The organism is Bombilactobacillus sp. ESL1097 (genome assembly GCF_058107205.1).
The window spans coordinates 56,762-114,432 of the sequence record NZ_JBYLUB010000003.1; the positions used below are offsets into that span (position 1 = coordinate 56,762).

The 57,671-nt window shown below is 36.8% G+C and carries 57 protein-coding genes and 1 other RNA gene (1 of these 58 cut by a window edge); 13 read left to right on the forward strand and 45 right to left on the reverse strand.

The features are described from left to right. Nucleotides 1-52: 52 nt before the first annotated feature. The gene (locus AC3B6D_RS07975; RefSeq protein WP_489758002.1) at nt 53-1,141 is read right to left on the reverse strand and encodes a GntR family transcriptional regulator; all 1,089 of its coding nucleotides are present in this window, start codon (nt 1,139-1,141) and stop codon (nt 53-55) included. A 126-nt stretch (nt 1,142-1,267) separates the two neighbouring features. Here AC3B6D_RS07975 and AC3B6D_RS07980 point away from each other — a divergent pair, with 126 nt between their 5' ends. Next, complete coding sequence (locus AC3B6D_RS07980) at nt 1,268-2,317, forward strand: aldose epimerase family protein (protein ID WP_489775369.1); 1,050 nt, start codon at nt 1,268-1,270, stop codon at nt 2,315-2,317. Nucleotides 2,318-2,489: 172 nt separating this feature from the next. Here the strand turns inward: AC3B6D_RS07980 and AC3B6D_RS07985 are convergent, their stop codons facing one another. Continuing rightward, entirely contained in the window at nt 2,490-4,019 is a 1,530-nt protein-coding gene (locus tag AC3B6D_RS07985; RefSeq protein WP_489775370.1) for a gluconokinase, read from the reverse strand. Between the two features lie 147 nt (nt 4,020-4,166). Here AC3B6D_RS07985 and AC3B6D_RS07990 point away from each other — a divergent pair, with 147 nt between their 5' ends. Continuing rightward, complete coding sequence (locus tag AC3B6D_RS07990) at nt 4,167-4,649, forward strand: hypothetical protein (protein ID WP_489757999.1); 483 nt, start codon at nt 4,167-4,169, stop codon at nt 4,647-4,649. A 107-nt stretch (nt 4,650-4,756) separates the two neighbouring features. On the opposite strand, the gene AC3B6D_RS07995 is transcribed toward AC3B6D_RS07990, so the two are convergent. From AC3B6D_RS07995 to AC3B6D_RS08005, 3 genes are all read right to left on the reverse strand, one after another. Beyond that, nucleotides 4,757-5,146, reverse strand: coding sequence for a MerR family transcriptional regulator (locus AC3B6D_RS07995; RefSeq protein WP_489775371.1), 390 nt, complete (start codon nt 5,144-5,146; stop codon nt 4,757-4,759). Between the two features lie 79 nt (nt 5,147-5,225). Continuing rightward, the gene (locus AC3B6D_RS08000) at nt 5,226-6,188 is read right to left on the reverse strand and encodes an aldo/keto reductase (RefSeq protein ID WP_489775372.1); all 963 of its coding nucleotides are present in this window, start codon (nt 6,186-6,188) and stop codon (nt 5,226-5,228) included. A gap of 31 nt (nt 6,189-6,219) precedes the next feature. Beyond that, the gene (locus AC3B6D_RS08005; RefSeq protein ID WP_489775373.1) at nt 6,220-6,990 is read right to left on the reverse strand and encodes an SDR family oxidoreductase; all 771 of its coding nucleotides are present in this window, start codon (nt 6,988-6,990) and stop codon (nt 6,220-6,222) included. A 169-nt stretch (nt 6,991-7,159) separates the two neighbouring features. Between AC3B6D_RS08005 and AC3B6D_RS08010 the strand changes: the two genes are divergently transcribed. Continuing rightward, entirely contained in the window at nt 7,160-7,654 is a 495-nt protein-coding gene (locus AC3B6D_RS08010; protein ID WP_489775374.1) for a cupin domain-containing protein, read from the forward strand. A 124-nt stretch (nt 7,655-7,778) separates the two neighbouring features. Here the strand turns inward: AC3B6D_RS08010 and AC3B6D_RS08015 are convergent, their stop codons facing one another. After that, nucleotides 7,779-8,870, reverse strand: coding sequence for a CAP domain-containing protein (locus AC3B6D_RS08015; protein ID WP_489775375.1), 1,092 nt, complete (start codon nt 8,868-8,870; stop codon nt 7,779-7,781). Between the two features lie 37 nt (nt 8,871-8,907). Beyond that, nucleotides 8,908-9,306 (reverse strand): MerR family transcriptional regulator, encoded by a 399-nt coding sequence (locus AC3B6D_RS08020; RefSeq protein WP_489757993.1) that lies wholly within the window; start codon nt 9,304-9,306, stop codon nt 8,908-8,910. A gap of 85 nt (nt 9,307-9,391) precedes the next feature. Here AC3B6D_RS08020 and AC3B6D_RS08025 point away from each other — a divergent pair, with 85 nt between their 5' ends. After that, nucleotides 9,392-10,201, forward strand: a complete 810-nt coding sequence (locus AC3B6D_RS08025; protein ID WP_489775376.1) for an aldo/keto reductase — start codon at nt 9,392-9,394, stop codon at nt 10,199-10,201. A gap of 128 nt (nt 10,202-10,329) precedes the next feature. Here the strand turns inward: AC3B6D_RS08025 and coaBC are convergent, their stop codons facing one another. After that, nucleotides 10,330-11,541 (reverse strand): bifunctional phosphopantothenoylcysteine decarboxylase/phosphopantothenate--cysteine ligase CoaBC, encoded by a 1,212-nt coding sequence (coaBC, locus tag AC3B6D_RS08030; protein ID WP_489775377.1) that lies wholly within the window; start codon nt 11,539-11,541, stop codon nt 10,330-10,332. A gap of 21 nt (nt 11,542-11,562) precedes the next feature. Continuing rightward, a complete protein-coding gene (locus AC3B6D_RS08035) occupies nt 11,563-12,270 on the reverse strand; it encodes a hypothetical protein (RefSeq protein WP_489775378.1) in 708 nt (235 codons plus the stop codon). A 294-nt stretch (nt 12,271-12,564) separates the two neighbouring features. Between AC3B6D_RS08035 and guaB the strand changes: the two genes are divergently transcribed. Beyond that, nucleotides 12,565-13,704: an IMP dehydrogenase gene (guaB, locus tag AC3B6D_RS08040; RefSeq protein ID WP_489757989.1), complete on the forward strand. Its 1,140-nt coding sequence runs from the start codon at nt 12,565-12,567 to the stop codon at nt 13,702-13,704. A 234-nt stretch (nt 13,705-13,938) separates the two neighbouring features. Here the strand turns inward: guaB and rpiB are convergent, their stop codons facing one another. The 6 genes from rpiB to AC3B6D_RS08070 all read right to left on the reverse strand — a co-directional run bounded on the left by rpiB (nt 13,939) and on the right by AC3B6D_RS08070 (nt 20,855). Continuing rightward, entirely contained in the window at nt 13,939-14,424 is a 486-nt protein-coding gene (gene rpiB, locus AC3B6D_RS08045) for a ribose 5-phosphate isomerase B (RefSeq protein ID WP_489775379.1), read from the reverse strand. A gap of 54 nt (nt 14,425-14,478) precedes the next feature. Beyond that, nucleotides 14,479-15,873: an NADP-dependent phosphogluconate dehydrogenase gene (gene gndA, locus AC3B6D_RS08050; protein WP_489775380.1), complete on the reverse strand. Its 1,395-nt coding sequence runs from the start codon at nt 15,871-15,873 to the stop codon at nt 14,479-14,481. Nucleotides 15,874-16,041: 168 nt separating this feature from the next. Further along, nucleotides 16,042-17,370: a GntP family permease gene (locus AC3B6D_RS08055; protein ID WP_489775381.1), complete on the reverse strand. Its 1,329-nt coding sequence runs from the start codon at nt 17,368-17,370 to the stop codon at nt 16,042-16,044. Beyond that, nucleotides 17,367-18,683 (reverse strand): four-carbon acid sugar kinase family protein, encoded by a 1,317-nt coding sequence (locus AC3B6D_RS08060; protein WP_489775382.1) that lies wholly within the window; start codon nt 18,681-18,683, stop codon nt 17,367-17,369. The genes AC3B6D_RS08055 and AC3B6D_RS08060 overlap by 4 nt, the downstream gene beginning before the upstream one ends. Nucleotides 18,684-19,054: 371 nt before the next feature. Beyond that, on the reverse strand, nt 19,055-20,068 hold the full coding sequence (gene pdxA, locus AC3B6D_RS08065) for a 4-hydroxythreonine-4-phosphate dehydrogenase PdxA (RefSeq protein WP_489757984.1): 1,014 nt from the start codon (nt 20,066-20,068) through the stop codon (nt 19,055-19,057). A gap of 28 nt (nt 20,069-20,096) precedes the next feature. After that, on the reverse strand, nt 20,097-20,855 hold the full coding sequence (locus AC3B6D_RS08070; RefSeq protein ID WP_489757983.1) for a DeoR/GlpR family DNA-binding transcription regulator: 759 nt from the start codon (nt 20,853-20,855) through the stop codon (nt 20,097-20,099). A gap of 484 nt (nt 20,856-21,339) precedes the next feature. On the opposite strand from AC3B6D_RS08070, the gene AC3B6D_RS08075 reads away from it, so the two are divergent. After that, nucleotides 21,340-22,737 (forward strand): MFS transporter, encoded by a 1,398-nt coding sequence (locus AC3B6D_RS08075; RefSeq protein ID WP_489775383.1) that lies wholly within the window; start codon nt 21,340-21,342, stop codon nt 22,735-22,737. A 272-nt stretch (nt 22,738-23,009) separates the two neighbouring features. On the opposite strand, the gene AC3B6D_RS08080 is transcribed toward AC3B6D_RS08075, so the two are convergent. Together AC3B6D_RS08080 and AC3B6D_RS08085 are read right to left on the reverse strand one after the other, a co-directional pair. Beyond that, nucleotides 23,010-23,366: a type II toxin-antitoxin system PemK/MazF family toxin gene (locus AC3B6D_RS08080; protein WP_489775384.1), complete on the reverse strand. Its 357-nt coding sequence runs from the start codon at nt 23,364-23,366 to the stop codon at nt 23,010-23,012. Further along, the gene (locus tag AC3B6D_RS08085) at nt 23,363-23,539 is read right to left on the reverse strand and encodes a type II toxin-antitoxin system PemI/MazE family antitoxin (protein WP_489775385.1); all 177 of its coding nucleotides are present in this window, start codon (nt 23,537-23,539) and stop codon (nt 23,363-23,365) included. Before AC3B6D_RS08085 ends, AC3B6D_RS08080 begins: the two co-directional genes overlap by 4 nt. A gap of 329 nt (nt 23,540-23,868) precedes the next feature. Between AC3B6D_RS08085 and AC3B6D_RS08090 the strand changes: the two genes are divergently transcribed. Continuing rightward, a complete protein-coding gene (locus tag AC3B6D_RS08090) occupies nt 23,869-25,053 on the forward strand; it encodes a CAP domain-containing protein (protein ID WP_489775386.1) in 1,185 nt (394 codons plus the stop codon). A 76-nt stretch (nt 25,054-25,129) separates the two neighbouring features. After that, nucleotides 25,130-26,323 carry a CAP domain-containing protein gene (locus tag AC3B6D_RS08095; protein ID WP_489775387.1) on the forward strand — a complete coding sequence of 398 codons (1,194 nt, stop codon included), beginning with the start codon at nt 25,130-25,132 and terminating at the stop codon, nt 26,321-26,323. 327 nt (nt 26,324-26,650) lie between these two features. On the opposite strand, the gene AC3B6D_RS08100 is transcribed toward AC3B6D_RS08095, so the two are convergent. The 5 genes from AC3B6D_RS08100 to AC3B6D_RS08120 form a co-directional block, all read right to left on the reverse strand. Beyond that, on the reverse strand, nt 26,651-26,917 hold the full coding sequence (locus AC3B6D_RS08100) for a helix-turn-helix domain-containing protein (protein WP_489757978.1): 267 nt from the start codon (nt 26,915-26,917) through the stop codon (nt 26,651-26,653). Beyond that, nucleotides 26,907-27,272, reverse strand: a complete 366-nt coding sequence (locus tag AC3B6D_RS08105; RefSeq protein WP_489775388.1) for a type II toxin-antitoxin system RelE/ParE family toxin — start codon at nt 27,270-27,272, stop codon at nt 26,907-26,909. Before AC3B6D_RS08105 ends, AC3B6D_RS08100 begins: the two co-directional genes overlap by 11 nt. A gap of 290 nt (nt 27,273-27,562) precedes the next feature. Beyond that, a complete protein-coding gene (locus AC3B6D_RS08110) occupies nt 27,563-27,640 on the reverse strand; it encodes a putative holin-like toxin (protein WP_489775441.1) in 78 nt (25 codons plus the stop codon). A 767-nt stretch (nt 27,641-28,407) separates the two neighbouring features. Next, nucleotides 28,408-28,779 (reverse strand): hypothetical protein, encoded by a 372-nt coding sequence (locus AC3B6D_RS08115; RefSeq protein WP_489775389.1) that lies wholly within the window; start codon nt 28,777-28,779, stop codon nt 28,408-28,410. Nucleotides 28,780-28,948: 169 nt separating this feature from the next. Further along, complete coding sequence (locus AC3B6D_RS08120; RefSeq protein WP_489775390.1) at nt 28,949-29,818, reverse strand: DegV family protein; 870 nt, start codon at nt 29,816-29,818, stop codon at nt 28,949-28,951. A 127-nt stretch (nt 29,819-29,945) separates the two neighbouring features. On the opposite strand from AC3B6D_RS08120, the gene AC3B6D_RS08125 reads away from it, so the two are divergent. Next, nucleotides 29,946-31,667 (forward strand): Rqc2 family fibronectin-binding protein, encoded by a 1,722-nt coding sequence (locus AC3B6D_RS08125; protein WP_489775391.1) that lies wholly within the window; start codon nt 29,946-29,948, stop codon nt 31,665-31,667. A 211-nt stretch (nt 31,668-31,878) separates the two neighbouring features. Beyond that, on the forward strand, nt 31,879-33,123 hold the full coding sequence (locus tag AC3B6D_RS08130) for an MFS transporter (RefSeq protein ID WP_489775392.1): 1,245 nt from the start codon (nt 31,879-31,881) through the stop codon (nt 33,121-33,123). A gap of 538 nt (nt 33,124-33,661) precedes the next feature. On the opposite strand, the gene AC3B6D_RS08135 is transcribed toward AC3B6D_RS08130, so the two are convergent. The 10 genes from AC3B6D_RS08135 to AC3B6D_RS08180 all read right to left on the reverse strand — a co-directional run bounded on the left by AC3B6D_RS08135 (nt 33,662) and on the right by AC3B6D_RS08180 (nt 42,598). Beyond that, the gene (locus tag AC3B6D_RS08135) at nt 33,662-34,015 is read right to left on the reverse strand and encodes a GNAT family N-acetyltransferase (RefSeq protein WP_489775393.1); all 354 of its coding nucleotides are present in this window, start codon (nt 34,013-34,015) and stop codon (nt 33,662-33,664) included. Between the two features lie 45 nt (nt 34,016-34,060). Further along, nucleotides 34,061-34,408: a hypothetical protein gene (locus AC3B6D_RS08140; RefSeq protein ID WP_489775394.1), complete on the reverse strand. Its 348-nt coding sequence runs from the start codon at nt 34,406-34,408 to the stop codon at nt 34,061-34,063. Continuing rightward, nucleotides 34,380-34,778 (reverse strand): TetR/AcrR family transcriptional regulator, encoded by a 399-nt coding sequence (locus AC3B6D_RS08145; RefSeq protein WP_489775395.1) that lies wholly within the window; start codon nt 34,776-34,778, stop codon nt 34,380-34,382. The genes AC3B6D_RS08140 and AC3B6D_RS08145 overlap by 29 nt, the downstream gene beginning before the upstream one ends. A 181-nt stretch (nt 34,779-34,959) precedes the next feature. After that, nucleotides 34,960-37,332, reverse strand: coding sequence for an ATP-binding protein (locus AC3B6D_RS08150; protein WP_489775396.1), 2,373 nt, complete (start codon nt 37,330-37,332; stop codon nt 34,960-34,962). Beyond that, the gene (locus tag AC3B6D_RS08155; protein ID WP_489775397.1) at nt 37,329-38,420 is read right to left on the reverse strand and encodes a carbamoyl phosphate synthase small subunit; all 1,092 of its coding nucleotides are present in this window, start codon (nt 38,418-38,420) and stop codon (nt 37,329-37,331) included. The genes AC3B6D_RS08150 and AC3B6D_RS08155 overlap by 4 nt, the downstream gene beginning before the upstream one ends. Then, on the reverse strand, nt 38,401-38,934 hold the full coding sequence (pyrR, locus tag AC3B6D_RS08160) for a bifunctional pyr operon transcriptional regulator/uracil phosphoribosyltransferase PyrR (RefSeq protein WP_489775398.1): 534 nt from the start codon (nt 38,932-38,934) through the stop codon (nt 38,401-38,403). The genes AC3B6D_RS08155 and pyrR overlap by 20 nt, the downstream gene beginning before the upstream one ends. Nucleotides 38,935-38,970: 36 nt before the next feature. Next, nucleotides 38,971-39,891, reverse strand: coding sequence for an RluA family pseudouridine synthase (locus AC3B6D_RS08165; protein ID WP_489775399.1), 921 nt, complete (start codon nt 39,889-39,891; stop codon nt 38,971-38,973). A 1-nt stretch (nt 39,892) separates the two neighbouring features. Next, the gene (gene lspA, locus AC3B6D_RS08170; RefSeq protein ID WP_489757966.1) at nt 39,893-40,357 is read right to left on the reverse strand and encodes a signal peptidase II; all 465 of its coding nucleotides are present in this window, start codon (nt 40,355-40,357) and stop codon (nt 39,893-39,895) included. 166 nt (nt 40,358-40,523) lie between these two features. Continuing rightward, nucleotides 40,524-42,197 (reverse strand): formate--tetrahydrofolate ligase, encoded by a 1,674-nt coding sequence (locus tag AC3B6D_RS08175; protein ID WP_489775400.1) that lies wholly within the window; start codon nt 42,195-42,197, stop codon nt 40,524-40,526. Beyond that, nucleotides 42,197-42,598: an EbsA family protein gene (locus AC3B6D_RS08180; protein WP_489775401.1), complete on the reverse strand. Its 402-nt coding sequence runs from the start codon at nt 42,596-42,598 to the stop codon at nt 42,197-42,199. Before AC3B6D_RS08180 ends, AC3B6D_RS08175 begins: the two co-directional genes overlap by 1 nt. A gap of 131 nt (nt 42,599-42,729) precedes the next feature. Here AC3B6D_RS08180 and AC3B6D_RS08185 point away from each other — a divergent pair, with 131 nt between their 5' ends. Continuing rightward, nucleotides 42,730-43,653 carry a magnesium transporter CorA family protein gene (locus AC3B6D_RS08185; protein WP_489757963.1) on the forward strand — a complete coding sequence of 308 codons (924 nt, stop codon included), beginning with the start codon at nt 42,730-42,732 and terminating at the stop codon, nt 43,651-43,653. On the opposite strand, the gene AC3B6D_RS08190 is transcribed toward AC3B6D_RS08185, so the two are convergent. The 4 genes from AC3B6D_RS08190 to AC3B6D_RS08205 all read right to left on the reverse strand — a co-directional run bounded on the left by AC3B6D_RS08190 (nt 43,641) and on the right by AC3B6D_RS08205 (nt 46,501). Beyond that, complete coding sequence (locus tag AC3B6D_RS08190) at nt 43,641-44,777, reverse strand: THUMP domain-containing class I SAM-dependent RNA methyltransferase (protein WP_489775442.1); 1,137 nt, start codon at nt 44,775-44,777, stop codon at nt 43,641-43,643. The genes AC3B6D_RS08185 and AC3B6D_RS08190 overlap by 13 nt on opposite strands. A gap of 230 nt (nt 44,778-45,007) precedes the next feature. After that, nucleotides 45,008-45,369: RNase P RNA component class B (gene rnpB / locus AC3B6D_RS08195), an RNA gene on the reverse strand. A 49-nt stretch (nt 45,370-45,418) separates the two neighbouring features. Continuing rightward, entirely contained in the window at nt 45,419-45,862 is a 444-nt protein-coding gene (gene gpsB, locus AC3B6D_RS08200; protein WP_489757962.1) for a cell division regulator GpsB, read from the reverse strand. Nucleotides 45,863-45,946: 84 nt separating this feature from the next. Next, nucleotides 45,947-46,501 carry an SLOG family protein gene (locus AC3B6D_RS08205; RefSeq protein ID WP_489757961.1) on the reverse strand — a complete coding sequence of 185 codons (555 nt, stop codon included), beginning with the start codon at nt 46,499-46,501 and terminating at the stop codon, nt 45,947-45,949. Nucleotides 46,502-46,570: 69 nt separating this feature from the next. Between AC3B6D_RS08205 and recU the strand changes: the two genes are divergently transcribed. Next, entirely contained in the window at nt 46,571-47,173 is a 603-nt protein-coding gene (gene recU / locus AC3B6D_RS08210) for a Holliday junction resolvase RecU (protein ID WP_489757960.1), read from the forward strand. Nucleotides 47,174-47,177: 4 nt separating this feature from the next. Next, the gene (locus AC3B6D_RS08215) at nt 47,178-49,496 is read left to right on the forward strand and encodes a transglycosylase domain-containing protein (protein ID WP_489769772.1); all 2,319 of its coding nucleotides are present in this window, start codon (nt 47,178-47,180) and stop codon (nt 49,494-49,496) included. A 68-nt stretch (nt 49,497-49,564) separates the two neighbouring features. Here the strand turns inward: AC3B6D_RS08215 and AC3B6D_RS08220 are convergent, their stop codons facing one another. From AC3B6D_RS08220 to parC, 9 genes are all read right to left on the reverse strand, one after another. Continuing rightward, a complete protein-coding gene (locus AC3B6D_RS08220) occupies nt 49,565-50,215 on the reverse strand; it encodes an endonuclease III domain-containing protein (protein WP_489775402.1) in 651 nt (216 codons plus the stop codon). Beyond that, nucleotides 50,215-50,853 carry a DnaD domain-containing protein gene (locus tag AC3B6D_RS08225; protein ID WP_489775403.1) on the reverse strand — a complete coding sequence of 213 codons (639 nt, stop codon included), beginning with the start codon at nt 50,851-50,853 and terminating at the stop codon, nt 50,215-50,217. Before AC3B6D_RS08225 ends, AC3B6D_RS08220 begins: the two co-directional genes overlap by 1 nt. 22 nt (nt 50,854-50,875) lie before the next feature. Continuing rightward, nucleotides 50,876-51,955: a DmpA family aminopeptidase gene (locus AC3B6D_RS08230; RefSeq protein ID WP_489775404.1), complete on the reverse strand. Its 1,080-nt coding sequence runs from the start codon at nt 51,953-51,955 to the stop codon at nt 50,876-50,878. Nucleotides 51,956-52,248: 293 nt separating this feature from the next. Then, nucleotides 52,249-52,905: an NAD(P)-dependent oxidoreductase gene (locus AC3B6D_RS08235; protein WP_489775405.1), complete on the reverse strand. Its 657-nt coding sequence runs from the start codon at nt 52,903-52,905 to the stop codon at nt 52,249-52,251. Between the two features lie 66 nt (nt 52,906-52,971). Continuing rightward, nucleotides 52,972-53,886, reverse strand: a complete 915-nt coding sequence (locus AC3B6D_RS08240; protein ID WP_489775406.1) for an ROK family protein — start codon at nt 53,884-53,886, stop codon at nt 52,972-52,974. Between the two features lie 9 nt (nt 53,887-53,895). Beyond that, the gene (locus AC3B6D_RS08245) at nt 53,896-55,122 is read right to left on the reverse strand and encodes an ArgE/DapE family deacylase (protein WP_489769767.1); all 1,227 of its coding nucleotides are present in this window, start codon (nt 55,120-55,122) and stop codon (nt 53,896-53,898) included. Nucleotides 55,123-55,245: 123 nt separating this feature from the next. Next, nucleotides 55,246-56,175, reverse strand: a complete 930-nt coding sequence (locus AC3B6D_RS08250) for a manganese-dependent inorganic pyrophosphatase (RefSeq protein ID WP_489769766.1) — start codon at nt 56,173-56,175, stop codon at nt 55,246-55,248. A 98-nt stretch (nt 56,176-56,273) separates the two neighbouring features. Beyond that, on the reverse strand, nt 56,274-57,242 hold the full coding sequence (locus AC3B6D_RS08255; RefSeq protein WP_489757951.1) for a LysR family transcriptional regulator: 969 nt from the start codon (nt 57,240-57,242) through the stop codon (nt 56,274-56,276). 13 nt (nt 57,243-57,255) lie between these two features. Further along, a protein-coding gene (parC, locus tag AC3B6D_RS08260; protein WP_489775407.1) for a DNA topoisomerase IV subunit A crosses the window boundary here: on the reverse strand, nt 57,256-57,671 show its final stretch. 2,047 nt of this gene lie beyond the right edge of the window; only the last 416 of its 2,463 coding nucleotides appear in the window; the start codon falls outside the window, past its right edge; it ends in the stop codon at nt 57,256-57,258.

Below are 57,671 nucleotides of genomic sequence, written 5' to 3' on the forward strand. Positions count from 1 at the left end.
CGCTGTCAATAGCCAAAAACAAAAGCAAAATAAACAGTAAAGCCCGAAGACCTTACTGTTTATCAGGTGCTATTGTTGTAACAGATTGCCGCTTGATTAAGCGTGGATGGTATTGAACAGATTGGACAGTTTTCTTTTGTAGTAACTGTAATAGCATTTTACCAGCATCTTCACCCATTTGTTCTTTTTCATGCTTGACAGTTGTTAAAGCCGGATTTAAGTATTCTGACATTTGATAATCATCAAAACCCACAACTGAGTAATCTTGTGGAACTCGTAGATGTTTGGTGCGCAGATAATCAATTAGCTGAATTGCTAATTCATCATTGTAACAAGCAATAGCGGTCGGTGCATGTGCTAATGCTAAATTACTATCAATGCGTTGCAAAATTTTAGTAATCTCATCTTGTGATTGATACATAATGAGATTACTTTGATAAGCAAACTGGGGGTGCTTTTGGTAAGCACGAATAAAACCTTGCATCCGTTCGACACCTTGTTGATCATCAACTTTAAATACCCCTAAAATACTACGATGTCCTAACGACAACAAATACTCTACCAATTGCTCTTCTGCGGCACTATCCGCCATAGTTAAACTGGGAAATGTCATTTCTGGATAAGTAGCATTAATAAATAATGTTGGAATATGTTGAGCTTGGATTTTTTCATATAAATCCAAATTGGCATTCGGCAAAGCACTTTGCGTTGGCTCAATAATTAGTCCTGCAACCTGTGCATCCAGCAATTTGATTAAACTTTGCCGTTCTTTGGTATAAGTATTGTGAGTATTGCCAATTAGTAGAGAATAGCCGGCTTGTGATAGAATCCGATCAATTCCAGAAATAATTCTGGGAAAAATATAATCTGCAATATGGGTGGTAATCACGCCAATCAATTTACTATCAGCACTAGTTCGCCAATTCTTTTGCCAATCTTGAACAAAGGTGCCACCACCTTGAACTTTATAAACTAAATGCTGTTGTTGTAACTCGGTCATTGCTCGGCGGATAGTGTAACGTGAAACTCGAAAAGTTTGCATCAATTGCGTTTCTGTTGGCAATTTTTCATCAACCGCATATTGACCGGTTAAAATAGCAGCTTTTAATTGATCATGCACCTGCTGGTACTTATTAGTCATTATTACCACCTCTTTTTTAATCTTCATTTTTGACAATCATAGCAAATTTTGGATTGCACTAATTAATCCGTTTTATTTTAAAATAACTAGTTGTAAATCTCAATTAAATTTTTCAGGAGGTTTCCCATGTCACAAAAGCAAACAAGTTTTCAAACGACACAAACTTTATTTGATTACTATCAAGATCAACCCGTTACTAAATTTTCATTAACTAATCAAAACGGCGTCCGTTTATCAGTTTTAGACTTTGGTGCTTTAGTTTATGAAATTACTTTACCAAACGGACAAAATCTCATTTTAAATTATCCACACACTAAAGATTACTTAGCCAATCCCTTTTATCTGGGAATGGCCATTGGACGAACAGCAGGGCGCATCAAAGATGGTCTTTTACATTTAGCAGGCCAAACGGTGCAATTACCTACTAATGAAAAGACAACCACCTTACATGGCGGTCCCCACGGTTTCAATTCTCAATTTTGGAACGGACAAATTCAAACTAATGACTCCGAACCCCAAATTGTTTTGCAGCATCACCAATTAAGCCAAACTGATGGTTTCCCGGGTAATTTACAAGTTCAAATCACTTATAGCTTAACCAACACCAACCGAATTAACATTAACTTTCAAGCCCACAGTGACCAACTGAGTGTGTTCAATCCGACCATGCATCTTTATTTTAACCTAGGAAACACTAATTCTATTTTAGACCATACACTGCAAATCAATAGTCAGCATGTCCTGCAATTAGATTCCCAGAAAATTCCTACTGGTCGTCTCCAACCGACCGCTAAGACTCCCTTTGACTTTCAAACACCACACTTACTCAAAACAGCCATTGCGCAATTACAAACGACTGCTGAAAAAGGCTTCGACGATCTTTTTATTGTGCAACCAGACGCTGAACAAAAAATTGCCGAATTAACAGCCCCCAATAATCAATGTCAGATTCAATTATTTTCCCAAAGAAACGGTTTAGTTGTCTTTAGTGCCAACAGCTTTACCAAAGAGCACATGAATTTAACTCGCACCCATGGTGTCGGCATTCCCTATTTAGGATTAGCACTGGAACCCGAAACCCTACCTAGCAGCCAAAACGAGCACGTCGAAGATGCAATATTAATTCAACCCAATGAAACAAAAAATTACCAAATCGGTTATCAATTAATCTTTTAATTTTTAATTGAGTATAAACTACTAAACTACCAGTTACATTAAATTGTAACGGTAGTTTTTTTTAGTCAAGAGGACGTGACCAAAAAATTTTTGTCAATTTAAGCGAAAATGTTCTGCTTGCGGTGCACCAAAAGTTGCTTAGAAATTAAATACTCACCATTTTTTTCAAGACTTAATCTGAAGTAAGAGCGTGTCTAATTTGAAATTGTGCAAGATCAGCACATTCTGATTGTAATTGAGCACTTACTCGTTGATAAATTGGAAAGAGCTCTTGATAAACAGCAACATGATCCTTAATTGGCCTATAAGTTTTCATGGGACCAACAAACTGGGTTACCGCTGAAAAATCAGGCACCCATCCTAATGACTTCATTGCCATAACAGCGGCTCCTAAGCATGAAGATTCAAAAGCCAACGGTACAGCAACTGGTTGATCAAAGACGTCCGCCACAATTTGACAACCTAAGTTAGACTGAACAAAGCCCCCTGTGAGAATGATTTGTTGCGAAGTAACACCGACTTCACTCACTGCCTGATAAACACTATACAAATTATAAACAATGCCTTCTAAAACTGCTCGAATCATATCAGATCGCGTATGCAAAGCATTTAATCCGACAAAAGAACCTCGTGCTTGCGCGTTCCAAAGCGGAGCTCGTTCACCATTTAAAAAAGGCAGAAATAATAAACCGTTCGCTCCCACTGGTACTGTAGCAGCAATCTGCATCAATAAAGCATAGGAATCCAACTTTTCGTCAGCCTTCATATCCAATAAGTTATCCCGGGCCCACTGCCAGATATTGCCACCGTTATTTACCGGACCGCCAACTACATAATGGCTCGCATCCAATAAATAACAAAATAATCGTTGCTGAGAATCAATGACGGGGTGGTTGGTTAATATGCGAACCGCTCCTGAAGTCCCAATAGTCATGGCGACACTGTGTTCATCTAAGGCGCCCACTCCCAAATTAGATAACGCCCCATCAAAAGCCCCTTGCACAAAGATTACATCAGCTGGACAGCCAATAATTTGCGCATATTGTTGCTTTAAACCGGCAAACTGCGTTTCTGCAGCAACGATTGGTGGCAACTGATTTTGCCTAATCTCCGCTAAGTGTAATGCTGTTTGGTCCCATTGTTGTTGTTGAATGTTAAATAAACCAGTACAACTCGCAACAGAAAGATCCATTTGCCAAACGCCACACAAACGATACAAAACATATTCTTTAATGCCGCAATAATAGCGGGCCTGCTGAAAGATTTGCGGTTGTTCTTCTTTCAACCACAAAAGTTTACATAATAAAGACATCGGATGCAGCGGCGTTCCCGTTCGTTCATAAATTTTAGTACCCTGTAAAGACGTTTTGAGTTGTTGGGCATATTTACTAGCGCGCGTGTCATTCCAGGTCATAATTCGCGTTAATGGTTGATGATATTGATCTAAAGCTATGAGACTCTGATTAGCACTCGAGAAAGCGATCGCTTGAATGTCTTGCTTATTGTTCACTGCTGTAAAAATGGTCTGTAAAACTGTCACTACTGCCTGAAAGATAATTTCAGGATCTTCTTCGGCTAAACCATTAGCTTCACGATATAAAGGATAGCCCTGATGAGCTTGACTAACTATTAGTCCTGTCCTGTCATATAAAACACCTTTAGTACTTGTAGTTCCAATATCTAACCCCACGACATAATCCATGATGATTGCTCCTTTATTTAACAATACTCCTATTTTAGTTTGACACTCCGTCTTTCAAATGCAATGACAGCAACGATTGCATTTCCTATATGCAAAGTTTAAGATACTAACCAGTAATCGTAGTAAATTATCGTTGGGGAGATTAATATGCATTTATTAACAACTTGTTTAGCTTTTGTAGGTGATTGGTTTCTGTTTATTTACCCGGTTTATCAAGCCGGCTTGGAATTACAAGATTATCGTAAATTTTTGGCAAATTACCGTGAAATTTCCATTAATGTTAAGAAAATATCGCCTTTATGGTGGTTAATTCCACCTTACAAAATTTGGTTAGAAAAAAAACGGGGCACTACTATTTTACGCCAAGCAGTTCATGATGAAAATGAATTTCATGAAGCTATGAATTTTTTAAATAAAGCTACTGCTTGGTGGTATGTGGCGTTAGCTGGTTTATTAAATAGTATCCAATCCAGTTATGAATTATGGGAATTATTTGAAATTAAATTAAATTGGATCTTTTTCTGGTTATTAATTTTACTGCTCTTCTTAGGTGGGATTATGCAAGTTTTATACCGGCTGAGTGATTGGCGTTTTCAACACATGCTTAATGTTTTTCATGCTAAAAAATAAAAAGACTAGCACCGAAGCTGGGACAAATGTGAGCATTAATTTATTGTCCGGACTTCATGGTTCTAGTCTTTTTAAATCCATCAATTTAAGTTTTTCGACACTAACTATTACTTTTTAGGAGTTCGTAGTTTATCATTTTCATACTTTAATAAACGTTGCTCATAGCCATCAATCTTTTGATCGAGTCGTTGATAAGTGGCCTGCATTCGTTGAATCTTTTGGCCCAATTCATCGCGTTGCTCGATTAAAATTTGTTTACGTTGAGGAATGGTTTGCTTCCCCTGAAAAAACAAATCAACATATTCAATGAGCGCTTTCAAGGATATTCCCGCAGCGCGAAACTGTTTAGCCAAATAAATCCAATTAACATCTTCGGTTTGATAATCACGGTAGTGATTATTCTTTCTAGTAACTGGCGGAATAGCCCCCACTTTTTCCCAATAACGAATTGTATCAATATTGACGCCAGTTTTTTGACTGACTTGTTTTATGTTCATTTGACTAACCACCAATCATTAATATATCTAGCATAACACAAGCAACTAATGATCTAGGATGCCATTCGCTCATTATCCTCTAAAAATGCGCTTCATTAATATTCATTTGATCTAATTCATGATTAATTTGTTGCATTTCACTAGTTGATAATTCCACTTCACTTGCACCTAAGTTTTCTGCCAAACGTTTCATTTTGGTGGTACCAGGAATGGGAACAATATAATCTTTTTGCGCAATTTCCCAAGCTAAAACTATTTGCGCAGAAGTCGCATGTTTTTGTGCCGCTAATTGTTGTAACAAGTCTAAAACGACTTGATTTTGTTTCATGACTTCTGGTTTAAAGCGACTCATCGTATTTCGAAAATCACCTGCGGCATATTTTTCACCTGGTTGATACTTGCCACTTAAAAAGCCGTTGCCTAACGGACTGTAAGCCACAAAGCCAATACCTAATTGTTCACACAAAGCAAATAATTCTGTTTCTGGCTTACGATAAACCATTGAATACTGATTTTCCATGGCAGTTAAAGGCGAAACTTGATGTGCTCGCTTAATATAATCTATCGGTGCATTGGACACACCCCAATGTAAAATCTTACCTTCTTTAATTAAGTCATTCATAACTTCCGCCACTGTTTCTGGAGCAACGTTAGGATCAACACGATGTTGGTACAACAAATCAACATGGTCTGTTTGTAAGCGTTTAAGTGATTGTTCCACTTGCTGATGAATTGAGTCCGGTTGACTGTCCAAAACATTCGTTGGCTGACCATCAATGACTTTTTGTCCCGTGATGCCAAACTTCGTGGCAATGATGGCTTGATTGCGAATCGGCTTTAGAGCCGCTCCCAATAATTTTTCATTACCTGGGCCATAAACTGGAGCGGTATCAAAGAAATTGCCCCCTAACTCAACTGAATGCCGAATTAATTCGATCATTTGTTGGCGATCAGCTTGCGGACCGTAAGCATGATCCATGCCCATAATCCCCAAACCAATTGCTGGAACGCGTAAATCTCGTCCTAAAATGCGTGTTTTCATAGTTGAAACTCCTCTTTTTATTGATTAAAATTTATAATTCATTGGCAAATACAGCTGATAAACCGCCATCAACCGTGATTTCTGTACCAGTAATAAAGGCACTTTGATCACTAGCTAAAAAGAGCACTGCTTGACTAATATCTTCAACTTGGCCTACGCGCTTTAAGGGCGTTAACTGGGCGCGGTGTTGTTGTTTAGCCTGTTCTTGTTGCGGTGAGCGTCCCAATTCTCCGGTCGCTGCTGGTGTGGGGACTACCCCTGGACTAACAGCATTAACGCGAATTTGCCGGTCTTGTAAATCAGCCGTCCAACTATGAATAAAAGAACGCACTGCAGCTTTAGAAGCGGCATATAAACTAAAATTCGGAATTCCTAAATTAGCGGTAACTGACGTATTTAAAATAATTGAAGCGCCTGTCGTCAATAATGGTAAGACGGCTTGCACTGTTAAAATCGTTCCTTTGACGTTCGTGTTTAAAACTTGATCAATTTGCTTGGAAGTCATTTTTCCTAAAGCAATATATTGACCTACACCCGCATTGGCGAAAACAATGTCTAATTGGCCTGCTTGTTCTTGAATAGTTTGCGCAACTCGTTGCATATCATCAAATACACTAACATCCGCCCGAACATAAGCACTGTTTTTACCAAGTTGTTGCACAGCTTGTTGGAGAACTGGTTCTCTTCTACCCGTAATATAAACGAAGGCTCCTGCTTCAACTAAAGCTTGTGCTGTTGCTAAACCAATGCCAGAATTACCTCCAGTCACCAACGCGACTTTATTAGCTAATAATTTGGTCATTACTTAATTGTTCTCCTCTCCTGTAGATTGTTATTGATTGTAAACCCTGAAGTTTACTTCAGAGCAAGTCTTTCACATTCGATTACTAATAATTATTTTTCACGGCTTTGATTTCTTGTTAGAATGTTCTTATTACTACTCATTAAATTTCAGAAGGGACGTTTGTCACTTGTCATTAAACATTTCTACAATTAAAACTGCTTTAAATTTAAATCCCCATCCTGAAGGAGGTTACTTTAAAGAAACTCAAAGAAGCTCACAATTAATCTCCACTCCCCAGGGTCAACGCGCCTTATATACTTCGATTTTATTTTTATTAACGGCCAATAATCCTTCGCATTTGCACCGATTAAAATCCGATGAAACTTGGTACTATCATCTAGGTGATGCTTTAGATGTCCATTGCTTATTCCCTGATGGGAGTTACCAATTGCTTAAGATTGGTCCGGACATTCAACACGGCCAACAATTATCATATACAGTACCTAAAAATACGATTTTTGGTTCCAGTGTCGAGCAAGGATTCAGTTTGGTTAGTTGTGTCGTCGCTCCTGGTTATGATGAGCGAGATTTTGAATTATTTACTCAACAAGAATTAATTAAACAATATCCCCAACACGCTAACTTAATTAAAAAAATGGCCTACGAACAGTTAGATTCATAGGCCTTTTGTTTATATTATAAAGTTGTGAAATTGCATTTTGTTACAACAAGTGGTTCAACTAAATCCCCCTCTTTAATTGCTGAAGATCCGAACACAACTTAGGAAAATGATTTATCGTAAACATTTAATGATCATATTTTCCTTGTGGAGCAGGAGCATTATTATAGTTATTAACTGCTGTCACTTCAGTATAATCAAAATCTGTTTGTGGCGTGGCAAATGTTTGTACGGTATACATCAGTCCCGTCGAATCGATAGCCACACCAATACCGACTTGCGTATAAAATGGGCTCAGCATATTTTTGCGGTGACCATCATTAGTGCTGTAATACTCATGAAAGAAATCGCTAGTTGCTAAAATGGCATCTTGTTGCGGCGTAGACTGCAGTTCATTTTGATCAAGATTTTCACCCATTAAAGCATAGGAATTTTGCGGATACACATTTTCATACCATCCATCATGGTCATCTAATTGCCCCTTAGCTGCTAAAGTTTGGGCCCGCTGCATAGAAAACTGTGTTAATGCGGTATTTTCCTGTAAACTGGCTAAATTATTTAGAGATCGTAAACGATTTAACTCTTGTAGCATGGCCTCCTTAACCACACTAGCGTCAAAATCTTGTTGGGCTTCTTGGTTAGCCGTTGCCGTGGAATGAGCCTGTGAATTATCAGTCACCACGGTGATGGGCGACATATTATTAGTAGTTGCAAAGTTCACATAGACATCCTGCGCATTGAGCCATTCGTTAGCAGCAATTTGATAGTAAGTTTGATTACGGATAGTTTTAATATGGCCTACTTTCCAATCAGAAAAATTGGCTACGGTTTGCCGTAATACTTTTTGTCCTTGGTTGTCATATAAAGCAGCTACTTTTTTCTTAGGCGTAATGACACGCGCAACATGATAGGCATACTGACTAGGAACAAAGTTATTGGTACTACTGGAACTTGGTAGCCACAAATTAGGACCAATCAAATACATTTTCTGACCATTAATGACTTGAATATCACCCACGCGCCAAGAGGTCTGGGCAGCAACGGTTTTACTTAACTTATCGCCTTTACGATCAAACAATGGTGTCGTCGGTTGTTGAGTGGCAGTTGCGACTGGATAATTAAAATCAGCAGCTTGGACTGGCTGTTGGTCATGATTAAAGGCAATGATCACAAAGGCCAGGCTGCTCAATAGTACTGTTAAAATCTTTTGGTGTTTCATATTAATTCTTCTTCCCAATTTAAATATTCAATCTTAATTAAGCCCATGTTTTTGGATTTAATTGATCTTGCTGCGGATTTTTTAAAGACTGTGCGTAAATTTCTTTCTTGTGCTCTAAATACTGTAGCCGTTGCTTCGTCTCAACTAATTGTTCTTGGGTCTTCAGATATTGTTGTTGAATCAATTCGTAACGTTGCGGTATGGTTTGCGAACCTTGTAGACATAAATCAACATACTGTTTAACTGTCGCTACACTCAGTCCGGATTGTCTTAAATAATGGCAACCTTGTAACCAATTTAATGAGGCTTGATCAAATAAACGTCGATTTAAATGATCACGTTGCACGGTCGGAACTAATCCCCGATCAGTGTAAAAACGGATGGTATATTCACTTAAGTTTAATTTTTTCGCGACTTGTTTAACTGTTAACAACATAGCTATTCCCCTTAATTAAAGTCTTGCATTCGTGTTACTCGAAGGTAGTAAGATAACTATACAACTAATTAAAGGAGGTTTCAAAATGACTGATATACCTAAAATCACTTTAAATAACGGTGTACAAATACCACAGGAAGGTTTTGGGGTTTACCAAATTGCTAATGAAGCAACTCAACAAGCAGTCCAATCTGCTTTAGACATTGGTTATCGGGCAATCGACACGGCGCAAGCCTACCACAATGAGCAGGCGGTGGGCCAAGCTATTAAAGACAGTCCCATTAATCGCCAAGATATTTTTTTAACAACTAAGGTTTGGGTTTCAAATTACGGTTATGATAAGACCAAGTCTTCCGTGGAAGAGTCATTAAACAAATTACAAACCGACTATTTAGACTTGGTATTATTACATCAAGCTTATAATGATTACTATGGTGCTTACCGCGCCCTGGAAGACTTATATCAAGCCGGTAAGATCCGGGCAATTGGCGTATCTAATTTTTACGCTGATCGTTACGTGGATTTAGTTAAGTTTAATCAAGTCGTACCAGCCGTCAATCAATTGGAAACCCATGTCTTTTATCAGCGACAAGCGGAACGACCTTATTTAAAACAACACGGTACTAAATTAGAGTCTTGGGGGCCCTTTGCTGAAGGCCGCAATAACTTCTTTCACAATGAAACTTTAATCCAAATTGGATCTAACCACCATAAAACTGCAGCGCAAGTTGCTTTACGTTATTTAACTCAAATGGGAGTCATTATTATTCCTAAATCCACCCATCCAGAACGAATGCAAGAAAACTTAGATATTTGGGACTTTGAACTAACCGCTACCGAATTCCAACAACTTCAGCAACTTGACAAGCTTATTTTTCGATCATCGCGATCCTGAAGTGGTAGACTCCATCACGGACTTTAAACTCTAGGTACCAACTATCTATATAGAAATAAAAAAAGCAGGATTGACTGAATCCCAGAACTGCCAATGGATTCAGAGTCTTCCTGCTTTTTTATTTTTAACTAATTGTGCTGTTTATCATGAAACAAACGGACTAACTGATCGACAATCAAGTCCGCAATGGCTGTTTTAGATAACAACTCCGTTGTAATCGGGGCGTGATTTTTTTGCAGCATGGTCACTTGATTGGTATCCCCGTTAAAACCCACTCCCGGTTGAGAAACATCATTAGCTACCACTAAATCTAAGTGTTTACTCTCTAATTTATGTTGCGCATTAGCCTGTAAATTCTGCGTTTCTGCTGCAAAGCCGACCGTTACTTGCTGTGGTTGTTTAATTTGAGCGACAGCTTGTAAAATATCGGAAGTTTTTTCTAATTCTAATGTCCAAGTTTGCGCGGCAGTTTTTTTAATTTTTTGTTTAGCAGTGTTAACTGGACGAAAATCAGTCACCGCCGCCGCCATCACCAGGCCATCGCTTATAGAAAAATGCTTTAACACTGCAGCTTGCATTTGCGCACTTGTTTGCACTGCCACCATATCAACGCCAGCAACTGGAGCTAGTTTAGTTGGACCGCTAATTAAAGTTACCGTGGCTCCTCGTTGTCTTAAAGCTTGCGCAATTGCATAACCCATTTTACCGGATGAATCATTAGCTAAAAAGCGCACTGGATCAATCCGTTCGCGCGTCCCGCCAGCTGTTACTACAATATGTTTACCAGCTAACGCAGTTGAACGCGTTAATAAAGTTTGAATTTGAGCCATAATCTGCTCAGGTTCAGCCAGGTGTCCCTTGCCTTGATAGCCTTCTGCTAAAAAACCCACCGTGGGTTCCACTATTTGTACACCATCAGCCTGTATGGCTTGTAAATTACGCTGAGTAGCTGGATTGAACCACATTTGATCATTCATGGCTGGTACTACCAATTTAGGTGCTTTAGTCGCTAGTAAGGTCAAACTAGCCAAATCATCTGCTAAACCGACAGCCATTTTGGCAATCAAATCTGCGCTCGCCGGGACCACTACTGCTAAGTCCGTCCATTGGGCTAATTGAACGTGTAAAACTTTATCGGCTGTAGTATCAAACATATCTGTGTAAACCGGACGCTGCGCTAAAACTTGAAAACTTAATGGGGTAACAAATTTCTCTGCAGCTTTAGTTAACACTACTTGGACTTGTGCTTGTTGTTTAATCAGCAGACGGGTCAACTCTAAGGCCCGATAAGCCGCAATACTACCTGTCACAAACAATGTAATATGTTGATTTTTTAACATTGACTTTTTCCTCAATAATCTTTAAGCAATAACCTTGGCTTGTAAGCCAAATACCACAGCCATCATGATGGCTAATTCGTAATCAATACATAACTCGCTTTGTCGCCAAGCACTAATTAACGGCGCTACTGGCGGCCAAGTTTGATGGGTTCGCTGTTCAAAAAACTCTTTGGTAATTTCGATTTGTCGCGGATCTGGCCAAATATACATGAGTTCTTCAAATGGTGACATAGCTGTCGGTGCAATTTGAGCTAAAGCTTTGATCCGCTGTTGAATTACCGTTGGTAATTGACTTTTGGGACACATCAACGCTTGTTGTGGAGTTTGTTGCCAAGAAATAATCGATTGCCACAGCCGGTTTTGAGCTGCAGTTTGTGGCACAAACTTATTTTCTCGCAAGGTGACATAATGAGCAATTACTGCAACCAACACTGCGTGTTCATATTGATAACTATCAGCACTATTTTTCATTTGCCAGACAGCTTCGTCTACTTCTAACCATGGTTGGTGAAATTTGCGTTCAAAACTGGCTTTAATATCCGTAATTTGTTCTTGCTCTGGAAAAATATAAGTCATCAAAGTAAACGGCTGCAACTGTGCAAATCGTGTAAAATATTGTTTTCTTTTTTGTAATTCTAACGGTAAAGCTTGTTGTGGTGCTTGAATTTGTCCTTGATCATTAAATTGCCAATTATAGATAGCTTTATGTAAACGTGTTTTTTGATCCAAACTAACCACCTTCTTTTCTTTAAGTTTGTCCTAGGTAAAATTTTATAATCTTTTAAACTAAATAACAATCCTTTTTTACGCTGTCCAGCTGACTCAGAGCTGAGCAATTAGAACTTATTATTCATATTCAAGATAGCATTTATAACTATTTTGCAAAATCAATGAACTTTTTTTAAAAATCAAGTCATTTAAACAAGACGATTTCATCTCAAATTAAGAAGCAACAATTGACAAAGCCTTAATTTATGGTAAATTAATATCAATTTACATAATCAAATTCTTATAGGAGGGATTTTGTTGCAAGCACAGGAAAAATTTTTAAAACAAGGCTTAACTTTTGATGATGTTTTATTGGTTCCAGCAGCTAGTGATATTTTACCACGTGAAGTTAAGTTGGAAACTCAATTGGGAAATAATCTCAAATTACACTTACCAATCTTAAGTGCTGGAATGGATACTGTCACAGAAGAACCCATGGCCAAAGCCATGGCTTTACAAGGTGGTCTAGGTGTTATTCATAAAAATATGAGTATTCCAAGCCAAGCTCAGCAAGTACAAGCAGTTAAGGCTGAACTAGCCACCAGTAAAACTGCAGCTGTTGATGAAAGCGGACACTTATTAGTCGCCGCTGCAGTGGGAATCACCAATGATACTTTTGACAGAACACAGGCGTTGTTAACTGCAGGAGTCGATGCCATTGTGATCGATACCGCCCATGGACACTCAAAAAGCGTCTTAGAAAAAATTGCCGAAATTAAAAATCACTTTCCAGATCTAACCATCATTGCGGGTAATGTCGCCACTGCTAGTGGTACCCAAGCTTTATTTGATGCTGGCGTTGATGTAGTTAAAGTGGGGATTGGTCCGGGATCTATCTGTACGACTCGTGTGGTCGCTGGTGTCGGTGTACCGCAAATTACTGCAATTTTTGATGCGGCGCAAGTTGCACAAAAAATGGGTAAACAAATTATTGCTGATGGTGGTATTAAATACTCTGGTGATGTTGTGAAAGCTTTAGCCGCGGGTGGTAATGCTGTAATGTTAGGCAGTATGTTAGCTGGCACTACAGAAGCTCCAGGAGAAATCTTTAGCGATGCTGCTGGGCAACAATATAAGGCGTATCGTGGTATGGGCTCCTTAGCTGCTATGCAAAAAGGCTCATCTGATCGCTATTTTCAAGGTAATGTTCACGAAACTAAAAAATTAGTTCCGGAAGGTATTGAAGGTAAAACCAAATATAAAGGTGATGTTGCAGATATCTTATTTCAAATTGCTGGTGGTTTGCGTTCTGGTATGGGTTATGTGGGGGCACATACCATTCAAGATTTAATTGATCATGCACAGTTTATTCAAATTACTAACGCGGGCTTAATTGAATCACATCCTCATAATGTAACTATTACTCATGAAGCCCCTAATTATAGTGGTAAATAATGATAAATGACTTTTATAGATAATTAATCTCTAAACAATATATCTCTGTGAAAGTATTATTATTTTAATAATCACACTCAAACTCAAAATTTAGATAAGCAACAATTAAGCGACGTTAAACATTATTACATGTTTAGCTTCGCTTAATTTTATAGCAAATATAATTACAATTATTTTTAAGTTTTCATGACTTATTTGCATATTTTTCAGGGTTATATCATATATCTCAGAACCCTAATTTTCTTTCAATAGTCTCTCAAATTCAATCTCATCATTCTGATCTTCAGCATTCAATTCTGCAACCCTTCTAGCATGCCTCTCACCTTCAAAATCTGTTTCAAGCCACATCTTAACAATTAATTTGGCTAACTCTTCTCCGACTACTCTTGAGCCAAAGGTTAAAACATTGGCATTATTATGTTTTCTTGACATTATTGCACTATAAGGTTCACTACATGTACATACTCGAATTCCTTTAACTTTGCCTGCTGCAATGCCAATACCAACACCTGTACCACATATTGCAATGCCAAAATCATATTTGCCAGAAGAGACTTTGTCACCAACTAGCTTACCATACCTAGGATAATCAGTACTTTCTAAGCTATAGGTACCAACATCATCAATAATTAATCCTAAACCTTTTACGTAATCTAAAATACTATTTTTCAATTTAAATCCTGCATGATCTGAACCAATTACAATTTTTCTAATTTTCATAAATATTTTGTTACCTTCTTATAAGTTACGTTTAAATATCAGTGTAGTAAAATACTAAATTTCTTCGTACCATTCGTTATGAAATGTTCCAGATTCATCATTACGCTGAAAAGTATGTGCCCCAAAGTAATCCCTCTGAGCTTGAATCATATTAGCAGGTAAATCATTTCTAGAAATTGCATCCAAATAACTTAAAGCGGCAGTTAAACTAGGAACTGGTAAATGATTTTTAATGGCTAATTCAACTACTTCTCTCAAAACATCAATATATTTAACAACTTTTGTATTAAAATATGAATCTAACAGGATATTATCAATTTCTGAATCTTTTTCATATGCTTTTTCAATATCTTTTAAGATATCTGCTTGAATAATACAACCTGCTTCAAAGACCTGCGCAATATTTTTTAACTTTAAATTCCATCGATATTTTTGGCTTGCCTTACTCATTTGTTCAAAGCCTTGTGCATAGCTAACAATAGTTGCTAAATACAAACTTTGCTCTAATTTCAGAATCAAATCATCGCTTATTCTACAACTATCAAGATTACTTTGTTTTAATTTTAACGTATATTCTTTATCTGAAATAAAACGTGCAAAAACAGCAGACGTTATCAAAGATATTGGAGCTCCAACCTGCATGGCTTCTTCAACCATCCAATTACCTGTCCCTTTATAACTTGCTTTGTTTAAAATAACATCAAGCATGTATTTACCAGTTTTCGAGTCTTTTGCTTCTAAAATATCTTTTGTTATCGAAATTAGATAACTTTTTAATTCACCATCGTTCCATTCACCAAAAATTTCACTCATTTCACTATTTTTCATATTGAAAACATTTCTCATTAAATAATAAACTTCTGAAATACTCTCCATAATTCCATATTCTATTCCGTTATGAATCATTTTGACATAATGGCCTGAACCTTCTGGGCCAATATACGCAACACAAGGTTTATTATCTTCTGTTTTGGCAGATATTTTTTCTAAAATACTCTTAACTTTTTTATAAGCCGCTTTATCACCGCCCGGCATAATAGAAGGACCATGTAACGCACCTAATTCACCTCCAGAAACACCCATACCAATGTAATTAATTCCGCTTTTAGTTAAATATTTACTCCGTCGATTTGTATCTCTAAAATTAGAATTTCCCCCATCAATTAATATATCTCCCTTGCTCAGTAAACTTTTAATATTTTCAATAACTTCATCAACTGGTTTACCTGCTTTGATCATTAAAATAATTTTTCTAGGTTTTTCTAAAGAATTGACAAATTCTTGTAAGTCATAAGTCCCGACAATTTTTTTACCTTTAAACTGTGAGACTAAATCATCAGTTTCTTTTCTTGTAATATTATAAACAGAGACTGAATAACCATTTTTACTAATATTAACAGCTAAATTTCTTCCCATAACTGCCATTCCCATTACGCCAATATTTTGCATTGTAAGTTCCTCCCATTTTTTAGTTACACTACACAATAGATATTATAAACTTTCATGATAATTTAAACGTTTGACACAAAACGATAAATCCTAAAAATAAAATGTAAAAAATACAAATTAGCATAATGTTTATCACATTAATTTGTAATTTTCTACATTTTTATTTTGCTATATAAATATATTTAAAATTAATATTTCAATTCCACCGATAAACCAACAAACAGTAGTAGGAATGGACCATGTCCATATTTGTTCTTTTGTATCCTTAACACCAATGGAATCATTAATTGCCCAGAAATAACTATCATTAAAATAAGAAAACACCATTGCACCCATACAAGCGGCTATATTAGCAAGTACAGGATTAATACCCAAAGTTGCTACCATTGGAGCTGTAATTGAAGCTGTTGTAAATATTGAAACTGCTCCAGAACCTTGAATAATACGAAGTAAACTTGCAATTATAAATGGAACTAAGATTGCAGGTATCCCAGTATGAGCAACACCTTCTGCAATAACTTTACCAGCACCGCTTTGATTAACAACATTTCCTAAAGCTCCGCCAGCAGCAATCAAAACCAACGTCTTGCCGCCGCTGACAATTCCGTCATCTAGAGCTGCAGAAACTTTCTTTCTATCTACACCACGAAGCAAAGTAAATACTCCGATCAATAAACCTAATCCCAATGCAACCACTGGAGCTCCAATAAATTGAATTACTGAACTTAAGGCTTTATTCATAGCCACTCCCTTAAGTGCCCCAGCAAGTAAAATAAGTACAACCGGAATTAAGATAGGCATAATTGCTATAGTAAAAGACGGTTCCTTTGCAGTATTGGATTCTTCCAATTCGCCTTCTTCATCATCTTCAGCGATTCTATGATATTTTTTACCAATCCATTTAGCATAAAAATTAAAAAAGATCGCTAACGGAATACCTACAAGGAAGCCTAAAATCATATTTTTTGAAATACTAGCATGAAACAGCGCTGCTCCTCCTAAAGGACCAGATGCAGGCGGAACTAATTCATGACTCCAAAGCAATCCGCCAGCAAGTCCAACACCTAAAGAAGTTAAGCTCGTGCCAGTTCTTTTAGATACATCTTTAGCCAATGGAAAAAGCATTAAAAATGCGGGAACACAAAAGATAGCCAACGACGTTATAAAACCAGTAATTATCATAGCCATCACTTCGTGTCCTTTGCCCAAAACTTTAACAAGTTTCTTGCCCATTACAGCTGTAGCACCAGAAACTTCCAAGATTTTGCCAATCATCACACCAAAAGCAATTAGAATACCCAAACTTGCCATAGTATTTCCAAAGCCATTTTTTAAAGCTTCAACTGTTTTTAATGGATTCAATCCACCTAAAACACCTGTTAAAAGTCCGCCAATGATTAAAGACGTAAAAGCATTCAACTTGGATTTAACAAGTAATAGTACTAGTACTATAATGGATACAATTAAAGCAATTACCATTTGTGTTGTGCTACTCATGCTAATCCCTCCCCATAAAACGAATTTGAAATTTTAGTGGAAAGATAGTTTGAACACTTATTAAGGGTGGTTTTATCTCCAATTAAACCACCTTTAGTAATAATAGGCATTTTGTCAAGAGTTCCGCCAATAACTCTTCCATACACAGCCAATGGAACGATCTCATCTTTAATTTCAATTCCTTGTGCTCCATTTTCTTGTAAAAACGCTTTAGTCACATCACCACCAGAAGTATACACACCACCAATTTGGCCGCCACATTTTTTAATAATATTGAAACCTATCGCAGCCATAGAGTTACAAATTTTTTGTGAAGCTGTTGAAATTGTTAGACCAGCTTTCCTTGATTCTTCTTTTAGATCAATCTTGTCTTTCTTCTCCACCATTGTAGCTACCAAAAACTGTAAATTTTCATTTAGATGAGATACTACCTCTTTCACTGCCTTTAAAATTTCTTCTTCTCTCTTATCTTCATACAGAAAATTACGTGCATTCGGTTTTACAATAAAAGGTGCATATTCCGCACGAAATTGGGCTATTTGATCTTCTACAACACCGCTAACGCTTCCAATTAGATATAACGCTTTCTTTTTTTCCTTATAAGATTTCTTGGGACTAATTTCTTTTAGTAATGAGCACGTAAACGGACCCGGGTCTACAGAAATAAAAGGAACTTTAGAATCAATAACAGCCTTAGCAATTGTATCAATATCTTCACTAGTACAAGAATCAAACATTATAATTCTTGCGCCATTAGAAATTAAATCTATAATGGTATTTTTTATAGTATCAACTCCTTCCAGAACACATTCCATTGAAATAACGCCAATTGGCTTATTTGACTGTTGTTGTAAAATACCCGCTACTCTGGAACTCAATACTGGACTAGTTGGATCATTTCTTACATCAGTATTTTCCAACATTACTCCATCAACTAGCTCATAGTTACCAATAACTATTTTACCTGAGCTGGGAAAAGCGGGAACAACCATGGCAGTTACATCATCACCCAACGCATCCAGCATTCCGTCTATTTCTGCACCTATATTACCTCTTAAAGTAGAGTCAATACGTTTATTGTAAAAAACAACTTCATCATTTTTTACTTTTTTTGTATATTTATATACTTTGCTGTAAGCATCTTTAAAATCATCACCACGACTATCCGTATGCAACCCCAGTGCATCATAGTCTTCAAAATTTTCAATACTATCTATCGTATCAATCGTGCCAACTTTCAAACCATTTTTTGCTAAAAGTGAATTTGAAACGTTAGAACCAGTCAAGTCATCTGCTATTATTATTGATTTCATCAGCTTGTCCTCATTTCTTATTATTTTGAATTTAAAATATAATCAATTTCCTGAAAAATTAACTATCTATTCTTAAATATTAATAAATAAAAAAATCTCTTTGACTCACCAAAATTATATCCATAAAGGTAAATTATTATTTTTAACGTTCAACAATGCTGTAATTAGCAACTAAACTTAGCATTTTACATAACCGAACTATATAACAATTCAACGTATAAACTAAGATGATCAACTTCATACAGCTGAATTTATTTACAAACATTAATAATCAAGCGAAAAAGTTAACGCTTACAAAAAACGGTTAATATTTAGGCAATAACCTTAGCTATTACCTAAATAAAAATTACTCAATTTTCCCTAAGCAAAAACTACTTTGCTTCTTTGGACTTTCTAAAGTTTCCAGCATAAAGTGAAGCCAATCTGATTGCCTCGTCTAAGCTCTTTTCCCGGGCGATACCTTTTCCTGCTATATCAAAGGCTGTTCCATGATCAACTGACGTTCTTAAATACGGCAAATTATGAGTAAATGAAACTGTTAAATCTGGATCCAGGGTTTTCGTTGCAATATGACCTTGATCATGATACAGAGACAAAACACCGTCATATTTTCCCATGTTAGCTTGATAAAATACCGAATCCGCTCCAACAGGACCATCTACATTAATATTTTCACTTTTTAACTCTTTGATGGCTGGTATAATATAGTCAATTTCTTCATTGCCAAATAAACCACCATCTCCAGAATGCGGATTTAAACCGGCCACTGCAACGTGCGGATTACTAATACCTAAGGTTTTAAGAGCATTAACTGTTAACTTAACATATTTTTTAATACCCTCTTTTGTGATCAGGTCACAAGCTTTACGTAAAGGAACATGCTTCGAATAGAAAAATACTCGCAAATTTTGAACTTGAAACATCGTTAATGGATCTTTAACACCTGTTAAATCAGAAAGAATATCTGTGTGCCCAAGTGTCTTAATTCCAGCTTCTTGGAGTGCTTCTTTATTCAACGTTGTCGTTACCATCGCTGAAACACCATCATTAACACATAAGTCGTTAGCTTTCTTTATATAATCATAAGCAGCTTGTCCACATTGTGCCTGAACTTCTCCATATTTAAAGGTTGTCATATCAACATTATTCAAATCAATTAAATCAATAACACCTGCTTCAAATTTACCTTCTGATAAATTATCAATTACATTTATTTCAATGTCAGATTTAACAATTTTCTTAACATTTTCTAAAACATTTTTGTCCCCGACAACTACAATCTTAGCTTTTTGATGGATTTCAGGTTTACCAAGCGATTTAACCACTTCCTCGGGTCCAATACCCGCAGGGTCTCCCATAGTGATTACAATATACTCTCTTTTCATAGTAATCTTTTCCTTCTTTACACAATCTTCATACAATTAAAAACTTATTTACAAATTTTTTTGGAATTTCGTGAGCAAAATCTCCTAAATCATCATCAGTTATAACGTAATCTATATCTAAAAAATCTGCAAAATTGATAAAAGTTGATTTTTCAAACTTTGAACTATCTGCCAGAATAATGTTTAGCGAAGAATTTTTTATTGCATTGGACTTGAGCTGCGATCTTGCTTCAGAACCTGTTTGGAAACCTAATCTAGAAATCGAATCACATCCGATAAATGATAAATCAAAATTAAATTTTCTGATTTTTTCAACTGTATCAACACTACTAGACGAATAGGTCTTTTGTGAAAGACTTCCTCCCACAAAATATACGTTTTCTAAACCTGCATCTAACAACAAAATAGCTGTATTTAAGTCAACAGTTACAATAAACAATCCTTTAATTTCACTTATATAAGGAATCAAACACTTAACTGTAGTTCCTGCATCCAAAAAAATGGTTGAATTATCATTAACAAATAAAGCTGCCCGATGAGCTATTCTCTCTTTTTGTTCTATAAGTTCACCTTTTTTAATACTATACGGTTTATCGCTGATAGAAAGTTCTAAATCAATAGCTCCACCAAATGTTCTCTTGAGTAACCCTTTTTCCTCCATCTCGGAAAGGTCTTTTCTTATAGTAACTTGAGAAACATTCAATCTTTTTGCTAAATCTAAAACCGTTACCTTCTTTTCCTTCTTTATTAATCGGTTAATAAAATTTTTTCTTTCTTCACTGTACATTTTTTCTCACTTTCGTTCATGAACAATTTTAATATATCATAGCTTTCATTTAGTTTCAATATATTTCTTTACCTTTTGAAAGGTTACGAATTAATTCTTGCCTAAGCCAACCCTTTTTCTATTGAAATAAATAAATCCACTATTGATATTAGCAACAAAACAATACTCCCAATGATTACTAAATGATTTTTACTTTTTAACTTCAAGATCATTTTATAATCAAGGTAAAACTCACCGTCGTTACGCAAGTAACTTATAATATTCAGATTAGATTATACACTTTTATAACCTTTTAATTATGCTTATTGTTGGCTAATAGTCGTATTCTTAAAGTTTTTGCTCTAAAAAGACTTAATAGTAGTAAAAATAAAAAATAATTTAAAGTTAGGCTTACGAATACTTTCGAGTTTGAACTGAACTCATCCAAAAATAGGCTTCGTGTTAAAATGATATGGTATCTAATTTTTAAAGTGAGGATTTTTCAATGAAACAAAATGTTTCCTGGTCTACCAAACTGGCAATTCTATCAGCTGGTTTGTTAACTTTTATCGGTATCTTAGTCGAAACTTCGATGAACGTTACCTTTCCAACACTTATGAAGGAATTTCATGTTAATTTAGCCACCATTCAATGGGTCACCACCGGTTATTTACTCTTAGTGACTATTGTGATGAGTACCACTTCTTATCTAATTAAACGATTTAATGCTCGCAAATTATTTATGACGGCCACTGTTATGTGTTTGGTCGGAACTTTAATTTGTGCCAGTTCTACTAATTTTACGTTTTTAATGATTGGTCGTTTACTTGAAGCAGTAGCTACAGGCTTATCAACACCAACTTTGTTTCATATCATTATGTCCTGTGTCCCGCCTTACAAAATGGGAACCTATACCGGTTTTGCAACAATGATTACTTCTTTTGCACCAGCATTGGGACCTACATACGGGGGAATTGTCAACAACTACACCTCTTGGCGCTGGATTTTCATTGGTGTCCTACCAATTATTATTCTTATCATGATTACTGGTTGGCTAACTATTAAAGTGAAAGCGCAACACAATCAACCGCCGTTTGATTGGCTGGGATTAATTAGTTTAGCAATGACAATGGTCACTCTAATTATTAGTTTTGATCAAGCAGGAGCACACAGCTTTACTAGTTGGCAATTTCTTGTTAGTTTAGTGATCACTTTCATCTTTGGCGGTTGTTTTGGCTGGCATCTCAAAACTAGTCACAATCAACTTTTAAATTTTAAAATTTTAAAAGATCCAATTATCGCCAATCGTGCCATTAATTTCTTTATTTTGCAATTTATTAATATTGGCATTTCCTTTGTGATTCCTATTTTATCTGAGCAAGTTTTAGGAACTAATTCCATGTTAGCGGGACTAATTTTATTACCCGGTTCTTTGTTAGGTGCTTTTATCGCCCCTATTGCCGGTAATTTATATGATCATTTTGGTGCTAGTTTACCGCTAACTATTTCTAACTTAACTATTATTGTAGGTGCCTTAGCCTTTACCATTTGGACAGGTCAATTAAATATTGCTCTAATTGTTTTCTTCTACTGCTTCATGCGTGGAGGATTCAATTTAGGCTATGGCAATACGATGTCAGACGCTAGCAAACACGTTGAGCTCACTGCTAAGCCAGATGTGAACTCGCTTTTTAATACATTGCAACAATATGCTGGATCATTAGGAACAGGGATATTATCCGCCATTATTTCGACCAAACAATTAGCAGCTGCTGCTCCACAATTAAAGGCAGTGACAGCTCAAGGTTGTCAACTAGACTTTGGCTTGTTAGTAGTCTTAGCAATAATTGCCTTACTATCTACTTTAATTAGCCAACATTATCTACACTCAACCACAGCTTAAATCTTAATTATCATGTTAAAACTCTATAATAATATTTCTCCGCACCAAACGGTGTATGCACCATTAACAACCAATTAACCTTGCACGATAACTTGCAAGGTTTTTGTTTACATAAAAATATCCTAACTGTTGTTTTCAGTCAGGATATTTTGAGTTTTTTCTATTGCTAAATCTTTAAGGGTAAAAAACTTGTATGTGTGTTACTGTTTTAACACCAATGTTTTTATATTGCTAAAAACTTGAGAATACACCAACTCATGTGAACTACAATATTAATTAACTAATGGAAAACTAAAGTTATATAAAAACAACTGTGAAATTTGGAAAAAATCAGCATCATCAATATGTTCAATAAATTCTACATTTCTGCCAGAATGTTCAGTAATATCAAATGAGTGAACTTGTCTGACAACCACTTGTCCCTTAGTTTGATAACCATTTAACTGATAATATCCGTGCTTGTTATTCCTAACAGTTGAAGCAATGGGGCTTAAAATAATGAAACCAGTATCTTGGTTGTAAGCATCTCGACTTAGAATTAAAGCTGGACGCCTTTTCTTGATCTCTCGTCCCCTCTGAGGATCAAAATTAATCCACACAATGTCTCCTTGACTTGGTTGATACATCATTCTTTGTCCTCATCGAATTCTAAGTCATCCCATTCGTCAGGTTCATATTGATTTTCAAAATCCGGATTTGAATATGGATCTTCCACTTTAGGAACTAATTCGTAACCGCCACTATTCTTAGGAACGAGTAACCATTTTTGGTCTAACTTAAAATCTTCCTTCGAAACAGGCAAACACAGGGAGCTAACTCTTCTAACAACGGTTAATAATTTCATAAGATTTCCCATTAATTTAATATATTAAATACATTAAAAATGTTAAATCGTTACCTTCAAAATAATTCGAGATTAGATTGTGAATAAGGCTTAATGACTAATGATCAAAGGTCAAATCACTCAAAATTAAAGTCTTCATTTAAACTAAAATTAAGCTGAAAATTGGATTAAAACTTGCTATACTTATATTCGTTTAGGGGGATCAAAACCTAAATTCTAGCAAAAGACAGTTCACTTTTGCCAAAACAATCATGTACCAAAAAGAATATTGAGAGGAAGTATTTTTTATGAAGTTTAACAAGTTTTATTCACTATCAGCTGCTGCTTTACTAGCTTTAGCTCTAGGTGGCACAGCACATGCCCAGAAGACTAATGCTGCTTCTTATAACTACCCTGTGGCTACTGCTACTCAAAAGCCTAATTCTCAGCTGTACGATTCCAAAGGTAAAGCTACTACTCAAGTAGTTCCTGCTAATACTGATTGGCGTGTTAGTGATATTCAAACCATTAATGGTCAAAAGATGTATAAAATTGCACCTAACACTTGGCTACCTAGTTCGGAAAGTTATAACAATTTTGCCCCAACTAGCTATAATTACCACGTAGTACGGGCCATTGCTCCTAAAGCTAAATATGCAGCACTTTACGACAACAATTTTAAAGTGATTCCAGAACGTGTAGTTCCTAACTTCTCTGATTGGAAAGTTGGTAAGACTCAAGTTATTAATGGCAAGACTTTCTACAAAATTGATGATCATGAATGGATAAGTTCTGATGATGGTGTTGCTAACTTCTCTGTCAATGGAGCTAATAGCTCTAGTTCCAACACTACTTCCAATAATTCCACTCCAGACTATTCTACTAAGCCAGAAGATGCCAATGGATTACATTGGTACTGGGATGCAGATGCAGGTAAATGGTTGTCTCAAGTAGGCAATAGTTCCAATTCCAGTAACTCAAGCACCTCCAATTCAGGTCAAAACTACTCATTTGACGCCCAAGCCACTCAGCAAGCTATGATTAAAGAATTAAACCGCTTGCGTACTATGAATGGCTTAAATTCGCTCCAAGAGAACTCTGAACTATCTAGCTTTTCTATGGCACGTGCCCAACGTTTAGCTGATGCGGGACAATTGGATAACCATGAAGGATCTTATTCATCACAACACCCAGATCTATTTGCTGGCGAAAATTTAGGTGAGCAACCTATAGAATCAACAACGGAGCAAAATGCTATTACAGCTACTAGTGGATTTTTCCACGATTATGGAGTACCAGGAGCCGGCCATAGACAAAATATGCTAAATCCGTACTTTACTCAAATTGGAATGGGAGTAGCCAAAAGTGCAAATGGGTACGTTTATATCGTTCAAACATTTTATACACCAAATTCACAAATAAATAATGATAATTACAATGATCTAATTAACTATTTGAATTCTCCAACGCCAACTGGTGTATATGATCACTAGCAATCAAACAACCTTGCATGATAACTTGCAAGGTTTTTATTTGTACCAAAAAGAATATTGAGAGGAAGTATTTCTTATGAAGTTTAACAAGTTTTATTCACTATCAGCTGCTGCTTTATTAGCTTTAGCTCTAGGTGGCACAGCACATGCCCAGAAGGCTAACGCTGCTTCTTATAACTACCCTGTAGCTACTGCTACTCAAAAGCCCAATTCACAGCTGTACGATTCAAAAGGTAAAGCTACTGCTCAAGTAGTTCCTGCCAATACTGATTGGCGTGTTAGTGATATTCAAACCATTAATGGCCAAAAGATGTATAAGATTGCACCTAACACTTGGCTACCTAGTTCGGAAAGCTATAATAACTTTGCCCCAACTAGCTATAATTACCATGTAGTACGAGCCATTGCTCCTAAAACTAAATATGCAGCACTTTACGACAATAACTTTAAAGTAATTCCTGAACGAGTAGTGCCTAACTTCTCTGATTGGAAAGTTGGCAAAACTCAAGTTGTGAATGGTAAGACTTTCTACAAGATTGATGATCATGAATGGATAAGTTCTGATGATGGCGTTGCTAACTTTTCTGTAAATGGGGCCAACAATACAAGTTCTAATACCGCTACTAATAGTTCTACTCCAGACTATTCTACTAAACCAGAAGACACAAATGGCTACCATTGGGTTTGGAGTCCAATATTTAATGAATGGGTATCAGACGCACCAAGTAATGGTTCAAACACATCTTCAAGTTCCTCAAATTCCGGTCAGAACTACTCATTTGACGCCCAAGCCACTCAGCAAGCTATGATTAAAGAATTAAACCGCTTGCGTACTATGAATGGCTTAAATCCGCTCCAAGAGAACCCTGAACTATCTAGTTTCTCAATGGCCAGAGCTCAACGCTTAGCTGATGCTGGTCAATTAGATAACCATGCAGGATGGTACGGAAATGAATACCCTAACAATAGCTTTGGATTACTAGAAGAAAACATTGGAGAAGATAATATTCAATCTACACCAGAGCAAAATGCTATCACTGCTACAAGTAGTGCATTTCACGATTACGGCGTACCTGATCATGGTCATAGAAGAAACATGTTAAACCCCTATATCACAGAAGTAGGTGTAGGCGTAGCGTCAGACAATAAAGGAAATATGTTTACTGTTCAAACGTTCGCTACACCTCAGTCAGGCGTAACACAATCAAATATTGATGCTATTAATGCATATAATAATGGTCCAGCCCCAACAGGTGTTTATGATCACTAACAATCAAACAACCTTGCATGATAACTTGCAAGGTTGTTGTTTACATAAAAATATCCTAACTGTTGTTTTCAGTCAGGATATTTTTGAGGTTTTTCTATTGCTAAATCCTTAAGGGTACAAAAACAAAGTTATCGTTCCATTTGAACCTTTCATTGTTTTTCTATTGCTAAATCCTTAAGGGTACAAAAACCATAAGATACCCCCTCTAATTGGCTCATTTGTTTTTCTATTGCTAAATCATTAAGGGTACAAAAACAGCAAATCCATGATGTGAATTCCGGAGGCAGTTTTTCTATTGCTAAATCATTAAGGTTCAAAAATCTAATACTATTCGAATTTGACAACTAGTCTTTTACCCATAGCATGAGCTACTGTAGCTAATTTGTCAAAGGTTACATTATCACCGCGTTCTATACGTGCTATAGTTGGTTGTGGTACACCAGCACGTTCAGCAAGATCAGCTTGTGTTAATCCTGCTGCTTCACGGGCTTTATACAAAGCTATTGCACTGGCAGACCGTTCTTTTTCCAAACGATAAGATTCTGCAAATTCTGGATCTTTTAATTCTTCTTTTACGATATCATTAATTTTCATTGTTAGACTCAAACTCCTTTCTTAAAGATATTGCATGATTGATTTCTGACTTAGGTGTTTTAGCTGATTTTTTAGTAAATCCATGAGTAATTACATACCTAGACCCGTGAGCGTGAAAATATAACACCCGTTGAATATTGGTAGATACTTTACTACGGATTTCATACAGATTCTTTTCACCTTGTATCTTTTTAACCCAATTAAGACGTTGGGCAATTAATAAGCCCTGATCTTGTGTATCAGTTATAACTCGCAAAATTTTAGCACGATCAGATATAGGTAGCTTTTTCAACCATTCCCCAAATTCGTCATGTCCATTTTGCCGTCTATATGACTCAAATACTGGTTTTTCCATATTCTTATTATATCATTAATGTTTTTATTTTACTATATATAATATTTATTAATTAAAGGTAAATTATGAAATTAAATGTTTCTACAATGGATTAAATTTTGAGACTTTTCTATTGCTAAAACGTTAAGGTTCAAAAACTTTATTGCCTGTGTTATCATTGATATTGAAAAAGGGATCAGTGTTAGAGCGCCAATCCCTTAGCGATCCGCTTTAAAGGCGGTGACAAGTTATTAAAAACAATATTAAATCATCCTATAACTGGTCAAAGTTATGATAGGACGATTTTTTTATTACTTTTTGTTGTTCATGATTGTGGCAACTAATGTGCCAAAAGTAATCATTAACATTAATACCTGATAGGTACCCAAGTAAGACTGGATGTCCTTTCTGTTGATTCTTCCGTATTCTCATACGCAAGCACCGCCTTGAGAACAAACAGTCACCGCCCATAAAACTTATCGCACTAACTATTTTAGCACATGAACTAGATTGAACCACTTCTCAATTTTGGGAAATGATTTTTTCTAAAGAATATGTTATATTGGTAATGAAAAAGGATCAGTGCTACAACACCAATCCCCTAGATAAAGTTGCCAAAGCGGCAGCTATTCAAATTTTAACTTTAAAAATTGAGAAGCCATCAGCTCCTGCACAGAGCTAAGACCGGCTTCTTTTTTACTTTGAATTTCGATATTTTAGAATATCTATGACTGTATTTAACAATTTCATGAATCGCTTTTACAGCCAAATAGATAATTTCTAAAACAGCAATCATCAAAGACAATTGGTTTTGCATTTACAGTTTTTACACCATAAGCACCACCCCATTTCTGAAATAGCCCCGCCTTAGCATTTAACTTTACTACTATATAGTTCCTTATGCATCAAGGTTTAAAACATTCAGCAGTGATGTGATTGTAAGAATATTGATTTTGTTTTTTCATCGACATTGAAAAAGGATCAGTGCTGCAAAACTGATCCCTTTGGTACAGTTACTAAATTAGCAACTAATCATATTTAAATTACAATAAGACTGTTAACTTTAAGATAGTCTTATTTTTAATGATAAATTTTCTTAACATTAAATGTAGCAAAGCCTAGAATTAATTGTACAACGTTTAAAATAGACACTCTACTACGAATTTAATTTAGATTTTTTATGATTATAGTAACCAATTAAGAGAATTAAGGTAACTATTAACAATAAGAAGATCCCGGCAATAATAAATAAATTCATTTTGAGAGTAAAATCACTTTGAAAAACAATTGTCACAATACTGACGATCATTAATGTAGACACCACAATATCCCATACTGGGGTATTACTTGGACGAATTAATAAGAAGGTCAAAATCAAGACCACAACTATCATTACAATAAGATTAAGCCAAATTAGCTTTTGAGCAAAAGCAGTTTCATTACGAAGCTGTAATAAATTAAAAATAGACAGCACCATTGATATCACAGCCAAAATCCAACTCAACCAATTTAATTTTTTAGTATTCACTAGCTAATCCTTCCTTTCATCCCAGTTACAATGAAATTATATCACAATCAACTATATTTATTCCTACCTTTAAAAAAAGACCAGCACAAAAAAACGATTCAGACAAATTTTAACAATCTGCGAATCGTTTTTTAATTGAAAGTTTATATCTGGTAACTGGACTTAATTATTATTTCATTTTTTCAGTATCTTTCATCCAGCCTAAGGCCATCGCCTTTTCACCCAAATGTGTTCCAATAACCGGACCAAAATAAGTTTGCTCAATGGTGACATTAGGAAATTTTTGCCGCAAATGCGCAGTCCAACGATCATTTTCTTGCGGATCATTCGCATCAATCACTAGTAAACGATACGGAAAATCAGCTTGTTTTAAAGCTGTTTCAAAACGTTCCTCACTCTTTAAATACGCCTTTTTTTCCGAACGAACTTTGCCATAAGCCACAATTTCATCTGATTGATTATCAAATGTTAACAACGGTTTAATATTCAGCATTGTCCCAATCACAGCTGAGGCATTGGATAAGCGCCCACCCTTAACTAAATTGTTTAAATCCTTAACAACAATATTCTCATCAATCGTTGCGCGTAAAGCATCTAATTGTGCCAAAATTTCTGTAAGACTAGCACCATCTTGAGCCAATCTCCCAGCTTCCATAGCCAAATAGCCCATTAATTTAACAGTAATCCGTGAATCGTAAGGAATGACTTTAATATTTGTTTTAGTAGCCGCTAAAGTCTTTAAACTATTAATAAAGCCCGAAATTGTAGCGGCTAAATGAATCGAAATCACTGCTTCATAACCTTGATCAGCTAAATTATCATATAATTGATCCATCTCACCCAAACTTGGTTGTGAAGTCTTAGGTAGTTCTTTTAAATTACGAACTTGGTCATAAAATTCCTGGTTCGTGATATCAATACCTTCCCGATATACTTGCCCTTGAATAATGACCGGAATAGAAACAACTGTAATGTTATAGCGTGCCGCTTCTTCTGCAGTTAAATACGCAGTACTATCAGTTACGACGGCAATTTTCATGTACTACCTCACCCATTTCATTTGATTACTATCAGATAAGTCTAATAGCGAACATTCTACCATAATTAATATATTGGTGTAAAATGATAAGTTAGTATCTTTTATTTGTCAATCTAAAGGAGTTTTTATGTCATTTGATGGTTTATTTACCCATGCTTTGGTCCAAGAATTAAGCCCCATCCTTGTCGGTGGCCGCCTCAGTCGTATCCAACAACCTTTTGCCCAAGAATTAATCTTAACTATCCGCAATCATCGACAAAATTATAGCCTACTATTATCTGCTAATCCGAACTATGCTCGGGTTCAACTAACGGAGCTCAAATTTCAAAGTCCCAAAACTCCCAGTAATTTTGTGATGACTTTACGCAAACAATTGGATAGCGCCATTTTACAAACAATTCAGCAAATTGAGAATGATCGTATTTTAACCTTAACCTTTCAGAATCGTAACGAACTAGGTGATTTACAAGAAATTACTTTTTACGTCGAAATCATGAATCGTCATAGTAATATTGTTGTTGTGAATGATCAATCGCAATTAATTATTGATGCGATTAAACACGTCGATCTTACTCAAGACCGTTATCGGCAACTATTGCCTAAAGAAACCTATCGCTTGCCACCTGCCCAAAATAAAATCAATCCATTTGATGTCTTTGAGCGTGAAAAATGGCTCAAACAAAATGGCCAACAACTCTTGCAAAGTGATCTTGCACAAACAGCACACAACATTCAAGTTAATTTTCAAGGCTTTGATAAAAATAGTGCTCAGGAATTAAGTACCCGTAGTCAAGCAAGTACTGACGATGCCCACTTAATTCAGGTGTGGCAGGATTTTTTGGCAGGTTTTAATCAACCACAAGCAACAATTGCAACGAAACAATACCGTCAGCTTTTTACTGCTCAGCCCTATGTGTCCTTGACTTCGGACGGTTTTCAGCAACAAACTTTCACTAATTTAAGTCAAATGTTAGATGACTTTTATCGTGACCGTGCCCGGCAAGATCGTGTGCGCCAACAAGCTAGCAATATTTTACAATTAATTAAACGATATTTAAAACGAAATCAGACCAAGCTCAAACGATTACAACAAGATTTAGCCAAAACAGAATCCGCTGAAGATTATCGCATTCAAGGTGAATTATTAACGACCTACTTAAACCAAGTCAAGCGGGGACAAAAAAGCGTCCAATTGCCAAACTATTATGATAACAACCAACTGTTAACTATCAAGTTAGATCCCGCTAAGTCCCCGGCAACGAATGCCCAGCAATATTTTAAAACTTACCAAAAGCTCAAAAACTCTATTCGCCATTTAAATGAGCAAATTGAGCAAACCAAAGTAGAAATTGCTTATTTAGAAGGCATCCTAGCACAAATTAATTATGCTGATCCTCAGGATTTAGCCGATATCCAATTAGAATTAACTCAACAAGGTTACATTAAAAAACAAGCACGCAAAAAACAGCGCAAAACTAAAATCCAATCCGGAGCAGCCTTTCAGGCTAGTGATCAAACTATTATCCGGGTTGGCAAAAATAACTTACAAAATGATTACCTGACTAATAAATTAGCAGATAAACGCTACACCTGGTTGCATATCAAAAACTTACCAGGTTCACACGTCATTATTGAATCATTAGCTCCTAGTGAGCAAACCATTCTGGAAGCGGCTGAACTAGCAGCTTACTTTTCTAAAGCTGGGGCGAATGCTAGTAAAGTTCCCATTGATTATACATTGGTTAAACACGTGCACAAACCTAATGGCGCCAAACCAGGTTTTGTGATTTATACCGATCAAAAAACGCTCTTGGTGGATCCTCACTTACGCTTAAAGCAGTTAAAATAGCAGCCAAAGTAGAAAAATCAACACTTAATTAACGTTTAAACAAAAGATGATTATGCCTTTGATTATCTACATCTCATTAACCATTTTTGACCGCTATCAGTTTATGTGACTGGCAAATGGAAAACACTTTTTCTGTAATTAATAATAATTTTTTCAAAAATTGCAAATGTGATAGACTAAATATATAACTTTAATATGAAGGAAGATTTTCATGGCAGATTCAGTGCACTTTCCTGCTGGCTGGCACAAAGCGTTTTATACTTTGTGGCTAGGCAGCTTTATTACTGGGATGGGCTATTCGATGACTATGCCCTTTATCTCGTTGTTTATTGCTGATCTAGGGCACTACAGCAAATTACAAATCAATTTGTACTCCGGTTTAGCTTTTGCTGTCACTTTTATTGCCCAGGCAATTGTTTCCCCTTACTGGGGGAATTTAGCTGATCGCAAAGGTCGCAAATTAATGTGTATGCGGGCTTCGGGGGTCATGGCGCTCACCATTTCAGCCATTGGCTTTGCCCCTAACGCCTTATACATCATCATCATGCGCTTAATTCAGGGGGCGTTTTCAGGTTATATTAATAACGCAACTGCTTTAATCGCTAGTGAAACACCACATCAAAAAAGTGGTCTTGTGATGAGTCAAATGATGACCGCCGGAACTGCTGGCAATTTAATCGGTCCGTTATTAGGTGGAGCGTTATCCAGTTTTTTTGGTCATTTATTTGGTAATATTTGGGGCTACCGCATTCCGTTTTTCATTACGGGCTTTTTAATGTTTGTCGTCTTTTTGGGAACAACTACTTTGGTTCACGAAGACTTCACACCCATTGCTCGTGAAAAAATGCAACCAATGAAAGAAATTATGCGGTCCTTGCCCAATTTAAAATTAATTATCATCATGTTCATTACTACGATGTTAGTTCAATCAGCAACCATGTCGATTGACCCAATCGTTTCTCTATACGTTAAATCCATGGTGCCCCATAGTCATAGTATTGCTTTAATTGCGGGTATTGTTGCCGCTACACCCGGACTAGGAACATTATTGGCTGCTTCGAAAGTTGGTCACGAAATGGACAAAATTGGTCCGATCAAAGTTTTACGTGTCGGCCTAATTGTCGGCGGACTTTTATTCATACCAATGGCCTTGACTAACTCGCCTTGGATATTAGCAGCCCTGCGCTTTTTACTAGGAATCGCTAGTGCAGCGATGTTACCAGCAGCCCAAACCGTTTTAACCTTGAATAGTCCGACTGCTAGTTTTGGGCGGATTTTTAGTTACAATCAGTCTTTTCAAGCTCTAGGTTCAGTGATTGGTTCTTTGATGGGGTCTACCTTATCTGGCGTTTACAATTACGCGACCGTTTTTTGGACTACCGGTTTCACTATCTTGTTAAACTTTATTTTAGTTTTAATCTTTGCGCGCAACGCCGCCAACTGGCAAAGCAAATAAGTTTTACTTAAGATTTGTGTGTAACATTATTCTCATCATTATTTACTAATTTGTTATTAGAAGTGTTAAGCATATTACTTTCAAAAAGTCCAAGCAAACTACAATTTTGAAAGTAATACGTGTAAACACTTCTTTTTTTGTTAGCGTTCTTTACATCAAAAATTAATAAGATCTAAATCCTTTCATGATACTTTTATAAGGAGAGCTCAGAATAAAAGTAAAGTAATGAAACAAAAAAATGATACTGCAATTTGGAAGCCAAAGAAGCTGCTAAAATTTGGACAAAGCAAAAAATTACGTCCGTTTAAGATTTAAAGCAACTGTATGGAAACAATAACTAGTATTAAAGATCTGTCATTAATTACTAAATTTAGTTATAGTTCGCTTGAATCATCGAATAGATTCCCTCGTCACAAATTCCTTGATTATTTTTTCCTGCTCGGCGGACCACACCTTCAAAATGCATGCCACTGTTTTTCATAACAGCTCCTGAAGCTGAATTATGAAAATCATAGCAACATTCTACCCGCTGAAAATCTTACTCTAACATTAAATATTGGTTAACCCTAGCCAGTGCTTCTGTCATAATCCCTTGATTCCACCATTTAGAACCTAAAACATAACCAACTTCGGCAATTTTCAAGGATTGATTTAGGTGGACCACGGAGATCTCACCCACTAATTGTTGGCTGGGCAATTCAATCCCCCAAATAAATTGATCATCGTTCTTTTTAATTGCCTGAATCCGTCTTAAGCTCTCTTGTTGAGATTGATGTGGTGTCCACGTTAAATACTTAGTCACCAAACTGTCACTTGCCCAATTAGTAAACATTTGCTGCGCATCCGAAACATTGAAGTGTCTTAGTTTAATACCATTATTTGTAATCAACATTAACATCAACTCTCTTTACTCTGAATTAAAACCTGAAGCACATATCTAAATATTGTTATTGATTAGATTAACTGTTTTTTCAGGAGCGTCAACTCCTAAAACTAATCTAGAATACTGCTCATTCTGTAATTGAATCACAATTGGACGACTCGAATGCTTAACATTGAAAAAAACTTTTTCATTATTTTTTAAATAAGTACCGCCAGCATAATTAGGAAGGTTGGTTCCTGGACAGCGAAGTCCTTTAAATTCATTTAAGATACCTGAATCAATCGTTGCTCCCAATACATTTTTTAATGGAATAACTAGTTTCTTCTTTAAGCTAGCAACTTTATATTTTCCTTGCGGAATCACCACCAATTGATCATTCATTATTTGAATTGTATTTTCCATTATTTGCCCCTCCTATAATGCCACCATGTAATAACAAACTTTGACCTAATTTTTCGGAAACGTTTTGACTATTATCTTGTTGATACCAATTTTGAAGAATTCGCTTGACTGTCAAGCTTTGCGAGGAAACTTCTAATAGAGCAATCATTACTAAATCCCATTTGAACTCATTATCACAAGACAAGCTTCTCTGTAAGCAGGCAATAAACATTTTTAACTTACTACCAAAAGTGCTGTACAAACTGCCCCTTAATAGTCCTGTTGCTTGAACTAAATCATCCAAAGATGAACCTATATAACCGTTTTTTACAAAAAGTTGACTCATTTGTAATATTATTTTTTCTTGATCGAATGATTTTTTTCTGCCCATTTATTCAATCCCCCTTTCAAAGCCAATATACTCTTTTTTTGACCAATCAGTCAATAATATTCCTTGTGAAACTTTAAAACACTTTTCTTTAAAAAAATAATCCTTCCAAAATTAAAAATTTTGAAAGGATTATTTGCAATAAAATCATACAAATTTCATGAAACTAGATTAAAGTACATGATTATTTATTGGGCAACGTAAAGTAACTCAAGCGACTGCTATATAAGCCGTTCTTTTGCTGAATTAAGGTGATTTTACTACCAAAATAATCTTGCTGTTTGTTAGCGTAATTCGAATTAATCCCTAATAAAACGTGGCCTAAATTGCTGACAAAATTCGAATTAATTTGTTGAATTAAACCAATATTAGTAGTGAATCCAGCCAAGGTTTGAATGACTTGTTGCTTTTGCAAAATTAACGTCCCATAACGAACATCTGGCAAAAAAGTTTTAATATAATGGTTAACTTGCTTAACTAAGTTGGGTCGGTGCTTGCCTGGAACCGACGTTAATTCTAAGCGCCGCGCACTTAAATGTTTAAAAATCGTGGTAATTGGTGACGACAGCCAAGTATGATGCTCTTGATCTTGAACAAAGACAACTTCTTGAATCGCATCACTTGGTAGAATTTTTAAATAATTACTAATATTAAAAATAGTCAATTGGTAACTTTGATGACTTAATTCTTGCGTATTAATTCGCAATTGCAGTTGATTTTGCTCACTATACAAATGTGACTGTAAACAGCGCGAATCAGAATAAAAATCCACGGTTGTTGCAGTGTCCACATTACTTAACAAATTACCAAAAATTGCCGTTGAAAAACCATCATCTTGAAACGAATGAACCAAATTATGAGTTAACAAAACTTGTTCATAATTAGACAACATATCGGAATTTTGGTAGCCATCAATTTCTACTTGATAATGTTGCATCACATGTGGCGCATACAAAAAAGTACTGTAATGGCCATTAATCTTACTAGTTGCCGCTAAATCCAATAAAGTTGCGGTGGGCTGTTCCACCGAGTTAATCGCTAATTGTTGCGTTAACTTCTGCGCTTGACTCAGTGTTAAATGCCAAAACTTAGCCAATAAATAATCATCAAAACCATACAATTTACTATGAGCGTACAATTGCAAATTACCTTTTTGTTCTCTCAATGTTTGGGCTAAATTAATTAGATGTTGTAATGCCTGCAAAAATTCCCAGTTATAATGGGTAAAACTTTGCACTTCTTTTAAATCAAAGCCCCGTATTAAAGCTTCACAAATCACCAAAACTCGCCGCACCTTGGTTTGAAATAAATCAGCTTCAATCTGCTCATCACTATAATATTTGAGTGGACGCTTCAAAAAGATATCGTGCAGTAAGTCTAAACCAGCAAAAGCTTTCATAATTACAGTTTCCAAGTTATTACCATTAACTACAATGGCTCCATTGGAAGTTTGGTGCGGTCCTAACAAGACTTTCAATTGTTTACGATCTTGGGTTTGCCAAATAGGCACGCGCGCAGTCAAATGGTTCGGCGTTAGTTCGACGGCTGCGTTCATCTGATAATTGGTTAAAGTTGTCAGATTTTGCAGTCTTTGACCAACACTTACCTGACAAATCACTTCAAACAAAGGATAACCCGTACTAGCAATTAAGGGTAAGATTTTACTACGAAAAACGGGCGAAATTTCTAGAACATAAAATGATGCTGTCGTTTCATCCACAGCTAAATGAAAAGTGCATGTACCAATAATTTTTAAGAGTGAAGTTAATTTCAAAACGGCATTGCGTAAACGCTGAAATAGCGCATCATTAATGGAAAAAACGGGGGTCACACTGGTCGAATCATTCGAGTGCACTCCAATAGGATCCATATCCTCTGACGAAAAAATCAAAGCACTATTATCAAATTTATCACGCAAAGTCACCAAAGTTAATTCTTTAAAGTTATTAATGCCCCGCTCCATTTCAAAGCCATCAGCCGTCATTCCTGCTTGAAAAAAGTCCACTAATTGTTTGGTATTGTTGACCGTATTCCAATGCATTTTTTGTTCAACTGTATTAGAACGAATAATTACAGGAAACGTCTGCTGTTGAGCAAATGCCAACGCTTCTTGGTAGGTTTGAACATTTTGATGTTCAATTAAGCGGAAACCGTGATCTTGCAAATATTTATTCAGGGAACGCTTGCTTAAACTGAGCGTTAAGTTTTGTTGATTAAAATTCAAAAGTTCCACAGTGCTAGCTTGAAAAGCTTCATCTTTTAATAGACTTCGAAAAACGTTCAGTGTATTAATTCCACTAAAGCCTGGAAAGATTAAATCAATCGCATATTCACTAATTAAGGTTTTGATTGTTGCAACATTAATCTCATCATAAACAATCACTGCTTCGTCCGCTAAAGAGTTCGCTAGTGATTCACGATTTTCAGTTAATAAAACTACTCGATAACTATCTTGCTTAAAACAGCGAATTGCTACGCGTAAGGCTCGTTCACGTTCTAACTTTTCATTAGTCATCAAGCCGGTAGTATTCCCAACAATTAAAATGGTTTTCATCATAATTTTTTACCTTGAACAAAGGAATCAATCATATCAATAAACTCATCAAAAATATAATCAGCATCATGAGGGCCTGGAGCGGCTTCAGGTTGGAATTGAACGGTCATAGTCGGATCGCGGCGATGTCGTAAACCTTCAATGACATTATCCGTCAAACAACGGTATGTCACAAAGAAGTTTCGCCGCGCCGCCGGCGTTAATTTAACTTCATAATTATGATTATGATTTGAAAATTCAATATTCTCCGTAGCAATTTCGAGCGTTGGTAGGTTCGAACCATGATGCCCTAAACGCATTTTTTGCACCACGGCACCATTCGCCAACGCCACCACCAAATGGCCTAATCCCACTCCTAAAATCGGAATTTGGCCTTCTAATTCTTGGCAAGTGGCAATTGTATCCGGAATTTCTTGTGGATTACCAGGACCACTAGTAAATAACACCGCATCTGGTGCCAAATCCAATATTTCCGCTGCTGAAGTATTGTAAGGCAAAATTACCGAATCACACTTACGAATGGATAATTGACGTAACAACGAAAACTTCAATCCCAAATCAACGACTGCAATTTTAAATCCCACATTAGGATTAGGATAAGGTTGCTTAGTGGAGACCGTTTTGACCCGATCTCGGGGAATTACCAACGCGCGAATTTGATCACGAGCATGCTCATCAGCGGTGTCCATAATACTAGCTTTTAAGGAACCAGTTTGTTGTAGATGTTGCGTTAAACCTTGTACATCCAAATTGGTAATCCCCGGAATTCGTCTTTTTTTCAAAAAAGAATTTAGCGAATTAGGATCATTACTATCCAACTGTGGGTAAGCCACGCTACCAAAAATTACACCCTTACAACTAGGCGTAATCGATTCATAGTCATCCCGATTCATCCCTGATGTACTAACAATGGGACTAGCAAAGACAATAATTTGATCATTATACGTTTGATCAGTAATAGCATGCTCAAAACCATTCATATTATTGGTTAGAACCAACTCACCAGTAGAAATAATTGGCGCACCAATGGCTTCCCCCGCAAACGCTGTACCATCTTCTAAAATTAAATATCTAGTTTCGGTTGTCATCATGGATAATCTCCACGCCATCTGCATCATCAATTTCAGCCATTGAAACTTTGATTTCCTCTTGCCGAGAAGTTGGAATATTCTTGCCCACATAATCGGCCCGAATTGGTAATTCACGATGACCACGATCAATTAACACGGCCAAAGAAATTTTCCCCGGACGACCAATACTCATAATGGCATCTAACGCTGCCCGAATGGTCCGGCCTGTATACAAAACATCATCTACTAAAACCACATTTTTATTATCAATATCACTAGCCGTAAACTGGGGTGGTGCACCATGTGTCTTTTTTTCATCATCACGAAACTCAGACACATCTAAATCAAATTGTGGAACTTCATATTCCTCTAATTGACGTAAACGATTTTGGATACGTTGTGCCAAAAAGGCGCCGCGCGTTTTAACACCTATTAAAACTAAATTTTGGTCACCTTTATTTTTTTCAATAATTTCATAGGTAATGCGCGTTAAAGTCCGTTTCATTGTCTTACTATCAACAATTTCTTTTTCCATTTTGATTCTCCCCTAGTCAACTGATCTGTACTTTAATTAAAGATGGTGCGACATCTGCGTCATTGCTCGTAATTGTTGCAGTTGTTGCTGAAATATCTGCGGTGGCTGTACTTCAAACTCTAACCACTGCTTCGTTCGGGGATGCGTAAAGCCTAAACACTGTGCATGTAAAAATTGTCCATTACCTGCTAAGGTATGCCGTGGTCCGTACAGTGGATCACCCGCTACTGGATGACCAATATACTGTAAATGCACCCGAATTTGATGCGTACGCCCCGTTTCTAATTGACACTCAATCAAAGCATAATCTGAAAAATTCTCTAACACTTTAAAATGAGTAACAGCTTTTTTTCCATTGGCTACTATCGCTTGTTGCTGACGTTTGTTGGGATCACGCCCAATTGGCGCTTCAATCGTCCCCTCCTGTTCTGTAAAAGGATGATGCACGATTGCTAAATAGCGGCGTAAATTAGTTTTATTTTGCAATTGTTGACTTAAAGAGTCTTGGGCTAACTGAGTTTTAGCCACCATTAATAGTCCTGACGTATCTTTATCAATTCGATGAACAATTCCCGGACGAATCGTATCTGAACTTTGAACCTTAGTGTGATATAAAATAGCATTAACTAAAGTTTGATCTGGATGACCAGCCGATGGATGGACGACCATTCCCTGTGGCTTGTTGACTACTAAAACATCGGCATCTTCATAAACCACATCTAAAGGCAAATCTTGTGCAAAAGCCTTTAAGGGCTTTAAAGCTAAGGGGGTAACTTGCACCGTCACATCAGCCTTAATTTTGGTCCCAGTTTTGGTAACAGCTTGACCATCAACTAACACTTGACCAGCTTTAATCCATCTTTGTAACTGCGAACGCGTTAAATCCGGTCTTTGCGCTAAAATGGCTTTATCTAAACGCTGATTAGCTTGTAAATTAATAAAAGTAAATGTTTGCAACTTAAGACTCTTCCTGTTCTGATTTAAATAGATAAATTACTAATAAAACTACGCCCACTGTAATAAGAATATCAGCAACATTACAAACAAAGTTCAATAACGGCCAATTACCCAAACTTAAGGCAATCATATCAACTACATAGCCCCGAAACAAACGATCACAGACATTACCCAAACTACCAGCTATTAACAAGGATAAACTGGTTAATAACCAGGGGGAACGATCTTTGCCCTGAAACAACATGTAACCCAAACAAACAACTACAATTAATGTTACTCCATAAAATAATAACATTTTTCCAGAAAAAAGATTATAGGCAGCACCGTGATTATTAATCCGCGTCAATCCCAAAATACCCGGAATAATTGTCCGCACGTGTTCAAACGGGATCTGCGTAATTGACCACCATTTAACTAATTGGTCAACCAGTAAACCCAGCAAAATTATTAAAATATAAATTATCATTAGTAATCCTCAAAGATAAATAAAATAGATTGATTGTCACCCTGATCGACATAATCAAGTCACAGCAACATGGTAAAAAATCGTACCAATTGCTACAAAGCGTTCATTGTTATCATATTCTAAACACCCAAAACCCAGGTTAATTTTCAGCTTTGATCATAACTTTTTAAAATAAGCCAGTAATCTGATCATGTTCATCAATATCCATATTTAAAGCAGCGGGCTGCTTCGGTAAACCAGGCATGGTCAAAACATTGCCAGTTAAAACTACTAAGAAGCCGGCACCCAATTTGGGTTGTAATTCTTGGACATGTAACACAAAATCACTGGGAGCTCCTAATTTTTTCGGATCATCACTAAAGGAGTATTGTGTTTTAGCGATACAAATTGGTAAATTAGCCCAGCCTTGCTGTTCAATTCGCCGAATTTGTTTTTGCGCTTTCGGACTTAAAACAATATCTTGCGCGCCATAGACCTGTTGGGCAATGGTTTTGATTTTCGTAACGATAGGCAATGAATTTTGATACAGACGTTGATAATGATTCACGGTAGTTTGATCAATTAAGGCTTGGGCTAAATTCAAAGCTCCAGCACCGCCATCTTGATGAACTGTGACAGGATAAGCTTTGACTCCTAATTTTTGACATAATGTCTGCACTAACGCTAATTCGTCGGCACTGTCACTAGCAAATTGATTCAAAGCCACTAATACCGGTACGCCCGCTTTTTGTAAATTCTGAATGTGCCGTTTTAAGTTACTAAAACCTTTTTCTAATGCAGCCAAATCGGGTGTGGTTAAATCCGCTTGAGCTTGGCCACCATTATATTTTAAAGCACGGACAGTCGCTACTACCACTGCTACATCGGGAGTTTTAGCCAAATGTGGCGTCACAATGTCTAAAAACTTCTCTGCACCTAAATCAGCACCAAAACCGGCTTCCGTTAAAGCATAATCGCCCAAATGTAAGGCTAAATTAGTAGCAATTAAACTATTACAGCCATGAGCGATATTAGCAAACGGACCGCCATGAATTAAAACCGGTGTATGCTCTAGTGTTTGCACCAAATTGGGTTTAATGGCATCTTTTAGTAATAACGCTAATGCCCCTTGTGCCTTTAAATCCCTTACAAATACTGGCTGTTGGTCATAAGTATAGCCAATTAAAATTTGCCCCAAACGCTTTTTCAAATCTGTTAAATCAGTCGCCAGACATAAAATGGCCATTAATTCAGAAGCTACAGTGATTTGGAAGGATTCTTCGCGAACATAACCGGAAGTTTTACCACCTAGACCAATGACCGTGTGACGCAAAGCCCGATCATTCACATCTAATGCCCGTTGCCAGGTAATCTGTCTTGGATCCAATTGTAACTGATTTCCTTGTTGTAAATGATTATCAATTAAAGCTGCTAACGTATTAATAGCCGCCGTTAAAGCATGCAAATCACCAGTAAAGTGTAAGTTAATATCTTCCATGGGTACTACTTGCGCAAAACCACCGCCAGCTGCCCCTCCTTTTAGTCCCATCACCGGTCCCAAAGAAGGCTCACGCATGGCTACCACAGCTGATTGTTGCAGTTGCTTTAACGCATCTGCTAAACCAATCAAAACCGTTGACTTGCCTTCACCCATCGGTGTCGGACTCATCGCTGTGACCAAAATCAGTTTACCTAACGGTCTTTTTTGGGCCGCTTGTTGTGCTTGGACGGTGATCTTAGCCTTATCATTGCCATAAGGTTCCAAATCCGCAGCAGTTAAACCTAACTGGGCAGCAACCTTTTGAATTGGCCACATAGCTGTACGTTCGTTCTCCTGAGCAATTTCAATATCTGTTTTCATTAAATACCCCTCCTATCATTAATTAATTGTTGCAGTACATGATAAGCTTTCGGTAGAATTATTAATTTGAATAATCCGGATTGACGAGAATTAATCTTAATGGTACAAACACCATGATGATAACTAATCATTTGTACTTCTTTAACTAAAATTTGCCGTTGTTGTGAAGCTATTAAACCGGATAATTGGATTGTTTGTTGTTGGACATTAATCTGTAAGCGACTATGAATCAGAATCCAGCTGCCGACTAAAATAGTCCCAATTATGATGGCAAGTGCTCCGTAATTGAGTCTATCCGATTCTAATTGTAAAATACCGCCAATAAATAATAAAATCCAGAGCCAACACCATAACAAGGCGTTAATCTGATTAACTTTTTGATAATGAAATTTTTTAAGCATGTTAACCTCACAATTAACTTTGAATGATTTAAGCAAATTTTACCATATTGCGGTTTGATTCCCAATTTGCTGACAAAAAATTGTAAAAAGTTTATGATAAAACCAAAATTGTAATAATTGAGGACAAACCGATGATCACAAATTATTCTCACCAATTACCCATCCAAATTATCGACGCTCATAATATTAACGCGACTGAACAAAGTGACTTAATCCAAAACTACCATGTCACACGTGAAATCATCAATTACGCACTTGATAAATTTGAGCGCCCCCGTATTACCTATGATCAATTAACCCATAGCTTTTTAATGGTTTTATCTATTCCAAACCAAAAACAAACGCTCACCACTTCGGTTCAATCAGTCACCCTGTTTGCTAACCGTAAACAAATAATTTGCTTTACCAATGACCAAAGTCAACACATCATCCAATACTTACGCGATTTTGTTAGCAATTATCCAGACGAGCAGAATTTAACTTTTCGTATCTTCGCCGATTTAATTCAGCAAATCTCTGATGACTTTTTAGATAAGGTTAAACAGTTTTATGATGAACAAGAACAAATTGAGATGGAATTTGAGCACCATCGCCATCGTTCAGCTACCATCAATCAATTAGCTAATTTACAAACTAAAATTACCTTTGGTGTCACTTCCACCACGGGCAATGCGGATTTAATTGATGAATTAACTGCTTTTTTTAATTCAAATGATAATCATTTGCAACTAGATCATGTCACTCACCAACATTTTAATTCCGCACGCATCGAAGCTACTCAAGCTTTCAAAAACTTTCAATTAATCAATGAAATTGCCCAACAACTATCGGGAACTTATAACAATTTATTAAATAATGAAACCAATGATGTCATGCGTTATTTAACGGTTTATTCGTTAATATTAACAATTCCATCAATCGTGGTCGGCTTCTACGGAATGAATATGCATTTGCCTTTAGCTAGCAGTCCATGGTCTTGGATCATTTCCATTATTATTATGATTTTATTATCACTTTTACTAATTATCGACATGATTCGGCGTCATTTTTTATAAGTTGGATGCCCCCAATATTGAAATAGATCGGTTCTCAAAGCACCATTATATAGTTTGCGCCGCTTAGTCGGTTTTTGACCGTAATATTTAGCAAATTCTAAATCACTAGTTAAATAATATTTACTCCACGTCGTCAACTGCCGAAAACTATTCCCCATTTGCTGGTATAATTGATGCACTTTTGTCTGATCCTGCATACGTTTACCATAAGGCGGATTAGCAATTAAAATGCCGTCTTGTCGTTGCAAACGTAAATCTTTGACCGCTAATTGCTTAAAATTAATATCATGCAAAACACCTGCTTGATGCGCATTTAATTTAGCCACATCAATCATCGAGCCGTCTATATCACTGGCCCCAATTTGTAACTGACCACTCGGCAAAATTTGATCAGTAGCTGCTTGTTTTGCTTGTACTAACAATTGATCATCAAACCAATCAAAATTTTCAAACGCAAAATGGCGCTGCAGTCCTGGAGCAATATGGCGCCCAATCAAGGCCGCTTCAATAGCAATTGTGCCCGAACCTGTCGTTGGATCATAAAAAGGATCAGTTGCCCGCCACGGCGTTAACAATATTAACGCGGCGGCAAAATTTTCTTTGAGTGGTGCACCACCATGTTCGATCCGATAACCACGTTTAAACAAAGAATCGCCCGTGGTATCTAAGGTCAACTCCACTTGATCTTTGACAATGCGCACCTCAATTTGAAAAGTGCTCCCACTTTCAGGCAAACGCCCACGGCGGTGATAAACTGCAGCCATTTTATCAACAATTGCTTTTTTAGTGATGGCTTGAATATCTGGTTCCGAATGCAGTTTTGAGCGGACCGACCGCCCCTTCACTGGAAAAGCAGCATCTAAGGGCAGCCATTGATCCCAAGCTAAGGTCTGAACTCCTGTAAATAATTCTTCAAAGGACGTTGCCGGAAATTCGGCCAAGACAATTTTAATCCGATCCGCACTGCGTAACCACAAATTCGTTTGTACAATGGCTGCTAAATCACCATCAAAATAAACTTTGCCTGTATCAACTTGCGTAATGGTAAAGCCTAGTTCTTGCAATTCTTTTTTAGTGACCGCTTCAAATCCGCTGGCCATGGTTGCTAATAACTTCATATGAATCTCCTTTTTACTTTCAATCTAAACAGTTCAATTTTTCATCAATGATTTACCGAAAATACTCTAAAAATATTAATTCAACCGAAAATAGTACTGACTACGTCAAGTTATTCTGCCATTTAACGCAATTACAGACCATTAAGACCAAAAAGTCATACACGTTGGCAGAAGTTTTTATTTCAATTTCTAAAAAAAGAGGCGAACTTAACGTCCGCCTCTTTTGGCCTACAGGTTTCTATAAGCCACGTTTTGTTCCAGTCAGTGTGACCAAACTGACTTTCAGTAATCATCTATCTACACAAAATGTGTTTTTGACGTGAGTTTAATTTCCCGTGTCAAAACTCCCCTACCAAAGTTTGGGTTTCCTGCTCGTGGGGTTTACCCGTTCCATTTTTTTGTTTCCAAAAAATTGCGTTTCTGTGGCACTTTCAGATTACTTTGACTTAGCCATTGACCTTAGCCATTTCATCGCCGTTATTCAAATAAATGAATACTCCAGCTTATTGGGCTGAACACGAACACTACAGGCATTGCAGCCTGTGCCGGCGTGGACTTTCCTCAACTTGTTTCAAACAAGCAGCGATTACTCAAAACCTGCTCTTATTATCATACGCTATTTTAAATTTAATTACCAGACTAATTGTTTAATTATTTTGATCCCGTAATTGTTCACTAGAATGAATAATTGGTTGTTGCGCTGTTGTAGTATTGGTTGAGGCATAATTATTAGTAGTTCGTGGCTCGACACTTTGTCCAAAAACATGTCGTTCCAAATTAGATAAACGTTTTAAAATATCATAATTAGTAGTTCCCGGTGCAGAAGTTTCACTCGTGGCTTCTGGTGTAACTACTGACTCAGCTTCCACTGAGCGTTGCTGAACGACCTTGGGTTGTGCGGGAGCTTGCTCTAATTTTTCAGTTAATTCCCGATTTTTAGTTTTTAACTCTTCAATATTAGCAGCAAAAGCCTCATAATCTTGAATAACTTCATCCAAGAAAGCATCAACGTCTTTACCGTTGTAGCCATGAACTGCATTTTTGAATCTTTTTTCAACAATTTGTTTTGGATCTAGTTTGATTTCTTTCATTTGGCTTACACCCCTATCTTACTTAATAAGTATAGCAAAAAGTTTGGGAACCACACAAAAAAACTACATCACTTTTAGTTTTTCTTAAAATTCCTGTTGATCAGTTACAAAATCCTGTAAATCATAAAAACTAGCTAATTTTAACGAGTAGTCGTGCTGCTGTTGGTACTGTTGGATAGCTTGATATTCATATTGGCTTTTACCGGGATGCTCTAGATCATAAATTAAAAAACTGCCATCAGTATGTGTTAGCATAAATTGCTGCCAATTTTTAAATTGCTGTGGAGTGTGATATGATTGATGGCTAACACTATTGTGATAATCAGCTAAGTGTAAAGTTTGGGCATATACTTGCCGATTTTTTTCCTTCCAACGATCCGCTATGCCCTGAAATGGTAAGATGACCGCTACTTTTAATTGGTAAGCTTTTAAGCTAGGATCTTGCACCGCACGAACCGCTGCTTGCTCGACTCCCAAATAGCCGCCCGTCAAAACCCACTGCAAGCCTTGATCACAATAACTTAATAATTGTTTGACTAAAAAAGCTTCTAAAACTTTTTGCTTGGGATCATCGGCTTTAAAAATTTGTAATTCAAAAGCACGGTAGCCGCTAATCCATAAATTTTGAATTGTTTGCATTTTAATCCATTCTTCCTAACACAGAACTTTAAGCATGCTATAATATTCATCGACTAGGAGTGACTTAACTTGACTATCAATTATCCCAAAGGAATTTCTCCCCACAAGTCAGCCATTAATCAACCAACAATCTTTGGTGACCGGGGGATGACCTTAGAACAAGAAATTAACGAAAGTAATAATTATTATCGTCATCATAATTTAGCAGTCATTTATAAAAAACCTACTCCTATTCAAATTGTGAAAGTTGATTATCCTAAGCGCAGCCGCGCAGTCATTAAAGAAGCTTATTTTCGACAAGCTTCAACGACGGATTATAATGGCGTTTATCAAGGATACTATATTGATTTTGAAGCCAAAGAAACGCGCCACAAAACTTCTTTTCCACTAAGTAACTTTCATGAACATCAGATTCAGCACTTAGACCAATGTTTACAGCAAAAGGGGATCTGTTTTGTTATTATTAAATTTGTAACTCTAGGTCGCTATTTTATTTTACCCGCCCACAAATTAATTAAATTTTGGGCTCAGGCCAAACAGGGCGGCAAAAAATCTATGACGTTCACTTTTATTCAACAAAATTCTATTGAAATTCAAGCAGGCTATAATCCTATTCTACCTTATTTACAAGCCTGTCAACAATTAATTCAAGCAGCCCAGGAGGATTTATAATTATATGAATGATTCACGCCTAGCACGCTATCATCAAACTCCCAAACACAAGCATTCCATTATTAAACTGTTCGTTTCTTTAATTATTGCAATCATGGCAATTTTAATTGCCATTTTTATTTATTATGGTTTGAGTGCACCTAAAATTAATTCTGAAGTTTTACAAAGTGGTGGTTCCTCCAGTATTTACGACCAGCACGGGCACGAAATTACTACTTTAGGTAACCAAAATCGGACTTACGTCACTATTGATAAGGTGCCACAAAATATGCGTAATGCTGTGGTCTCCATTGAAGATCGGCACTTTTATAAAGAACATTTCGGCGTTAATCCGATTCGAATTTTGTTGGCGGCTGTTAACAATTTACGAGGCGGACAACTACAAGGTGGTAGTACTTTAACTCAACAATTAATCAAATTGTCAGTCTTCTCCACTAAAAAATCTGATCAAACGATTAAACGTAAAATGCAAGAAGTCTGGTTAGCCGCGAAAGTTGAACGTAATTTTTCTAAAGATCAAATTTTAGAATATTACATGAATAAAGTTTATTTAGCTAATGGCACCTATGGTTTTCAAACAGCGGCACAGTATTACTTTGGTCAGAAGTTAAATCAATTAACACTACCGCAAATTGCGTTACTAGCTGGCATGCCTCAGGCCCCTAATAACTACAATCCTTATGGCAATCCTCAGGCGGCGAAAAAAAGACGTGACAGTGTCTTACAAGCCATGTACGACAATCACAAAATTTCCGCTAGCCAATTACAATCAGCCCAACAAACTCCTATCACTACAGGTTTAAAACCTTATCGGCCTAATTCTGGGGTCGGTGAAAATAAAATGATTGTGGATTCTTATATTAAACAAGTCATCCAAGAAACCAAGGCCAAGGGCTTAGATCCTTATCGCGATAATCTAAAAATCACCGTTAATATGAATTTAAAAGCCCAAAAATATCTCTATGATTTAGTTAATAATGATGCCTATGGCTTATTTAATAGTCAACATTTACAAACTGCCGTTTCGGTCGTTGATCCGAATACTGGAGCTGTAGTAGCCATGATTGGTGGTCGTAAATTAGGTAATGTTCAATTAGGCTTGAATCGAGCAGTGCAAACTACTCGTAGTAACGGTTCCACAATGAAGCCGATCCTAGATTATGGTCCCGCAATTCAAAATTTAAAATGGAGTACTAACCATATTATTACGGATGAACCTTACACTTATCCTGGTACTAGCATTGCTTTACAAAATTGGGATCATTCTTACGATGGCGCGATGACAATTAGAACTGCCTTGGCCCAATCGCGTAACGTACCCGCTGTTAAAACTCTACAAGCTGTCGGCTTTAACAAAGCCCGAAAATTTGCTAACAATTTGGGGATTAATGTTCCGTATAAACAAGGTCTCTCGGCTGGTATCGGTAGTGACGTCTCCAGTTTACAATTAGCAAGCGCATATAGCGCTTTTGCTAACAGCGGAACTTATCATCAGCCACAATATATTTCCAAAATTCAAACAACAGATGGTTTAGTCCACGATTATGATACTACTAGTAAAAAAGTCATGAGTGCCGGGACTGCTTATATGATTACCGATATTTTAAAGGACGTTGTTCAACCTAGTGGAATGGGTTCTCAAGCTTATATTAGTGGCTTACATCAAGCTGGTAAAACCGGTACGACTAATTATAGCGACACTGAACTAGCGAGAAATCCAGCTTTAAGTAATACCGCCAAGGATTCTTGGTTTGCCGGTTACACTAAGCATTACGCAATTGGCGTTTGGACGGGCTTTGATAATCCGAGTCAAGCCGGCGTTGACCAGAATCAGCAAAAAATTGCCGGTCAAGTTTACCAACGTCTAATGCGCTATCTGGCTGCTTCCAAAACCAATTCAGATTGGAAAAAACCACATAGTGTCGTACGTGTCAGTGGGACTAATGTTTTATATTTACGTAGTAAGCGGCCAAAGAACTTACCACCAGCACGGCATAATACCGGTCATAGTTCTCTAACTAATGCTGAAGATAATGATGCTGTGATTCCCAATCGTGGTACTGGTAATAATGACTCTGAAGTTGACAGTTCCAGCGAAAGTTCCACTAATACTACTGACGGCAATAGTGCCTCAAGTAATCAACCAGACACCAATAATAATCATGAAACTACTAATGATTCTCATAATAATAGTAGCTCATCTAGTTCTAATAATAATACTACTAACAACACCACGACTAATCCGACAACCGGTTCCGTGAGTCCTGGTAATACTGCCCCAACTACGCCAGCAACACCACCTGCTACTACTAATCCACAATAAATTAAAAATAAGGGTTCTGATTCAGACTAGTAATCACTAGTGTCAATCAAAACCCTTTTTTATTATCTCTAGCTTTTATTTTCAGCTGTCACCCATTGGTCGCATAATCGCACCACCGGTAAATCTTTAATTTGTTGTTCACGATGAAAATTATACTCACGTCCAAAATCAATCAACGCATGATGCGCCTTTGTCCAATATTGTTTAGCTAACGCTTGAGTCACCCGTTGTTCCACCTGCTGAACTGTAGCAGTGGGTTCAACAAAATGTAGCCGTTTAGCGATCGTACTGACATGCGTATCTACGGCAAAAGCGGGAACATTAAAGCGATCACTCAAAACAACATTCGCTGTTTTAGTACCTACACCAGCTAAAGTAATTAAATCCGCTTTATTAGCAGGAACTTGTCCCGCAAAATTCTGTTCTAATTGCTGAGCACATTTAATCAGATTGCGCGCCTTATTATGATAAAGTCCTAGAGTCTTAATCACAGACTCAACCTGTAAAATAGTCGCTTGTGCTAAAGATTGCGCATCCGGAAAAAATTGAAACAACTGTGGCGTGACTTGATTAACTGCTTTATCAGTTGTCTGCGCACTTAACATGACGGCAATTAAATACTGAAAGTTTGATTTTGCGACCAAACTTGGTGCAGCGTTGGGGTACTGTTGAATAATTAATAACAACGCTGTTTGAATTTGTGCGTCATCAAGCAACATTAGTACCCCTCCAGATTTTCTTTTTGACGTTGTAATTGAGCGGCCGTTTTAATATTATGTTTTTCCCAACTTAGCAAAATACGATCCATATACTTTAAAGAATAAGCCTGATTTAAAACTGCCTCTTTTAAAGCCAATTGAATTAATTGGTAATCATAATGATCTTTCGTTAGCCATTCTTGAATAGTTTCTTGTTCAATTGGCGATAGTGGTCGCCCAAACTCCACTTCAATTTGTTGAAATAAGCGTTGTCTAACTTGTAGACTCTGACTTAGATTTGCCTGTTGTGAAGCCTTTTCAGCAGTCTCCACTGATTGCTTTAATAATTGTTCATATGCTGGTGTTAAATCATAGGCATCTTGATAAACAGAATTAGCTTTAGTCTGCGACACGATTTTTAACATTTTTTTATCTATTAAACTCTGAATTAATTGATAAATTTTTTCTGCACTGAAACCAGTATTGAGCATCAAATCATCCGTCGCTGGAAACTGGATCCCTTGTTCCTGATACATTCTTAAATTGACCCAAACTAAAAACTCATCACCAGTCATATTTAAATGACCAATATTTGTCAATAATACATTATTAATCGTCGTATTACCGGCATTTAATAAATCGCGGGTTGAAGAGGCCATTAATATCACTTCCTATGATTAGTTATTTTAATCCTAAATCTCGTAATAAATCTTGCGCCATTTGGTTATCAGCACCCAAGTTAACCAGCGCATCACGTAAACTAAAGCAAGGTTGACCCTGGCGGTCAACCACTGTTTGGGCATGAACCAATGCACTTAAAATAGCCTCGTTAACCGTATCGACGATGACTCGAAAATAGCGATCCATCTGCGTATCATTAATGGCTTGTTGAACACTTAATTCTTGTTGAGCAAAATGATCCACACGATTTGCTGTAGAAAAAGCAAGCGTTATTTCACCACTACCATTACCAGCAAACGAACCACTACGGGTAATACCAACACTAGAGTGCTTAGCTAGACGCTGCAATTGACGTTCATTAAACGGAATATCAGTGGCAATCACTGTAATAATACTACCATTTTCCGGTAAATTGCGGTGTTGCACTAATTGTTGACCAATGGGTTGACCGTAAATAGTCAAGTCTTCTAAAAAGCCAAAATTGGCCATTACCAAGACTCCTAACATAAAAGGCTTTTGATCAATCATTATTTGCCGCGAAGTTGAACCAATCCCGCCTTTTAAGTTATAACAGCGCATTCCTGTGCCACCGCCAACATTTCCTTCCAAAAAGTCGGGACTGGCGTTTTTTAAAGCTGCTTGGACATCAGCTTCTTTGATTCCTAAAGCGCGAATAGCATTGATCTTGCCATCATTACATTCTAAAACAACCGGATTAACAGTTCCCGTCGTTGTCCCAATTTCTGGATTATTTTGCAACATATACTTCACCAAACTAGTATAAGCTGTTCCCACAGCAAAAGTATTTGTCAAAATTAACGGTGTTTCTAAAGTACCCAATTCCTTAATTTGGACTAAACCTGTACTTTTACCAAAACCATTAATCACATGACAACTAGCGACTAATTTTTGCCGAAACACATTACCAGAAGCCGGAATAATTGCTGTTACACCTGTCTGCAAATGGTTGGTGTGAATGGTCGTTTGCCCAACCAATACGCCAGGTACATCAGTAATTAAATTTTTGGGTCCCGGTTGTGTCAAACTCAATGAATTCTTTAAAGGTTTTGGTAAACCCAATTTAATCTCTTCCCTTCTCCACCGTCTCTTAGATGAACGCTTAATGAATTGAAAAAATAGTTATGATGTTGTCTTAATAATAGCATGACTTCTAAAAAGTTTCATCGTACAAAAAAAGACCGGGACACTTCCAAAACCCAAACAAGCTAAACATAATCTATCAATAATCAAAACTTTAATTTGAGTATTGAGTGTCAGTTAGAATGTTTTGAATTTTTGAAAACAAAAGCGTAGCTTGACTATTTTTAGCCTGCTCTGTCCTAGTCTTTAATTGATTTAATTAATAATTATGATTAACGATTAATTACTGTGAAACGTTCTTGTTGATGCTGTGGTTGCTCAATTTCATCTAAGGCCGCAACCGCCATCGTCCCCGCAGTAGTTTGCGAAACTTCCTGTTGGTTAAATAGCAACTCATCCTGACCTAATTGTAATTCAGTGGCCGCACCAGCAACAAAGTTAACTCCCGGTGAAATACCAACCCAATCAACATTATCAACCGTCCGTAAAAATTGTAATTCGGATAGTTGATTCTGTGGCACACTGATAAACGCCTGATTAGCTGGATCTTTTTCCATATCCCGCACAAATAAATGCTGATCTGAACCGGTTAATAAACTACCAGCTCCTAAAATGAACACTAAGCGTGGTTTAGTTAATTGCCGGGTCTCAGCAATCAAGTGAGTGGCTAAATCAACATGTAGATAAGCTTGGTCTGGAGCACAAGCGAATGCATCAATCACGACATCATACTGCATTAAATCAGCTTGCATTAAAGCAAAGGCATCCTGTGCCACAATTTTCAAATTGACATTTTGCAAATCTTTAGCTAACTGCGCTAACTTAGCTTGGGTCCGGCTAATGGCAGTCACTTCATGTCCTCTAGTCAAAGCTTCTTGCACTAATGCAGATCCTGCCATACCCGTTGCACCAATAACTGCAATTTTCATCATTTTGCCTCCAATATTATTCTTACAATTAATATATCTAACAATATTTTAAACAAAAAAACAAATTTAATGCTCAGAAACTTGTCCGGTGACCAATAATAAATGGTACAAAGCACCATATAAATTCGCATCGTTCTGCAATTTACTAGTCATTACTTCTGGCATTGCTAAAGTTTGCTCAATAATAGGTAATTGCGTCCGTAAATTTTGCAATTCTTGTTGAATAGTGGTGGTAACAAGCGGTTGTGCAGAAATTCCACCACCAATGACAAAGCGTTGCACATCAATAACAGCTTGCATATTTAACAAGAGTAGCGCTACATTTTGACAATATTGCCGAAAAATAGTTGTAGCTCTGGTATCTTGCGCCTGAATGGCAGCAAACACTTGCCGACCATCAGTTAAATCAGCTAAGCCTAATTGTTGTGCAATGGTCTTAATCATCAAAACTGCCGAACAATTCTTGCCGCTTAAATTGTCCAAAGTAGCGGTCTGGTTTTGTAACATAAAGCTGATTTCACCAGCTTGAAAATGCTGCCCATAAAAAAGTTGATGATTTAAAACTAAGCCACTCCCGATTCCGGAACCTAACACAATCGCTGCACCATTCGCTATGCCTTGTAAATTACCCAACCACATTTCTGCTAAAGCGGCGGCTTTCCCATCATTTTCGACAGTGATAACGACTCCCTCATCGACATGCAATAATTGTGGCAGTGATTGCTGATCTAAAAAGCTTAGTAAACCTCCACCACTAATTTGCTCCGAAGGATGTGCTACTTTGCCCGGTACACTGAAAGCCACGCCTTGATACTGACCTGCAAAACGATCCAATATAGATTGCAATTGCTGGATAAAAGCCTGCAAGTCAGTGGTCACGGTCGGAACGGTTGTTTGTTCGTGCAGCTGGCCTGTTAAATCAATCAAACCGGATTTGAGATTGGTACCGCCAACATCAATACTTAAAAAATGTTTTTTCATTATTATTATTTATCCAAAAAATTTTGTAAACAATTGTTTGTAAATTTCTACAAATTGTAAATACATGGTCTGTGAAACATATTCATTATCTTGATGCGGATTATCATTACCGGGACCAAACATGACGTAATTAGCACCTGTTGGATGATCAAACAATAGCTTCGAAGCATCCGTCCCGCCAGAAATACCAACGGGAATGATTTTATCAGTTGCCAATTCCAAATTCATTAATTGGCTAGCTTGCTGTTTCTGTGCTAAATCAGCAGCACTCACAGCCTCTTGGTAATATTTCTTTTCAAATGGTACTGCAACTTGTTGAATTAGCTTGATGATTTTTGCATCTGGATTGCCCAAAATAGGAATAATATCCATATTAACATCCATGGAAATTTGCCCCGTGGTAGCCTGATTGTAATCAGCAATGACAGTTTTAATGGCTGTCAAAATTTCTTGGTTGGCCAATTCGGGAATCGTTCGAATATTTAACACTGCATAAGCAGAGCCCGGAATAGCATTATCTTGGCTACCACCATGAATTACATCAATATTAAAGACCGTATCTCCGAGCACTTCATTATGCGCTGCGGCCATCAAAGGCTTAACCTTTTGTTCAATCTGTTGCAAGACATTAATTAAATGTTCCACAGCATTATTACCAAACTGAGGCATTGAACTATGAGCCGCTTTACCAATTGAATTTAAATGGATATCTAATTCACCCTTGCTAGCATAAGGAGCCATATAACCCGATGGTTCCGCTACTAATAGAGTATCAACATCTTTCATATATCCCTGTTCAAATAAAACTTGTGCTCCCTGTTGACCAACCTCTTCACCAGCCGTGGCTAGTAAACGAATCGTCCCATTAATTGGTGTAGCACTTTCTTTAAGTTCAATTAAAGCAATCACCAAGGCTGCTAAACCAGCTTTCATATCAGTTGCACCCCGGCCGTACAACTTATCGCCTTTAGCAGTTAATTTAAATGGATCCGTCTGCCAATTATCTAATTCCACATCTACAACATCCATATGTCCAGTGATCGCTAAAACTGGCTTGCCGGAACCAATTTCAGCTACCAAGTTAGCCCGATCGCCAGCAACAGGAACCAATTGGCTGTCAATACCAGCTTTAGTTAATAATGATTGCAAATATTGAGCAACTTGCTTTTCGTGATCATTAACCGATTTAAAACTGATTAATTTTTCTAAAATAGCTAGTTTTTGTGTTTGATCCATAATAATTCCCCTTTAATCAAGATTGGCTTAATTATAACAAAGTTCAACGTAATTCGAATATTTTGGTTCAAAAAAAGAAGATTCGACAATTAACTTGTCTCCTCTTTCTTATTATGGCGTACTTTAAAATTGTTGTTGTAATGGCGGAACAATTTGCTTTTTCCGTGAAACAACTCCTGGTAAATGCATCTTACCTTGAGTTAACTTCTGATTAAAAGCAGCTTCTACTTTCGGCATTAGGGTTGTATCACCATTCACAATTAGCGTTGTATCACTATTTAAAACATTAGTAATGGCCAATAGAAATAGTGCATAACCATTTGCTTGACAACTAGTAGCCATGGCTTCATCAAACTCACTTTGCCGGGCCACTGCTTCTTCCATATCAACTACATTAACTTGCGCAATCCGAATAGCTTGACCACCCATTTCAAAGCTCTTAGCGTCAGCGTCAATTAATTCAGCTGCTGATTTATCCGCAATATTAGCTCCGGCCTTTAGCATTGTGATCCCATAAGTATGGTAATCCTCATGGGCTAACTGTGCTAAATCTTCAATTGCTTGCCGATCAGTATCAGTCGTAGTCGGTGAATTTAGCAACAAAGTGTCAGAGATAATAGCCGACATCATCAAACCAGCAATTTTTGCCGGAATTTCTACTCCCGCTTCATGATACATTTTCCATAAAATCGTATTCGTCGAACCTAATGGCTCGCCCCGATAATACAAGGGACCTGCTGTTTCAAAGTTAGCGATCCGATGATGGTCAACTACATGCGTCACTGTTACCTGGTCGATGTCACTAACGCTTTGTTGGGCTTCATTATGATCGACCAACATTACGCTTTCAACATCTGGTTTGGCTGTTGTGATCACTTTAGGTGCTGCTTGATCAAAATGAGCTAACACATATTTTGTTTCGTCATTCGGTTCGCCCAAAGCCACGGCTTGCGTATCTAAACCTAACTTATTTTGTAAATATGAATAAGAAATTGCTGCTGCAATTGCATCAGTATCTGGATTTTGGTGTCCAAAAATATATTCTTTTGCCACAATATCCCCTCCAAAATGGATTTAATTATCTTTATTATAATACGTAATTACCGCAATCAAACCTTTCTCACAAAATTTCTTAACAAAACAAAAAGGATTTATTTTTGCGCAGCGTCTTTTAACCGTTGCTCGTAGGTAACATCCGTCACATAATTATCCCAAGCTTTCAGGAAAGTTTCGATGCGTGGAATACTAGACTTTTCTTTACGATAAATAAAGTCTAATTCAAAATCAATTGCTGGTTCAATGTAATTTTTTTGTAACGTAATTTGGGCGTCATTAGCAATGACATAGCTTTCAGGAAAAGCTGCGTAAATCCCCTTTTGCTGTGCAAAATGTAAAATTTGATCTGGTGAAGAAAAACGTGCAATACAATGAGGCGGATCAACCAACTGATTCTTAAATTGTTCCCGCAATAATTCAGTTAAATAGTAATTGCTTGGATAACTCACCCATGACTTCACCGTGGTTTCCCTTAATTGTAAAATCCGGCCATCTTGCCATTGCGGATTATCATTGAGCAATACTAAATTTTCGCTCATAATTTTCTTGGTACTGTAAGGACGCCAATTTTTAATAGAATCATCTGGCAAATACATAATTGCCAAATCGATTTGGTTGTTTTCCAAACTGTCCCATAATTCTCGGCGTGTCAACAATAATGTCTCTAAAACAACATCTGGTTGTAAATCATTATAACGAATAATAAAATCTTCAATCACACTATCTTCAATCGTTGACAATAAACCAATTTTAATCGAACCGGTCGATGATAAGGTGGACTTTTGAATCTTATCAATTGCCGTTATCATTGTTCCATAAACTTCTTGGACTGATTTGAGTAAAATTCGTCCGGCATCAGTTAAATGAATTTGTTTGCCAACTGAATAAAATAAAGGCGTCCCAATGTTCCGCTCAATTTTCTTAATTTGTTGAGTTAAAGCTGGTTGGGTTATTCCTAGAGACCGTGCGGTCTTCGTATAATTCAGATTATCTGCTAACTTAGCAAAATAACTTAATGATTTAGAAGTAAATACCCGTGTAAAATCATCATTGCTAACAGTCATAAATCTACCTCACTTAGTCTTCATCAGCAAGCTGCTGTTGAATTATCTTTTTTGTTTTTATTATCGGTCCATTCTTTTCAACGTCAATTACAAATGAACCATTAGAATAACGATCAACTTTTGTAAAATCAGCTAATTTAAGTTGGTTCCAATAATGATTTTTAGTTTCAACTTCTAATATATCATTTTTAGCAAATAAAGAAACAAATTTTATGAAATGTGGACTTTTTTTTAATTTTCGTAAAACTAATACGCCTCTGCGGTCACGATTTGCCACAGGAATTTCGGTTAATTTCATTCTTTTAAAGGCACCCCGTTGCGTCAAAATGCCCACATCAAGCTGTTCCAATTCACTTTCAGCGTAAATTTCACAATTGACTACCACTTCATTAGCTTTGAGCTTGATTAATTTCACTCCGGCAGCTTTAG

Excerpts from the sequence above, each read along its gene's own strand:
- gpsB (WP_489757962.1), bottom strand. The coding sequence starts at position 45,862 with ATGAAAGAAATCAAACTAGATCCAAAACAAATTGTTGAAAAAAGATTC.
- AC3B6D_RS08060 (WP_489775382.1), bottom strand. The coding sequence starts at position 18,683 with ATGAAATCAATAATAATAGCAGATGACTTGACTGGTTCTAACGTTTCA.
- rpiB (WP_489775379.1), bottom strand. The coding sequence starts at position 14,424 with ATGAAAATTAGAAAAATTGTAATTGGTTCAGATCATGCAGGATTTAAA.
- AC3B6D_RS08095 (WP_489775387.1), top strand. The coding sequence starts at position 25,130 with ATGAAGTTTAACAAGTTTTATTCACTATCAGCTGCTGCTTTATTAGCT.
- lspA (WP_489757966.1), bottom strand. The coding sequence starts at position 40,357 with ATGATAATTTATATTTTAATAATTTTGCTGGGTTTACTGGTTGACCAA.
- AC3B6D_RS08220 (WP_489775402.1), bottom strand. The coding sequence starts at position 50,215 with ATGTTGCTTGATGACGCACAAATTCAAACAGCGTTGTTATTAATTATT.
- AC3B6D_RS07975 (WP_489758002.1), bottom strand. The coding sequence starts at position 1,141 with ATGACTAATAAGTACCAGCAGGTGCATGATCAATTAAAAGCTGCTATT.
- AC3B6D_RS08225 (WP_489775403.1), bottom strand. The coding sequence starts at position 50,853 with ATGGCCTCTTCAACCCGCGATTTATTAAATGCCGGTAATACGACGATT.
- AC3B6D_RS08235 (WP_489775405.1), bottom strand. The coding sequence starts at position 52,905 with ATGAAAATTGCAGTTATTGGTGCAACGGGTATGGCAGGATCTGCATTA.
- AC3B6D_RS08185 (WP_489757963.1), top strand. The coding sequence starts at position 42,730 with ATGATCACAAATTATTCTCACCAATTACCCATCCAAATTATCGACGCT.
- pyrR (WP_489775398.1), bottom strand. The coding sequence starts at position 38,934 with ATGGAAAAAGAAATTGTTGATAGTAAGACAATGAAACGGACTTTAACG.
- AC3B6D_RS08155 (WP_489775397.1), bottom strand. The coding sequence starts at position 38,420 with ATGATGACAACCGAAACTAGATATTTAATTTTAGAAGATGGTACAGCG.
- AC3B6D_RS08015 (WP_489775375.1), bottom strand. The coding sequence starts at position 8,870 with ATGAAACACCAAAAGATTTTAACAGTACTATTGAGCAGCCTGGCCTTT.
- AC3B6D_RS08175 (WP_489775400.1), bottom strand. The coding sequence starts at position 42,197 with ATGAAAACAGATATTGAAATTGCTCAGGAGAACGAACGTACAGCTATG.
- gndA (WP_489775380.1), bottom strand. The coding sequence starts at position 15,873 with ATGCAAAATATTGGCGTAATGGGAATGGCAGTTATGGGAAGAAATTTA.
- AC3B6D_RS08145 (WP_489775395.1), bottom strand. The coding sequence starts at position 34,778 with ATGGGCAGAAAAAAATCATTCGATCAAGAAAAAATAATATTACAAATG.
- AC3B6D_RS08020 (WP_489757993.1), bottom strand. The coding sequence starts at position 9,306 with ATGTTGTTAACAGTTAAACAAGTCGCGAAAAAATTAAACTTAAGTGAA.
- AC3B6D_RS08140 (WP_489775394.1), bottom strand. The coding sequence starts at position 34,408 with ATGGAAAATACAATTCAAATAATGAATGATCAATTGGTGGTGATTCCG.
- AC3B6D_RS07990 (WP_489757999.1), top strand. The coding sequence starts at position 4,167 with ATGCATTTATTAACAACTTGTTTAGCTTTTGTAGGTGATTGGTTTCTG.
- AC3B6D_RS08205 (WP_489757961.1), bottom strand. The coding sequence starts at position 46,501 with ATGCAAACAATTCAAAATTTATGGATTAGCGGCTACCGTGCTTTTGAA.
- AC3B6D_RS08070 (WP_489757983.1), bottom strand. The coding sequence starts at position 20,855 with ATGTACAGTGAAGAAAGAAAAAATTTTATTAACCGATTAATAAAGAAG.
- AC3B6D_RS08100 (WP_489757978.1), bottom strand. The coding sequence starts at position 26,917 with ATGAAAATTAATGATATCGTAAAAGAAGAATTAAAAGATCCAGAATTT.
- AC3B6D_RS08000 (WP_489775372.1), bottom strand. The coding sequence starts at position 6,188 with ATGAAAACACGCATTTTAGGACGAGATTTACGCGTTCCAGCAATTGGT.
- AC3B6D_RS07995 (WP_489775371.1), bottom strand. The coding sequence starts at position 5,146 with ATGAACATAAAACAAGTCAGTCAAAAAACTGGCGTCAATATTGATACA.
- AC3B6D_RS08025 (WP_489775376.1), top strand. The coding sequence starts at position 9,392 with ATGACTGATATACCTAAAATCACTTTAAATAACGGTGTACAAATACCA.
- AC3B6D_RS08240 (WP_489775406.1), bottom strand. The coding sequence starts at position 53,886 with ATGAAAAAACATTTTTTAAGTATTGATGTTGGCGGTACCAATCTCAAA.
- AC3B6D_RS08130 (WP_489775392.1), top strand. The coding sequence starts at position 31,879 with ATGGCAGATTCAGTGCACTTTCCTGCTGGCTGGCACAAAGCGTTTTAT.
- AC3B6D_RS08055 (WP_489775381.1), bottom strand. The coding sequence starts at position 17,370 with ATGAGTAGCACAACACAAATGGTAATTGCTTTAATTGTATCCATTATA.
- AC3B6D_RS08135 (WP_489775393.1), bottom strand. The coding sequence starts at position 34,015 with ATGTTGATTACAAATAATGGTATTAAACTAAGACACTTCAATGTTTCG.
- AC3B6D_RS08090 (WP_489775386.1), top strand. The coding sequence starts at position 23,869 with ATGAAGTTTAACAAGTTTTATTCACTATCAGCTGCTGCTTTACTAGCT.
- AC3B6D_RS07980 (WP_489775369.1), top strand. The coding sequence starts at position 1,268 with ATGTCACAAAAGCAAACAAGTTTTCAAACGACACAAACTTTATTTGAT.
- AC3B6D_RS08215 (WP_489769772.1), top strand. The coding sequence starts at position 47,178 with ATGAATGATTCACGCCTAGCACGCTATCATCAAACTCCCAAACACAAG.
- AC3B6D_RS08080 (WP_489775384.1), bottom strand. The coding sequence starts at position 23,366 with ATGATGTATCAACCAAGTCAAGGAGACATTGTGTGGATTAATTTTGAT.
- AC3B6D_RS08180 (WP_489775401.1), bottom strand. The coding sequence starts at position 42,598 with ATGCTTAAAAAATTTCATTATCAAAAAGTTAATCAGATTAACGCCTTG.
- AC3B6D_RS08005 (WP_489775373.1), bottom strand. The coding sequence starts at position 6,990 with ATGACCAAATTATTAGCTAATAAAGTCGCGTTGGTGACTGGAGGTAAT.
- AC3B6D_RS08150 (WP_489775396.1), bottom strand. The coding sequence starts at position 37,332 with ATGATGAAAACCATTTTAATTGTTGGGAATACTACCGGCTTGATGACT.
- pdxA (WP_489757984.1), bottom strand. The coding sequence starts at position 20,068 with ATGAAAAGAGAGTATATTGTAATCACTATGGGAGACCCTGCGGGTATT.
- AC3B6D_RS08075 (WP_489775383.1), top strand. The coding sequence starts at position 21,340 with ATGAAACAAAATGTTTCCTGGTCTACCAAACTGGCAATTCTATCAGCT.
- AC3B6D_RS08105 (WP_489775388.1), bottom strand. The coding sequence starts at position 27,272 with ATGGAAAAACCAGTATTTGAGTCATATAGACGGCAAAATGGACATGAC.
- AC3B6D_RS08245 (WP_489769767.1), bottom strand. The coding sequence starts at position 55,122 with ATGGATCAAACACAAAAACTAGCTATTTTAGAAAAATTAATCAGTTTT.
- AC3B6D_RS08255 (WP_489757951.1), bottom strand. The coding sequence starts at position 57,242 with ATGACTGTTAGCAATGATGATTTTACACGGGTATTTACTTCTAAATCA.
- AC3B6D_RS08125 (WP_489775391.1), top strand. The coding sequence starts at position 29,946 with ATGTCATTTGATGGTTTATTTACCCATGCTTTGGTCCAAGAATTAAGC.
- AC3B6D_RS08120 (WP_489775390.1), bottom strand. The coding sequence starts at position 29,818 with ATGAAAATTGCCGTCGTAACTGATAGTACTGCGTATTTAACTGCAGAA.
- AC3B6D_RS07985 (WP_489775370.1), bottom strand. The coding sequence starts at position 4,019 with ATGGATTATGTCGTGGGGTTAGATATTGGAACTACAAGTACTAAAGGT.
- coaBC (WP_489775377.1), bottom strand. The coding sequence starts at position 11,541 with ATGTTAAAAAATCAACATATTACATTGTTTGTGACAGGTAGTATTGCG.